We start from the raw sequence: 54233 nt of genomic DNA on the forward strand, positions 1-54233 counted from the left end.
CCGCAGCACCGCCGAGGGTGCTGCGGCGCCGGGGTCCTACTTGGCGGTCGGCGGAGTGGTCTTCTTCGCGGCGGGCTTGCCCACGGGCGCCTTCCTGGCGGGCGCGGCCGGGGCCTTGCTCTCCGGCTTGGCGGCCTTCGGCGCCGGCTTCGGCGCGGGCTTCGGCGCGGGCTTCGGCGCCGGTGCGGACTTCGCCGGGCCGGGCTTGGCGGCCGTCCCGGTCCTCGCGGTGCCCGTCGGCCTGGACTCCTTGCGCGGCTCGACGACGACGGCGATCTCGACGATCTCGTCGGCCGTCTCGCCACGCCAGTTCTTCACGGTCTGCTCGCCGCGCTCGGCGACCTTCTCGTACGTCTCCCGGGCCCGCACCGCGTACTCCGCGGCCACGCCCAGGCTCCGCATCGCCAGGTCCTGCGCGTTCTCGCCCAGCTTCCGCAGGTCGCTGTCGAACGATCCGATCACCTCGGTGACCTTGGCCTGCATGGTGGCCTGCGCCTCCTTGGCCTGCGAGGTCACCTTCTCCTGCACGGCCTTGGGGTCGGCGTTGCGCACTGCCTCGATACGCTCCGGCGCCTCGGCACGCAGCTGCTCGATCAGCGCCGGAACCTTGCGCGCCTGCTCGACGGCGAGGTCGGCCGTACCGGCGGCGAAGTAGAGGGGGGTCGGGTCGGTGAGGGTCTTGCGCAGGTCATCGGTGATGGCCATGACTGTGGTCCTCCCGGATCATCAGACTCAGTGTGAGGGTTTCTCTGGCGTTGAAGGCGTTGACGGCCTTGACGGCGTTGAAGACGGTGACGGCTTCGAGGCCGCATCGGCACCGGCGTCCGGCCCTGATTCGTCGCCGGTCTCCGATCCGGCCGCGACGCCGGATTCCGGTCCGGGCTCGAACCCGTTCTCCCTGCGGAAGGAGTCGTAGATCTGCAGCAGGACACTCTTCTGCCGCTCGTTCATGGACGGATCGGCCAGAATCACCGCCCGCGTCTCCAGCTCCTCCCGCTCCCGCTCGTCCAGAATCCCGGCCCGTACGTAAAGGGTCTCGGCGGAGATCCGCAGCGCCTTGGCGACCTGCTGCAACACCTCGGCGCTCGGCTTGCGCAGCCCGCGCTCGATCTGGCTGAGGTAGGGATTGGACACCCCGGCGGCATCGGCGAGCTGCCGCAGCGACAGCTGCGCGTTGCGCCGCTGCTCGCGCAGGTACTCACCGAGATTGCCGACGTTGAGTGATGCCATGTCCCGATGGTGCGCCACCCTTGCTAACTTTTGCAAGCAGACGCTTGCAAAAGTGCGCCACACCACTCGCATGGCCTCTCGCGACCCGGCACGCCGGCCGTTGTCCTGTCTCTGTGAAGTTGAGGCAGTCCCGGTCTTCATGAGGCATCCGGTCGCACGTCTCGATCAATCTCGGGCATCTGATGAGGTGTCTCGGTCAATCTGAGGCACGGGCCGTCTCTGTCTTCTACGGTCGTTACAGCTGGTCAGCGCGCCGAGTGGGGGCTGGTGGAGGCAGGGGATTTCTGGCTGGAGTACATCGACAGCCGGGGCGAGTCGCATGGTGGGCCGCCTGAGGTGGTGTGGCCTGTGTGCTTCGAGGCGGTCGGGCAGGTTCGGGGGTTTCCGTCGTATCGAGGGCAGCGCAATTTCCCCGGCTGGTACTGGGCTGCGACCAGCGCCGAATTGGTGGGTTACGAGTCGTGGGTGGAGCTCAGCCATCTGATGCGGCTGGATGCCGATCCGGAGGTGATCGGGGTGGCTTCCCAGCCGTTTCGGCTGTCGTGGCGGTACCCCAGCGGGCGTCGGCGGATCAGGCACACGCCGGACTGTTTCGTACGTCGTCGGGACGGCAGGGCCGTGGTGCTGGACGTGCGTCCGGACGAGCTGGTCGAGGCGGAGGACGCGGCGAAGTTCGCGACCACGGCCGTGGCCTGCGCCCGGGTCGGCTGGGGCTACGAGCGGGTCGGGGTGATCGATCCGGTACTGGCGGCGAATCTGCGCTGGCTGTCGGGCTACCGGCATCCGAGGGTTCGGCGTGAGCCGGTGGCGGAGTGTCTGCGGGCGGTGTTCGCCCAGCCGCAGGGCTTGCTTGCCGGGGTCCGGGCGGTCGGAGATCCGATCGCCGTGCTGCCGGTGCTCTTCCATCTGCTCTGGCAACGGGAGCTGGCCGTGGATCTGGTGGGCGAACGGTTGTCGGCGGCGACGGTGGTGCATCCGGCACCTGTCCCGGCGAGGGAGGTGGAGAGCGGTGACGGCGCGTCCGCGGCTTCTGTCTCTGGGTGACCGGGTCCGCTACGAGGGGCGCGAGCACAGCGTTGTGGCTTTGCATGGAACGGCGGTGAGGCTGATCGGCGATGCCCAGGCGGCGAGCGTGGTACTGCTGGGGCATCTGCTGGCCTCCGAGGGGTTCGCCGTGATCGGCACGGGTCCGTCCCGCCCGCCGTTGCCGCAGGAGGGGGTGCTGGATGGCCTGCCTGTGGAGGAGGCGGAGCGGGTCCGGTGGTGGCAGCGGCACCTGACCGAGCTGATGACGGGCCATCCGGATGCCGATCACGGCACGCCGGTGAGAGCCGAGTACGACCCGGACGTGCGCTCGGTGCGCCAGCGGGAGCTGGCCAAAGTCGCCGAACTCCGGGAGGCCGGCGAGGAGGTGGCCTTGAGCACGCTCCAGCGGCTGCGCGCCCGTTTCGAGCGCGAGGGGGTGGCGGGGCTGGTGGACCGGCGGCTGGTCAAGCCCTCCACGGGGACGGGCCGAGCCGATCCGCGGGTGGTGGTGGCGATCGAGAAGGTCGTGAACAGCCGGACCGACGAGGCGACCGTGTCCGCGCAGGTGCTGCGGCGCCAGGTCGAACGGCTCCTGGCGGACGAGCACGGCGTCGGGACGGTGACGATGCCGTCGCGAGCCGCGTTCTACCGGCTGCTTCAGGCGGTCTCGACGGGACGGCATCTGCTGGGCTCGGCCCGCACACGCCGTTCACTGGGCAAGCAGCCGAAGCGGATGTTCGGGCAGCTGGCGGCAGCGCGGCCGGGCGAGGTGATGGAGATCGACTCCACACCGCTGGACGTGCTGGTCGTGCACGACGACGGGACGGTGGACCGCTGAGAACTGACCGGGCTGGTGGACCTGGCGGCAGTAATGCTGCGTCCGTCGACGAAAGCGGTCGACGCCGCGCTGCTGCTGGCACGGGCGATGACACCGGAACCGGTGCGGCCAGGCTGGTCGGACGCACTGCGCATGTCCCGGTCGGTGCTGCCCTACGCCTCGCTGCTGCCGCTGGACGAGCGGCTGGCCAAGGCCGCCGCAAAGCCGGTGATCGTCCCGGAGACGGTGGTCAGCGACCGGGGGAAGGCATACATCTCGGACAACTTCCGCAACGCCTGCCGTCACTTGGGAATCTCGTTCCAGCCCTCACATCCCGACACCCCGACCGACAAGCCGCACATCGAGCGGACGCTGGGCTCGGTCTCGACGATGTTCGCCCAGTACGTTGCCGGTTACACCGGCCGCAGCGCCGAGATGCGGGGCAAGGATCCTGCCGCGCAAGCGGCCTGGTCCATCCACGAACTCCAAGAACTCTTACAGGAGTGGGTCGTCGCCGTCTGGCAGACGAGACCGCACGACGGTCTACGGGACCCGCTGATGCCGGACCGTCCGCTGAGCCCGAACGAGAAGTACGCCGCGCTGGTCTCGGCGGCCGGATACGTGCCGGTCGCCCTGGCTCAGGAGGAATACATCCAGCTCATGCCCCGTGAGCGACGGGTCATCGGACCTGGCGGAGTGCGGATCAACAACCGCACCTACGACGCCCGCGCGCTCGGACCTCACCGGCGCCAGTCCTCGGGGGCCGGTCCGGACGGCAGGCTCTGGGAGGTCCACTACGACCCTTACGACATCTCCCGTGTCCTCCTCGGGCTGCCTGCAATCTCTCCCCGGCACAACACCGTCGACATCACCAGCGCCGTCTGCCAGGTCCTCATCGAGGCCCGCACCGGCCTGGTCCTGGTCGACGAGATCCACCTGATGAACCTGGCGACCACTGCCGGTGAAGAACTGTCCGACCACCTCAAGTACTTCACGGAGCACCTGCCCGCGACCTATCTATGCAGGCATCGACGTCGAGCACTCCGGACTGTTCACCGGCATCCGCGGCGGCCAGATCGCAGGTCGCTGCACCCTCCTGCACACCGGACCCTTCCCGCTCAACTCCGAGTGGAAAGCGCTGGTGGCAACGATGGAGGCCACGCTCCGGCTCCACCACCACACGGCCGACACCCTCTCCGGCCTGCACCCCTACCTCCACCAGCGCACCGGAGGCATGATCGGAAGTCTCTCCCACCTGGTCCGGGCCGCCGCGATCTCCGCAATCCTCGACGGCAGCGAACGAATCACCCGCCGCCAGCTCGACACCATCCACGTCGACCACGCCAGTGAAAGGGCCTTCCGGGGCGAAGCCCGACGCGGCAGGACAGCCTGATGACTGGCCGCCAGAGAGGCCCTGCTCCCGTCACCTCACTGCCATTCACTCCAGTCCTGCTCCGTCCGCTGCCACATACGGTTACCCCGTTCGCGAACGAAACACTTAACTCCTACCGTCGGCGCCTCGCTGCCGTGAACCAGACCGAGTTGCGCACCATGCGCAACCCCTCACGCTGGCTCCAGTGCCCGCTCAACGAACTGGAACGGCTGGAACTCATCAGCGGCCAGCCCCGCACCACCCTGCTCTGGGGCATCGACCCCGAGGCATCACACTTCCGTGGCTCCGCAACGGCCTTGTCGGCTTGGTGGAAGCCGTCGCAAATCTGACTCACAACGGTGAACCCGAAGATGCCTCATCTTGACTGACCATCACGACGCATCCGCGTCGTGATCGACGAGGGACATCTCGGATGCCAGAGCGCGGGCAGTGTCCGCGAAGTACTGCTCGTCGGCACCAGGGGCAAGACCGAGGGGGACGCCCTGGCTGAGCCCGACGAACAGTGCCCTGAGCGCGGTGGTCAGGCGTTGCGCCTGTTGCGACGTCACGGTGCTTCCGTTGTGCGACCTTCCGGTGAACAGCGCAATCAGATGGTTCTCCTGCGACCGGATGGACATGGCAAGTTGGGACCCCAAGTCCGGGTCATGCAGGGCCATGTCCAGCAGGGTGATCTGGAGCGACAGGCGAGACACCGCGTCCGGGGCGTCACAACTGCGCCGGTAGTACCGGGCAAAGGCGTTGACCGCTTCCAGCAGATCGAGCCCAGCGGGAACCGCCTGCTCGACCTCCTCGTAGTACGGCCGCAGGTAGTCGGCGACCAGAGCGACCACCAGGCCGTTCTTGCTCCCGAATAGTGAGTAGATGGCGCCGGTGGTCAGGTCGGCGCGTTCGGCGATCTCATCAAGCCTGGCCCGGTACCCGTCCCGGGAAACGACCTGGAACGCAGCATCCAGCAAGGCCCGGCGGTTGCGTTCCTTGGTCTCCGCTCTCGTCATTCTCATAGTTTGATTATTGCCGTAATCTCGTTACGGAACCACTCGGGACGAACTCCAGGGAGGACCCTCATGGCCCAGTTCGTAGCATCGCGGGTGACCCGCCAGACGGTCGGGGCCATCGCCGACGGCGCCGTCAAGGTGTTGCTCGCCGCTGTCTACATCGCCGGCGCTGCCCCGCTCGGCCGGTTACTCGGCACGCCAGCCTGGCTGATGGTCGTCTCAGGCGTGGCCCTGCTGATCGGCGGCGGCATCGAGATCAGATACACACGCAGCCGGTCGATGCGCACTTACACGCAGCTCATGATTGCCTACGACAGCGGCTGGGTGTTGGCGGCCCTGGCTGGCCTCCTGATGGCGCGGCAGGGCAGCAACGCCGGGGGCGAAATGTGGATCGGGTACCAGACAGCCGCCCCCATCGCGTTCGCCGCACTGCTGATCGCCGCTGCCCCTACGCAGATGACCTCGGACACTCACGCAGAGGACGCCACCCGATGACGGCGGGATCAACCGCCGCCGATCCAGACGGAAGGAAAGATCCTTCGGCTTCCAGCGCAGCCTGTCCTCCAAAAGCGCGACCGCCTCGGATTGAGCGAGACAGCCAACCCGTCCGCGTCTCGCTCAAACTGAGGCACCCCAGGTCAGGCACTCACGCTGCCTCACCTTGAGCGAGACCGGACACCGGCTGTCCGTTCCCAGTGCTTGTGAGGGTTTCCCGCTGGATCTGCTCGGCGAAGTGATCGAGTCCCGATCAATCTGCGCGGCGAATGTCCTGTCTCGCTGAAGCCGAAGCAGTCTCGGTCGATGTGAAACATCGGGCTGTACGTCTCGCTCAATCTCGGGCAACTGCCCCTGTGTCTCGCGTGTCAGCCCGGCGCGTCCATCAGGGCGGTGACATAGGCATCCAGCCGCTCCTCCACAGCTCGCGTCGTCAGCTCTGTTCTCCCGGCCTCCCGCCACGGCTGCGACACCGACTGCACTTCCTCCGAGGCGGCCAGCGCGTCCCGCACCCGCCAGTACAGCCGATCGCTCACGCTCGCAGCCAGCACACCGCCGGCCTCCTCGTACGCCTCGGCGAACCGCAGCCCCCAAGCCGGGCCGTGCAGCAGCGCGAGATTGACGGAGCAGTGCGCCACATCGAGATCGGCCGGGCCCCAGGAGGCTCCTGCCCAGTCGATGACGCCGGTGATCCGAGCGCCTTCCGGGTTCGAAGGCGACACGTCGAACAGCACGTTGCCGGGTTGGAAGTCCCGGTGCAGGAAGCGCCCTTCATAGGGTGGCGCGGGTCTGCGGATCACTTCGATAGCCGCGGCCCATACGGCCGCGTCGGCGCCCTTGGGAACCACGACGGTGTCGGCCGTCGTCAACGTCGTATATTCCCGGGGCCGCTCAGCGGGGTACACCGCGTGGATCGCAACAAGTTGACGGGCCAGCAGGCGCACACGCGCCTCCACTCCCATGTCGTCAAGGACCGTCCGGCCCGCCAGATGGGTCATCAGGAGCGACGGATACTCGCACTGCGCGGCGGCCGGATCAACCGCGACCAGTGAAGGAGCCGGCACGGCGGTCCCCGCGAGCAAGGCCAGAGCGCCGGCCTCCCCAATCAGCCCGTCCTCGGCGTTCTCCATGTAAAACGGGTCGACGTAGCTCCGCAGCACCAGGTCACGGGTGCCTCCGTCCCGTATGCCGATGATCAGCCTCCGCATCTCGGCGGTGATGCCGCCGTGCAGCGCCTCGGCTTTGACGATCCGTTCGCCAGCTTCCAGGTGCCGACTCACCCAAACCAGCGTCAACGGTCGGACGGTCGCGGTCTCATCGTGGTCCATCACCGTGCCACCTCATCATCCGGGCGGCGGCACGGGCGATGGCTTTTACAGGTACCGACGGCCGTGCGGCTCAGTCCTTCCAGCAAGCCTGGATCCGGACGCAGATGCTCTAAGAGGCGCAAGACAGAAGTCAGTTGGGCGAGGCAGACGGACACTCGGCATCTCACTCAACCTGAGACACACCAGGTCAGACGGCTGCCGTGCCTCAGCTCCAGCGAGGCGGGACAGCGAAGTCTCCCGTGGGCTGAGCTACGGACGTCGCGCGACGAAGACGAACTCCTTGCCTGGCCGGTCAGGAGCGTCGTGTACGTCCTCCACCACGTACCCCTGCGCGATCAGCTCCGTCTCGACCTCCTGCCGCTCACGGAAGCGCAAGGTGGAGTCCGACGCTGGTGGGCGAGCTGGTGGGCGCGGTGCAGATGGGCTTCAGCACGCGGCAGCTACCGGGCGCACTGGGCGCGCTGCGCCGCCGCTTCCCGCGGCTGGAGGTCACCGTCTTCGAGGAGCCCAGCTCCGCCGAGCTGGAGCGGCTGGGGCGCCGGGGCGTGCTGGACCTCGACGGGCAAAAGCGCAGTCGGTGCCCCGACAGTTGACCTTCACCTTGGGGAAAGCCACAGCATCGATGGGCCGGGCGATGTGCCCGGCATGAGGAGGAGCGAGCATGGGGCTGCTGACCATCGGGACGTTCGCGAAGGCGTCCCGCCTGTCGCCGAAGGCGCTGCGTCTTTACGACGAGCTGGGACTGCTGACCCCCGCTCGCGTCGACCCGGTGAGCGGCTACCGCCTCTACGCACCGGAACAACTCGACCGGGCCCGGCTGGTCGCCTGGCTCCGGCGCCTGGGGATGCCCCTGGCCCGCATCCAGCACGTCTGCACGCTGGAGTCGGCCGCGGCTGCCCAGGAGATCCGGGCGTTCTGGGCCCGGGTCGAGGCCGACACCGTCGCGCGGCGGGACCTCGCTTCCTTCCTCATCGACCATCTGTCCTGGAAGGACCCCACCATGTCTCCGACCACCAAGCCCCTGGGAATCCGTTACGCCGCCCTCTCCGACCCGGGCCTCGTCCGCGAGAGCAACCAGGACACCGCCTACGCCGGGTCCCGTCTGCTCGCCGTCGCCGACGGCTACGGCAGCGCAGGAGCCCCGGCCGGCGCGGCCGCCGTCGACGCGCTCAAGCGCCTCGAAGCCGACAGCATTCCGGCCGGGGAGCTCCTCAACGCCCTCGAAGACGCCGTCGAGCAGGCCAAACGGGCCGTCAACGGCGTCGCCGGACCCGGCTCGCCCGAAGAGGCCGGCACCACACTCACCGCGATGCTCTGGACCGGCTCACAGCTGGCCCTCGTCCACATCGGCGACTCCCGCGTCCACCTCCTGCGCGACGGAGAGCTGTTCCAGATCACCCACGACCACACCATGGTGCAGTCGATGGTCGACGAAGGACGTCTCACCCCGGAGGAAGCCGCCTCCCACCCGCAGCGGGCTCTGCTGGTACGAGCCCTGGGCCGAGGAGCCGATGACACCCACGACATGCGCCTCCACGACGCCCGGCAGGAGGACCGGTACCTGATCTGCTCCGACGGCCTGTCGACCGTCGTGCGGACAGCGGAAATCCGACGGGTGCTCTCCGAGATCAGTGAGCCCGCGCAGGCCGTCCGCGAACTCATCGCCCTCGCCAACGGCTCCGGCGGCCCCGACAACGTCAGCTGCGTGGTCGCCGATGTCGTGGAGCTCCAGCAGTAGGAGCGAGCGGCACGCACTTCGGGCTGCACCCGATCCGCGGACGAACGATCACGCTGCCTACGGTCGGGCGGGGCACCGACCGTAGGCCTGTCCGTCACGGGCAGGGTGCGGTCGAGCAGGCAGTCCTCGACCGCCCTGCTGGCACCGCGATCCCGCACCACCCTCCGTAGCCACTTTTTTGTGGGTACTTGGCGGCGGCCGGCAACGGGGCGAACCTGGTGAGGGGCGGCCGGAGGGCTGCCTGATCCGGGCGGGACGCGGGGGTGGCGAGGCGATGAGTCAGGAGGACGACCGGCCCTCGGTGAGTTGTTCCAGACGACGGTGGCCCCAGTCGGAGAGGGGCGCCAACGCCTCGGAGAGGTCCCGGCCGAACGCGGTCAGGGAGTACTCGGTCCTCAGCGGGAGCTCGTCGTACACCTCCCGGTGCACCAGTCCGTCGGCCTCCATCTCGCGGAGCGCCTGAGTCAGCACCTTCTCGCTGAGACCCGGCACCTGCCGACGCAGCTCGCCCGGTCGGTGCGGGCCGGACTCCAGCAGCCAGAGCAGAGCCGTTTTCCACTTTCCGTCGATCACAGCGATAGCTGCGGTCACCCCGCACACATTCGGGTCCTGGGCACGACTGCGCACCATTTCCGCCCCCTTCTTTCACTGATCACCCATGCCTGTACAGGAGTTGAACCATGCCCTCACACACCGAGCAGTCCGCCGTCACCGTACTCGGCCTGGGGCCGATGGGCCGGACCTTGGCCGGCGCGTTCCTCGATGCCGGCCTGCGGACCACGGTCTGGAACCGGACACCGGACCGGGACCGGGAACTCGTCCAGCGCGGCGCCGTAGGCGCCCGGTCGGCCGAGGAGGCGGTCGTCGCGAGCCGGGTGACCGTGGTCTGCGTGGTGAACTACGACGCCGTGGACGCCGTTCTGCGGCGCGACGCGGTCGCCGACGCCCTCAGGGGCCGTACGGTGATCAATCTGACCGCCGACACCCCGGCCCGCGCCCGGGACGTCGCGGCGTGGGCGGCGGAGCACGGGATCGGCTATCTGGACGGTGCGATCATGACGCCGACCACGACCATCGGAACACCGGCCGCGGTCCTCATCCACAGCGGCCCGCAGGAGCTCTACCGCGAGCACCGGCCGGTACTGGACGCACTGGGCGGCACCCATACCCACCTAGGCGAGGAGATCGGCCGGGCCGCGGCGTACGACGTCGCGCTGCTCGACATCTTCTGGACCGCGATGGCGGGCTACGCCCACGCCCTGGCGGTCGCGCGGGCGGAAGGAATCACCGCGCGGCAGCTGGCCCCGTTCGCCAAGGGCATCGGCGCCATTCTCCCGCCGATCTTCGAGGAGACCGCGGCGGACGCGGACGACGGAAGGTTCCCCGGTGACGGCAACCCGCTCACCTCCGCCGCGTCCTCCATGGCCCATATCGTCCACGCCTCCGAGGCCCACGGCATCGACGCCGCCGTGATGCGCGTGGCCGAGGGCCTGGCCCGCCAGGCCATCGGCCACGGTCACGGCGCCGACGGATTCCTCCGGATCACCGAGCTCCTGAGCCGCCGCTGAGGGAACGCCGCGCCGCGCCCGTCAGCCGTCGAGCGGCGTCAGGCCGAGCCGCTTCGGGCGTTCCGGTCCGGGCAGTACGCCGATGGCAACGATCTGCCCCGTCCGTGACGGTGACGGCCATGACGGACAACGGCCGGCCTCACGCCCGTCCGGGCAGGCTTTGCCCCGTCCCGGCGCCAACGGGTGCGCCGACGGCCCGACCAGGCCCGGCAGAGGCACGCCCCTGGGTAACGTATGCGGAAATATCCCCATGCCGGAGATGGATCCCCATGGATGACGACGTGGATGGCGGCGTGGATGGCGGCGACGCCCGCTCCGCAGGCCGAGGCGAGAACGCGGCCGCGGGACCCGCTGCGCGGGGGCGTGGCCGCGGGCGCGGACACGAACTCGCGCGCGGCGGTGCCTCGGTGGTGCCGAGGGCCGCCGTGATCGCGGGTGGCGGAGCGCTGGCGGTCTGGGAGCCCGCGTTCACGCTCGGCGCCTACAACGTCATCTTCTACTACCAGATGTTCACGCTCTGGGCGGTGTCGACGGCCGTGCTGCTGGCCGGCTTCCTGATGCGCGAGCGCGGGCCGCGCCACGGCTGGATGTACTGGGCCTGCCTGGCGCTGCCCAGCGCATGGCTCGTCCTCGCCGCCGTCGTGCCGCGCAGCGGCAACTGGCTGGACGAGGCGCTCTTCCTGATCGGCGGCATCATCAGCGTCATCGGTACCCCGCTGTTGACCTGGGTGCTCCTCCAGCTCCTGCTGTTCGGGGAGTCGGAACTCTCCGCCCATCAGCGGAAGACGGTCATCGGTGTCGTCGCGCTCGTCGGCACACTGGCCTTCCTGCTCGGCCAATTCAACGATGTCTTCCTCACCTGCGGAGACTTCGACATCAGCGGCAACAGCGTCCCCTCCGGATGCAGACCGGGCCACGCCTCACCGCTCGGCTGACCCGTGCCGGCGTTTGGGCCGGGGCGGCGGCCCGTACGCCCGTACCAGGGCGTTGCGCACGGCAACGCGTCCGGCCGCCCGGAACGCCCCTCGGTGGGAGTCGACCTCGTGCACCTTGATGCGCCGCAGAACGACCGCCACCGCGACGGCCGTTGCGGGCTCCCGGTCGGCGAGAGCGGCCAGTTCCTCGCGCACCCCCTCGATGAAGCCCTCGTGGAACGAGGCGGTCTCCTCGGCCGGCAGGCCTTTGGCCGACGCACTGTCGGCGACCTCGAACTCGACCCCTTCCTCCCAGGGCTCGAAGTCCGCGACGACCTGCGCGAAGTCGGAGGGACAGCCGGCCTGGCGCGCGTACGTGGCCTGCACGTCCCGGATCGGGTGAGGCGGGAAGAATCTGGTTCCGGGGGGCGGTTCGAGGGCCATCGGCCCACGGTAGCCGAGGCCGGAATGACTGCCGGAATGAATGAATGTGACGATCCGGCACTCCGGGCGCGATGCTGCCCCCATGACCTCCTCACAGATCGACCCGACCCCCGACTCCGGTCCCACGCCCACCACCAGTACCACCAGCACCTCCGGTCCCGGTGTCTTCGAACTGGGCGGCGCCGTCACCATCCCGCGGCTCGGCTTCGGCGCGATGCAGCTGCCGGGGCGGTGGAGCGGGCCGGCCGGTGACACGGCGAAGGCCGTGGCCGTGACGCGGCGCGCCGTCGAGCTCGGGGCGCGGTACATCGACACCGCCGCCTTCTACTTCTCCCCCACCCACCGGGCCAACGACCTGCTGCGCGAGGCGCTGTTCCCGTATCCCCCGGACGTCACCATCGCCACCAAGGTCGGCCCGCTGCGGGACGAGACCGGTGAGATGTACGCCGAGGCCCGCCCCGACCAGCTGCGCGGGGAGGTGGAGCGGAATCTGGAGTCCCTGGGGGTCGACACTCTCGACCTGGTGCATCTGCGGGTGGGGCGGCTGAGCTCGGACGTCGCCGATCCGATCGGCGAACGGTTCGCCGTACTGGCCGAACTGCGCGAGGAAGGGCTGATCCGTCAGCTCGGCATCAGCAATGTGACGAGCGGGCAGCTCGCGGAGGCCCGGTCGATCGCGCCGGTCGCCGCCGTCCAGAACCGGTTCGGCGTGCTCGACCAGGCCGACGCCGCCCTCGTCGACGAGTGCGCGGACGCCGGTATCGCGTACATGCCGTTCTTCGCGCTCGGCGGCGGCCACGCCGAACTCGCCGGCGAGAACCTCCGGAAGGTGAGCGAGCGGCACGGCGCGACGGCGTACCAGGTGGCCATCGCGTGGGGCCTGGCCCGCTCGCCCTCGATCGTGCAGATCCCCGGCACCGCTTCGCTCGCCCACCTGGAGGAGAACATGGCCGCCGGACGGCTGGCCCTCGACGAGGACGACATGGCGCTGCTCGGGCGTCGCGGCTAGGGCCTTTCGTTCGGATCGAGCCGGATCGGGCCGGATCGGGCCGGATCGGGCCGGGCATCCGCGCCCCGGCACGGTCCGGCCCGTCCTGGACGAGAGCCCTGGACGGCCCGCAGGATGCTCATGGAGATCGAGGCCGGTTCCGCACGCGGACCCGGTCGCCCTGATTCCCGGAGCACCGCCCCGGCCTACGATCGCCGCACGATCTCAGAGAGGCAGGCACGACATGAAGGTCCTGATCGCCGGAGGCGCGGGGTACATCGGCAGCACGATCGCGTCCGCCTGCTCGGACGCCGGGATCACCCCCGTCGTTCTCGACAACCTGGTCACGGGCCGACGGGAGTTCGCACAGGGGCGGGCCTTCCACGAGGGCGACATCGCGGACGGCCCCCTGATCGACCGCGTCTTCGCCGAGCACCCGGACATCGACGCCGTCGTCCACTGCGCGGCACTGATCGTGGTCCCGGAATCGGTCGCCGACCCGGTCGGGTACTACCGGGCGAACGTGGCCAGGAGCCTGGAGTTCGCCGGCCATCTGCTGCGCAACGGCTGCACCCGCATGATCTTCAGCTCGTCCGCCTCCATCTACGCCGCCGGTGCCGATCTGACGGTCGACGAGGACTCGCCCATCGAGCCGCAGAGCCCGTACGCACGCACCAAGGCGGTGTGCGAGGCGATGTTCGCCGACATCGCCGCCTCCCAGCCGCTCCGGGTGCTGTCCCTGCGCTACTTCAACCCGATCGGCGCGGACCCGAAGATGCGCACCGGATTGCAGCTGCGGCACCCGAGCCATGCCCTGGGCAAGATGATCCAGGCACAGGAGGAGGGTGTTCCGTTCCAGGTCACCGGGACCGACTACCCGACCCGCGACGGTTCCGGTATCCGGGACTACGTCCATGTCTGGGACCTGGCCGCCGCGCATGTGGCCGCGCTCGGCGCCTTCGACGCCGTCCTGCCGACGGCCGGCTCCACCGTCATCAACCTGGGCACCGGAACGGGTACCACCGTGCGCGAACTCCTCGACGCCTTCAACGAGGTGATCGACACCCCCGTGCCCGCCGTGGCCGCCGGAGCCCGGCCGGGCGATGTCGCGGGGGCGTACACCCGGAGCGACCGGGCGGAGCGGCTGCTGGGATGGCGGCCGAGGTACTCGCTGACCGAGGGCATCCGCCATTCCCTGGAGTGGGCCGCCGTCCGCGAGGACGTGCTCGGCGGCTCCGCGTAGGCCCACGGCGGCTCCGTACGCCCGCCGGGGATCACGGGACAGCCCTTAGGATCCGCCCATGGCTATCGACCCCGGCTACACCTGCTCCTGCTGCGGCGAACACCACGCGGAACTCCCGATGGGGTACTCGACCATGGCACCCGATGTCTGGGACGCGAGCCTGGAGAGCGACCCCGACAGCATGCTCTCCACCGACCAGTGCATCGTCAGGCACGAGCACTACTTCATCAAGGGCCTGATCGAGATACCCGTGTTCGGGAGCGAGGAGCCGTTCTCCTGGGGGGTCTGGGTCTCGCTCAGCCGGGAGAACTTCGCCCGCGCCCTCGATGTGTGGGAGACCCCCGGCCGCGAGTCCGAGCAGCCGTACTTCGGCTGGCTGAGCACCGAGCTGGGGCTGTACTCGCCCCGCACGACCAACCTCAAGACGAACGCCCATACCCGCCCGATCGGCCGGCGCCCCCGCATCGAGCTGGAGCCCACCGACCACCCGCTCGCCGTGGAACAGCGCACCGGCATCACCCTGGACCGGGTACGGGAGATCGCCGAAGCGGTGCTGCACGCCGACGACGTCCGGGCCTGAGCGCCCCGCCGGGACCCGTTGCTACCGCTGTTCCCCGAGCCCCGTCCGCAACTGCACGAAGGCGAGTTCGGCCGACTCGACCGCGTCCGCGTACACCTGTTCCGCGCTCTCCCCCGCGTCGATCCGCCGCCAGTTCTCCAGGGCCAGGATGCGCAGTACGGCGATGATCTGGCCCGCGGCCAGCCTGTCCCGCACCCGGTCGCCCAGCGCACGGGCGAGCGCCGCCTCCGAGCGGCTCTGATAGGCGTACAGGCGGGCCACCAGGGACGGCGTCCCGTACAGGAGACGCTGGTACGCCAGCACCTGCGGCACATCGCAGAGCCCGGTGACCGGGTCGCCCCGCTCCAGGCCGTCCAGGAAGTTGCGGCGCAGGGCGTCCAGGGGGGATTCGGTGTCCGCACGGGCGGCGACCACGCGGGCCGCCTCGTCCTCGTGGTCGGCGAACCGGTGCAGGACCAGGTCCTCCTTGGCCGGGAAGTACCGGAACAGTGTCGGCTTCGAGATGTCGGCCGCGGCCGCCACCTCCGCCACCGAGACCTTGTCGAAGCCCCGCTCCAGGAACATCGTGATCGCGGCTTCGGAGACCGCCTGATAGGTCAGCCGCTTCTTCCGCTCCCGCAGACTCATCTGCTCGTTCCCGGGCTTCTCTCCGTCCATGAGCATGAAGCGTACGCCCCCGGCTGCAACCGGACTTGACCTCCGGGAGGGGTCGCACGCGCCCCCGACCAGCCGGGAACCGGCAACTGGAGCGACGCAATCCGTATGTCTGAGGTGGTGACCGGGACAAGCCGCGTTGACATCGGCCCCGACGGGCTCTCAGGCCCGGGACCGCGCCCGCGCCTCCACCAGGACCTCGATCCCGTCCAGCACCCGTTCCAGCCCGAACCTGAATTCGTCGTCGGGCTCGCGCGGCGCCCCCAGCACCTCGGACTCCAACAGCCGGGAGAGCGACGGATGGCGTACCGGGTCGACGAGCCGGTTCAGGGTGCGGGTGTAGCCGTCCGTCACCTCCCGCGCCGGGATGCCGCGCGCTTCCACGGCGGCCGCGAGATCCCCCATCAGCAGCGCCTCGTTCCGTACGAACCCGCTGACGAGGAGGATCACGGAGACCTCCTCGCCCGCGTCCAGGCCGGTGCCTTCGAGGGCCTGGAGGCCCTGCTCCCACCAGGCGACGGAGTTCGGGCTGGCGGGCGGGCCCGAGACGGGGATACGGAGCATCCACAGGTTGCGGTGGAAGACCCGGCGCTGCGCCCACGCCCACTGCGTGAGCGCCTCCCGCCAGCCGGCCCCGCTCTCCAGTGCGGGCAGCGGGGGCGGCGGGCCCATCGCCGCCTCCTGCATCAGGACGTACAGCTCGCCCTTGGCGGAGACGTACCGGTAGAGCGACATCGTCGAGGCCCCCAGGTCCTTGGCGACCCGCCCCATCGACACCCCACCGAGCCCCTCGGCCGCCGCCACCGCCACCGCGGCGTCCACGATGCGCGCCAGACTCAGCCCCGGCTTCGGCCCCTTGACCGGCCGCGCCCGCAACCCCCAGGCGGCCTCGATACTGGCCGGCAGGCCCGTACCGCCCGACGAGTCCTTCTCTTCAGTCACCTGAACCCCCACCTTCCCTCGATCCCATCCTAGATATGCGTACCGCGTACACAATTTCGTGCACTACGCACACGGGGAGGCCGGTCGAGGAGCGGCGGCGATGCGGGGGTTCGACGGGAACCGGTTCCTCAGAACACGTCCGGGCACCAGGCCCGCCGCCCTGTTCGGAACATCCCTTCCGCCACCGCCACCGCACCCGGGGTGAGTTCCTCGACGCGGCCCAGGGCCGCCAGCCGGACGGGGGACTCGTCGCCCAGGTAGAGGGTGCCCAACTCCCTTACGTCCAGGGCGAGATCGGCGTCGGCCGTGGTGGGGGTGCAGATGGCGCCGGAGGCGGAGGCTTCGAGGCGGTAGCGGCCGGTGGTCAGGCCCGCGGCGTCGTGGATGTCGAGGGTGAGCGTGCCGGGTACCGCGTAGGTGCGGGCCTCCAGGGCGCGTACGACGTCCAGGACGCGTACCCACAGCCAGTCCGCCTGAGTCACGACGCGGGCCGCGCGCGGGTCCGGGAGGAGGAGGGGCAGCAGGTCGTCGGGGGCGCGGTGGCCCGAGCGGACCGTGGTGATCCAGTCGATCGAGCAGACGAAGTGCCACAGCGCGCGCTCGGCGGCCGGGGTGACGGCGATCTGTCCGAGCACCGTGGCCCGGTTCAGCGGCTGTTTGGCATCGCCCCAGTTGTCGTCGGCGCGGTAGGCGATCAGGCCGTCGGCCTCGCCGGCCGCGTTGCTGTAGACCGCGTAGAAGGGCTCCGTCCAGGTCTCGGGGCCGGGCCGGACCTCGCCGGTGTTCACTTCCCACCAGCGCGCGTCGCGGTTGATCACACCGTGCTGCCGGGCGCGCAGCCGGTCGTGGATCACCGGGCCCAGCTTGCGTACGTCCGCGCCGCTCACCAGGTCGATCCGGCCGCCGTCCTGCGCGGACGGGCCCGACCAGCGCGGGTCGAGACCCGCCCTCGGTACGTCGATCTCCCACTCGGTGGTCCAGGCCGCCGGGCCGAAGCCGTACCGCCCGTAGATCGGGTACTCGGCGGCGATCAGCGTGGCGACCACGTCACCGCGCTCCTTCGCCGCCGCGAGGTCCGTGGCCATCATCCGGCTGAGCAGCCCGCGGCGGCGGTGCGTGGGCGACACCGTGACATTGGAGATCGCGTCGGCCGGCACCGCCGCACCGCCGACGACCGTGAGCTCCTGCGCGAAGGAACGGAACGTTGCCACGCACCGCCCGCCGTCGAACGCGCCCTGCGTGCGGGCGAGATCGGTGTGCGGAAGGCGCCGCTCCGCCTCCTGTTCCGTCCCCGTCGGCGCTTGCAGGAAACCGGTGTGCTTGGCGCGCAGCCAGTCGGGGAACTCGGCGGCGGTGATCGTACGGACGTCAAGAGCCATACGGACCACGCTAGGCACACGACCCACCGGATGTCGCCCGGTTTTCCGCCGCCGCGGAACGGGCTGGTCAGAAGGCCGCCCGGATCTCGCCGACCTCCCCGCCACCGCCCAGCAGCGGCGCGTGTCCGATCCGGGAGACCACCGGGGCGTCGATGCCGAGCAGGCGCAGCGAACGGGCCAGCACCGGCCCGAGCGCCCGCGTCGCACCGTCGTCGATCTTGAAGGCCAGCGCCCGGCCGTCCGGCAGCGCCACCGCCTGCACCGCCTCGGCGCCCATCTTGGAGAGCGTGCCCGGCACCTCCCGCATCAGCCAGGTGTCGGGGCGACGGGTTCCGGCCACGTACTCGGGGTGGGCCCGCATCGCGTCCCCGACCCGGCGCTCCGCCGTCCCGGGCTCCGCCAGCACGAAGGAACGGAAGGCCCGCGCCAGGCCCACCAGGCTGATCGCCATCAGCGGCGCCCCGCACCCGTCCGTACCCACCGCCGCGACCGGCTCGCCGGCCGCCTCCTCGACGACCTGGTGGACCAGCTGCTGGAGCGGGTGCGACGGGTCGAGGTAGGACTCCTGGTCCCAGCCGTTCACCGCGCACACCGCGAGCATCGCCGCGTGCTTGCCGGAGCAGTTCATGGTGATCCGCTCCCGGACGTGGCCCGCGGCGAGATACGCCTCCGCCTCCGCCGGGTCCAGCGGCAGATCGGGCGGGGTCTGCAGATCACCGGGCGTCAGTCCGTGCTCGGCGAGCATCGTGCGGACGAGTTCGAGGTGGAAGCCCTCGCCGGAGTGGCTCGCGGCGGCCAGTGCCAGCCGCTCCCCGGACAGATCGAGCCCGGCCCGCAGCACGGCCGCGGCCTGCATCGGCTTGTTGGAGGAACGCGGGAAGACCGGCGCCGTCGAGTCGCCCAGGGACCGCTCCACGCTGCCGTCGGCGGCCAGGACGACCAGCGAGCCCCGGTGACGGCCCTCCACGAAGCCGGACCGTACGACCTCGGCCAGGACGGGGAGAGCGGGGGATATGGCGGATGGGGCAGCGGGGGCGGCGCTGGAGGTCATGGTGGCCTTCCGGGGACGGGCGGAACCCGCCCCCGGAAGGGTCGCTTCAGGCGAGCAGGTCGTCTACTTGTGCTTCACCGTCACGGTACCTGCGGGCGATCTCCGCGCTGCAATCGTCCGTGGTGCGTTGCAGCTGGTGACGGCGGCGGGACACCTGCTGTTCGTAGCGGACCAGGCGCCCCATCGCGGTGTGCAGCTCTTCGTCCGTACGGGCGTCGAGGTCGGAGAGTTCGACCTCGGCGAGCGTCTCGGCGGCCAGCCTGCGGTACTCGTCGCTGCGTGGCGTGGTGAGCGTGACGTGCCGGGCGGAGGAGCGGTGCAGGGACGGGGTGTCGGCGAGGATCTCCGAGAGCCGGTCCACCACCGGTGTCTCCGGATCCAGCCGCCGGGCCAGTTCGGCCCGCAGGATGTCGATCCGGCCCTGGACGAGCCGGCGCACATAGCTGAGGTCGGCCTCGTCGCGCTGCGCATCGCGGCGCAGGGTGCGCAGCTCGGGCAGCCGGAGGGCGCCCAGCTCGGGCTGTGGCCCGGCGGACAGGCCGTCCTCCAGACCGTGGCCGGTTCGCTGCACGGGTGGGCGCATGGTGCTGGTGCTGGTGCTGGCGCCGGTACGCGTGACCGGTACGGCGCCGGGGGACTGCCCGGTTCCATAGGTACTCATGCTTGTGTCCATCCCCTCGACCGGTGCGTCGGCACACCGCCTTCCGAGCATGGTGCCACTCCAGTGGGCCCTGTGTGGATGCTCTGTACCCGTTCAGCCCAAGATAGGTTGGTCTGTATGCGTGCAGTGATACAGAGGGTGGACGGCGCGAGCGTCACGGTGGCCGACGGCGCGGACGGGTCGGGCGGGCCCGAGGTGGTCGGCGAGATCGTCGGCGAAGGGCTGTGTGTGCTGGTGGGAGTCACCCACGGGGACACCCCGGAGAAGGCGGCGCAGCTCGCCCGCAAGCTCTGGTCGCTCCGCGTCCTGGAGGGCGAGAAGTCCTGCTCCGATGTGAATGCACCGCTTCTGGTGATTTCGCAGTTCACTCTCTACGGGGACGCCCGGAAGGGCCGCAGGCCCACCTGGAACGCCGCGGCGCCCGGCGAGGTCGCCGAGCCTCTGGTCGACGAGGTGGTGGCGCAGCTGCGGGCGCTGGGCGCGCAGGTGGAGACGGGCCGGTTCGGAGCGGACATGCGCGTCTCGCTCACGAACCACGGCCCGTTCACCGTCGTCGTCGAGGTCTGAACCGACCCGGTCACGACACGGGACGTCCTACGGCTCGACGACCGTCTCCTGGGCCGCGGCCGTGTCCCCCGCGAGCAGTTCGGCGTCCACCGCGACGTTCCGCTTGACCAGGGCCAGCGCGATCGGCCCCAGCTCGTGGTGGCGGGCGGACGTGGTGATGAAGCCCAGCTGGCGCCCTTCGGCACCGTCCGCGGCGAGCCGTACCGGCGTGCCGTGTCCGGGCAGCAGGACCTCGCTGCCGTCGAGGTGCAGGAAGACCAGCCGGCGCGGCGGCTTGCCCAGGTTCTGCACCCGGGCCACCGTCTCCTGGCCTCGGTAGCAGCCCTTCTGAAGGTGTACGGCGGTGCCGATCCAGCCCAGCTCGTGCGGGATGGTGCGGTGGTCCGTCTCGAAGCCGAGGCGCGGGCGGTGCGCCTCCACGCGCAGCGCCTCGTACGCCAGGATGCCGGCCACCGGGCCGTGCGCCGCCGCGTACTCCTCCAGCTCGGCGCGGGGCAGGAACAGGTCCCGGCCGTACGCCGTCTCCCGTACCGTCACGCCGTCCGGGACCTCCGCGATGGAGCCGGCCGGCAGATACACCACGGCGAAGTCCTCGGTGCGGTCGGCGACTTCGACCCGGTAGAAGAACTTCATGGACTCCAGGTAGGCGACGAGGTCGCCCTGGGTGCCCGGCTCGGCGTGCATCCACACGGTCTCGCCGTCGTCGACGAGGTAGAGGGCGTGCTCGATGTGCCCGTTGGCGGTGAGGATCAGGGCCTCGGTGGCCTGGCCCGGGGCGAGTTCGCTGACGTGCTGGGTGAGCAGGAGGTGCAGCCAGGCCAGCCGGTCGCTGCCGGTGACGGTGACGACGGCGCGGTGCGAGAGGTCGACGAGGCCGGAGCCGTCGGCGAGGGTGCGCTGCTCGCGGAACAGGTCGCCGTAGTGCGCGGCGACGCCTTCGTCGCGGCCTTCGGCGGGGACGGCGCCGGGCAGGGACAGCAGGGGGCTCTTCATGCGACCAGCGTACGACGCGGTATGAACAACGCGGTCCGGGAGCCGGTGGCCGACCGCCGGCCGGCTCCTGCGCGCCCTACGGCTTGGGACCGGCCGCTTCGGCGGACGTCCCGCCGGCGTCCTCGGACGCCGCCTTCGCCGTGCACCCGGCGCAGCGGCCGAAGATCGCGAAGTGCTTCATGTCCGTCTCGAACCCGAAACTGCTCTGCAGCTTCGCGGTGAAATCGGCGACGACATCGACATCGGCCTCGATGACGTCCGTGCAGTCGCGGCAGACCAGATGGATGTGGTGGTGACGGTCGGCCAGGTGGTACGTGGGCGCCCCGTGCCCCAGGTGGGCGTGGCTGACCAGCCCCAGTTCCTCCAGGAGCTCCAGGGTCCGGTAGACGGTGGAGATGTTCACGCCGGACGCGGTCCTGCGCACCTCGGAGAGGATGTCGTCGGGCGTCGCGTGTTCCAGCGTGTCGACGGCTTCCAGGACAAGCTGCCGCTGCGGCGTCAGCCGATAGCCGCGCTGTCGGAGATCGGTCTTCCAGTCGGTGCTCACCACACGCCCAGTGTAGGACCGGGTGAGCACCTGTCCGCTGCTTGTGTGCGAGCGGAACCCGTGAGCCGGTGGGCTACTTGAAGAAGGCGATGCCGTCGTCCGGCAGGTCGCCGAGGCTCTTCGCCATCGCCTCGACCTCTTCCGGGGTGACGACCTTCTTCAGGTGCGCCGACATGTACGGGCGAAGCTCCACCTCGGGGGTGGCCTTCTCGCCGACCCACATCAGGTCGCTCTTCACATAGCCGTACAGCCGCTTGCCACCGCTGTACGGGCCGGAGGCCGCGGTCCGGGCCACCGCGTCGGTGACCAGGTCGATCTGCGGCTTCTTGTCGGCCAGCTCGCCGTACCAGATCTCGATGACGCCCTGGTCACGGACCATGACGACCTCGACCTTGCGGTCCTTGTCGATGCGCCAGTAGCCGGACTCGGACTCCAGCGGCCTGACCTTCTCGCCCTCGGCGTCGAGCACCCAGCTGTGCGAGACGTACTCCAGGAAGTCGCGGCCGTCGTGGCTGAAGGTGACTTCCTGGCCGAAGTTGCACTGCTCGGCGCCGGGGAAGTCGGAGACACCCGCGCCCGCCCAGTTGCCGAGGAGGAAGGCCAGCGGGACGAGGTCCGGGTGGAGGTCGGACGGGATCTCGATCATGAGCGGCTCAGACGATCTGTGAGGTGGGGGTGGCTGCGGACGTGACACATCGGGTGCGAGGTGTCACGTTGCGGTGACGGGACACCCGCGCAGGCGGAGCGGAGGCGGGGCGTGCGCGGAGTGGTCAGCGCTGACCCTGGTAGAGCTTCTTCACGGTCACGCCGGCGAAGGCGAGAACGCCGACGCAGACCAGGACCAGCAGGGCGGAGAAGAATGCCTCAAGCACGGGAACTCCTTGCAACGAGCGTTATGGCAGCAGTACGGGGCCGGGCCCCAGCCTAATGGGTTGGGGCCCGGCCCGCCGGTCCGGGGTTTGCCCGGGGACCGCCGGGAGGCAGGTCAGCCCAGCAGCTGGTTCTGCAGGATCACCGTCTGGTGGAACGGGACGCTCCGAGTGCTCTCCTTGCCCTTGCGGGACTGGACGACGAGGGCGAGCGTGTCGCCGGCGACCACGTAGCCCTGGCGGACCCGCGCCTCGCCGTACGGCTTCGCCTCGTCGTACACGTAGGACGAGGTGCCCTCCACCTTGCCGCCGCCGCTCCAGCCTTCGTCGAGAACCGTCTCGGGCGCCCCGACGAGCGGCACCAATGATCCGCCGGCGGTGATCGAGTCCAGGAAGGACTGGGCGAAGGCCGTCGAGTTGAACCGGACGAGATAGATCCGGGTCGATGTGCCGTCCGGCATGGTCCAGCCGCGGGCGGCGACGTGCCGCGGAGCCGAGTCCTTCAGCGTCTGCCCGATGCCGGAGCGCTTGCCCTCCGCGTACTCGGAGAGGTACTGCTCCGTGCTCACCCAGCCGCCGTCGAGCTTCTTGTCCGCGGTTGCTCCGGCCGGGGCGGGCAGCAGCAGACGCCGCAGGTCGGCGTGGTGGATCTCGGCGACGTTGCCGTCGCTGTACGGGCGGGGCGAGCCGGCCGGGAGCGCGGGCAGGCTGAGCTCGGGGTAGTCCCAGCGGCCGTCGCTCTCGGTGGCCAGACCGGGCACGTCGGTGCGCTCCATCGAGGTGACACCGAAGGCCGTACCGGCGCCGAACCCCCCGAGGACCAGGGCGGCGACGGTCCACCGGGCGATGGCCCGCAGCACACGCCGCGGCGGCTTCGGCGCCGGCGCCAGGGCCGGAAGGGGCTCGGGCGCCTGCGGTACGGGGGTGGCCTCGGCGGGCGCGGCGGGCACGGTCCCGGCGGGTGTTCCCGTCGTCTGCTCGGTCATACGTACTCCCCCGGAGACGCGATGTGGTTGAGCTGGTCCTTCAGGAGTTCGGCGACGGCCTTCCGGTCGAACGGCCTGGTGCCGGACGCCGAGACGCTGAGGCTCAGCTCGCCGTCGTACGCCAGACAGTTCATCGACTCGATGGAGTCCTTGCTGCCCTTGCGCAGGACGTAGCACCTGGCGTTCCTCGTGTGGCCCTCGATCTTCGGCTCCGTACGGAAGATGCCGATGGACTCGAAGAGGCCCGTCCTGAAGGTGTACAGGTTCCGGACGGCCTTCTTGTCCTTCATCCGCACGATCTCGGTGCTGATCGCCAGGGTGTTGCTGTCCTCGGTATAGGAACGGGCGGCGATGCCCTCGATACGGAGCTTGTCGATCCGTTTCTCGTAGGCCCGGCGCTCCTTGCCCGCGAGACCGCGGGCGTTCTGCTTCATGGCGGCGGTCGCCTTCTTGCCGCTCTGCTCGCCGTCATTGCCCATCTCCCCGTTGTCGGGGCCGAGCCGGTAGCCGGCCGGGACCGGCAGCAGCAGCTTGCTGAGCTCGGTGGAGGCCCGGCCCCGGGCCACGTCACCGGCCGGGTCCTTGCCCGGCTTGTGCTCGGGCTCCGCCACGAGGCGGGTCCTGACGCCGCGGTCGGCGCCGTCCACCGAACTCTTGGTGTACGCGGCAGCGCCCGCGACCGCGGCGACCACCAGCACGACGGGAAGCGCCAGGAGGAGCACCCGGCGCGGACGGCCGGAGGCAACAGTCCCGGAGACGTCGGTCCCGGAGGCGTCGGCGTTCTCGTCGGGAGTGGTCACCTGCGGGGTCACGTCGCTCACAGGCGCTCCAGCTGTCTCTCGGCCAACGTCCGGATGTCCTTCTTGCTGATCGGTACGGTGTCGTACAGGTGGATGTCGGCCACGATGTCGCCGCGGTACACGGTGGCCCTGGCGTGGTAGGACGGCAGGTATCCCGGCTTCCGGTCGACCTCGTAGAGGAAGTAGCGGCCGTTGCCGCTGCCCTTGATCGCGTCGCCGCTGTTGCCCGCGCCGATCTCGGTTCCGGGCATGTACCTGAGCTGAGCCTCGGCGAATTCCCGGGCCCCCTGGAAGGTCGACGAGCCGAACTGCACGAGATTGGTCTCAGCGGTGCGGTACTGCCCGCGCTTCCAGGCGGCGCTCGCGATCCGGCGTATGTCGCTCTCCAGGAAGTACTCGTACATGGAGCCCTCCTCCTCGAAGGAGCGGGCGTAGATGTCCGGGCTCAACCAGCCGTCGCCGATGCCCAGCACCGAGTTGTCGTCGTCGCTCCAGCCCGCGGGCCTGTCGGCGATCAGCCTGCGCAGGTCGCCGTCGGTCCTGACCCGACGGTCCTGGGACGCGGGCAGCGGGTCGGGGGCCTTGCCCGGGGGCAGTGCCTTCGCCGGGTACGCCAGATCGGACTGCGACAGGGCGGGCAGCGGGGTCGGGGCGCGTCCGGCCTGTACGTCGTAGCCCACGGCGGTGCCGCCCGCGATGCCGAGCACCGCGGCAGCGACGACAAGCAGCGCCGTACGCCCGCGCGGGCGCTTCGCGACGGGCGCGGCGACCGGGGCGGTTTCGGGCTCGGCCACGGGCGGCTCGGGAACGAGCGGCTCGGGAACGGGCCGGGGCTCGGGTCCGCCCTCAGGCACCGGCCCGTCAGAAGTAGTGTTTTTCGGTTCCAATTGGGGTCCCCCCACGAGACCAGAAGCGCTGATTCCGTTATCCGCGCACACACCTGACCGCCGCCGAGGAGATGAGGTTGCCCTCCTGGCGATTACAGTTCGGCATATGCCGAAGAAGCTCGTGATCAAGGTGACCGCAGGTGCCGACTCCGCCGAGCGCTGCTCGCAGGCGTTCACGGTGGCCGCGGTCGCCGTCGCCAGTGGCGTGGAGGTCTCGCTCTGGCTGACCGGGGAGTCCTCCTGGTTCGCGCTGCCGGGACGCGCCGCCGAGTTCGAGCTGCCGCACGCCGCGCCGCTGCCGGATCTGATCGAGTCGATCCAGGCGGGTGGCCGGATCACCCTGTGCACGCAGTGCGCGGCCCGCCGTGACATCACCGAGCAGGACGTCCTGGAGGGCGTGCGGATCGCCGGTGCGCAGGTCTTCGTCAGCGAGATCATGGCCGACGGCGTCCAGGCCCTCGTCTACTGATACCGACGAGGGGCGCCGCTCCCGCGGAGGGGCGCTACCGCCGCTTCTTGCCGTCGAGCTCGTCCCACCACTCGTCGGACTTCGGGTCGCCGGACGGATCGTCCCACCAGCGGTCGTCCGGCCCGCGCCGGTTGGCGACCATGGCCGCGACGGGCGGGATGACCATCGCCACGACGCACATCGCTATCGCGGCGGGCATCGACCACAGCCTGACGAAGGACCAGGCCGATACGAAGAGGACGATGCAGCCGCCCATCATCAGGAAATAGCCGCGACGGCGTCGCGCGTACATGACTCCAGGGTAGGCCTCACCGCCGCCCGTGCGAACGACTCGGCCGTGCCCGGACGGCACGAAGGGCCGTACCCCGTCCAGGAAGGCGTCCAACCCCCTGGGGCACGGCCCCTCGGCCGATCCGTGTCGCGGCACGCGGGCCGCGGTGGGAAGCGCAGGAACCGGACCGGGCCCTGCCCGGTCCGATCCGAACGGACGACCCTAGACGGCGATTGCCACCTCGGAGAGGCCACCGGTCTGCGCCACGACCGTGCGGTCGGCGCTGCCGCCCGGGACGAGGGCGCGCAGCGTCCAGGTGCCCTCGGCCGCGTAGAAGCGGAACTGTCCGGTCGCCGAGGTCGGGACCTCGGCGGTGAACTCGCCGGTCGAGTCCAGCAGGCGCACGTAACCGGTGACGGGCTCGCCGTCGCGGGTCACGCTGCCCTGGATGGTGGTCTCACCGGGCTTGATGGTCGAAGCGTCGGGGCCGCCGGCCTTTGCTCCACACATGGTGTTACGTCCTTCTGGGTCGGGGGTCGTGCTGGTCCGGGTCGTGCGGAGTTACTTGTTGGCGCCGAGCTCGATCGGCACACCCACGAGGGAGCCGTACTCGGTCCACGAACCGTCGTAGTTCTTGACGTTCTCCTGGCCGAGCAGCTCGTGCAGCACGAACCAGGTGAGCGCGGAGCGCTCGCCGATACGGCAGTACGCGATGGTGTCCTTCGCCAGGTCGACCTGCTCGGCCTCGTAGAGGGCCTTGAGCTCGTCGTCCGACTTGAAGGTGCCGTCGTCGTTGGCGTTCTTCGACCACGGGATGTTGCGGGCGCTCGGCACGTGGCCGGGGCGCTGGGACTGCTCCTGCGGGAGGTGCGCCGGGGCGAGCAGCTTGCCGCTGAACTCGTCGGGCGAACGCACGTCGACCAGGTTCTGGTTGCCGATCGCCTTCACGATGTCGTCGCGGTAGGCGCGGATCGACTCGTCCTGCGGCTGCGCCTTGTACTCGGTGGCCGGGCGGGACGGGATCTGGTCGCCGTCGACCAGGTCGCGGGAGTCGAGCTCCCACTTCTTGCGGCCGCCGTCGAGCAGGCGGACGTCCTGGTGACCGTAGAGCTTGAAGTACCAGAACGCGTAGGACGCGAACCAGTTGTTGTTGCCGCCGTACAGGACGACCGTGGTGTCGTTGCCGATGCCCTTCTCGGACAGCAGCTTCTCGAACCCGGCCTGGTCGATGAAGTCGCGGCGGACCGGGTCCTGGAGGTCCTTGGTCCAGTCGATCCGGATCGCGTTCTTGATGTGGTTCTTCTCGTACGCCGAGGTGTCCTCGTCGACCTCGACGAGAGCGACCTTCGGGTCGTCGATGCGGGCCTCGACCCAGTCGGCGTCTACCAGGACGTCACTGCGGCTCATTCTGTTCTCCTCCGGGGCAGTCTGCGGCGAGATGATGCGAGACGGTGCGTGATGCGGGTGTACGGCGGCGCGGCGTGCGGCACACGTACAACGGCGATCGGGATGGGCCCTGACGTCGGTCCGAGGGCCGGGGGAATGCGGGGTGCCGAAGGCTCCCGCTCAGACAGTGCGACAGAGCATGGCGGCGACGCGGCACAGGTCCACTGCCCGCCGCTTCGTGAGATCCGCCCGTCCCCGCTGTGGGAGACCGCCAATAGAGCACTGCATGGGACCGATCGTAGGGAGGTACGGGCGGACATGTCACCGCCGTGTCGAATCCTGAGACGCGATCGTCCGTCATGCGAGATGAGAAGAGGATCGGGCCGCCCCTCGCTCTGCTCCCGTGCCGTCGGCGGGCATCGGCCATCTACGGATCGGACATGGCCGTCTCAGTATGTGGCGCGCGGGGGCATCGAGGCATGCGGCGGGCGGGGCACGGTCCGGGCTCGGGGCCTCAACCGGCGAGCTGCACGTCCGTACCCGTGACCGAGATCTCCAGGCCGTCGGCGGTCGGCTGGATCTTCTGGAGCTTCAGACCGCTCGGCAGGCCGCCGACCTCCCGGTCGAAGTCGGTCTTCTGGCGCACCATCCCCTCCAGTCCGGGGACGCCCGCACCCGGCACCTCGTCCGCGTGCACCCGGAGGGTGTGGCCGTCGACGAGGGTGACGGTGGAGAGCACGCTGCGCGAGATCGGGCGGCCGAGGACGTCGACCGTGCCGGTCACCTTCACCTTGTTGTTGCCGCCGTACTCGACGGCGACGCCGTCGCTGGCGGCCTCGGTGAGGTCCTTGTACGAGATGACGGCGGTGCCCGTGGCTCGGGCGGCGGTGGCGCTGGAGTAGTCGTCGGCCGGCTTCACGTCGTGCAGCGCGGCGTCCATCCTGCTGATCCGGAGCCTGCGGCCGTTGGTGGCGGTCTCGATGCCGGTGATCTCGACATCGACCTCGTCGAACCGGCCCCCGGCGACCTGTGTCAGGAACGGGAATCCCTTGATGGAGACGTCCGTCGAGCCGATCGTGGCACCGGTGACCCGGATCCGCCCGGCCGCCTCCGACTCGGCGAAGTACACCGCCGCCCGGTCGACGGCGACGAAGATCCCGCCCAGGACCACCACGATGACCAGCAGTATCCGCAGTGCACGCATGCCCGCTCTTTCCCCCACCCTGCAATCCGGCCGGACCCCCGGGCGCCCCGCACGTCCACCGAACGTGACACGGCGCCCCGGGTGATCGACGAGCGGGCACCCCTCTTCGGTTCCCGGGGCGGTCCGGTCCCGCGCTACGAGATCGCGCGGCCGATCAGGTACACGGCGGGCGCCGCGGCGGTGAGCGGCAGCGCCACACCGGCGGTCATGTGGACGAAGCGCGACGGGTAGTCGTAGCTCGCCACCCGCAGCCCGATCAGCGCACAGCCCCCCGCCACGAGGCCGAGCAGCGCGCCCTTCGTGCCCAGGTCGGTGAGTGTCCCGGCCACGGCGCCACCGCCCGCGGCGGCGAGCAGCGCCACCACGACCGAGGCCGGTCCGGGCAGCGGCACCGCGCGGACGAGCACCGCGACCGCGACGGCCACCGCGCCCACCGTCACCGCGTCCGGGACCGCCGCGAGGTGTCCGGCGGCCATGACCGACAGGGCGGCCGACGCGACGGTGGCCATCAGCCCCTGCATCCGCTCGTCGGCGCTCGCACGGCTGCGCAGCTGGAGGACCACGGTGAGCAGCACCCAGATGCCGAGGGTGCCGAGGATGGCGGCCGGTCCGTTCTCCCGGCCCGCGGCGAGCAGCGCGATGTCGGCGACGAGGCCGCCCGCGAACGCGAGCGCGATGCCCTGCCGGGCCGGCCACATGCCGTTGAGCCGGAACCAGCCAGCCGCGGTCACGGCCTGGAGCAGCACCAGCGGTACGACCAGGGCGTACGGCCCGATCGCGGCGCCCAGGGCGAGCAGCAGCCCGAGTCCGGCGGTGATCGCGGCGGGCTGCACGCCCGGCGCGATGATCGGCGAGCGGCCCTCGGCGCGGGCCCGCTGGGCGTCGGTGATGCGGCTGTTGCCCAGGGTGGTGGGAGCGCTGTAGCCGGCCGCGTCGTGCGCGGAGTCGGGGGGCGTGGCGCCCTGGGCGGGCCCGGCCGGCTCGGCGGCGGGGGTGGCAGGTGCCACCGGCGCCTCGGGCGGCAGCGGGTACGAGCCCGAGGCGCCCTGCGGCGACAGATGGGGCGGCAGGTAGGCGGTCTCGGCGGCGGCCGGAACGGGCTGCACGGGCTGGGCCGGCTGGGCCGGCTGGGCCGGCTGCGCGTGCCGGGCCGACTGGATGACCGGCTGGTACCGGGTGTCCCAGGTCTGGCCCTCCCACGTCTGCGCGACAGCGGGGTCCTGCGGACCGTGGGCCGCGGACGCGGCGGGCTCCTGCGCGTAACCACCCGGCCAGGCCTGCCCGGGGCCCGCCTGCGGTGCCTGGGGGGCCTGCGGTGCCTGGCTCTGGTCGTACACGCCCTGCGCCTGCTGCGGGGATCCGTACGACGGATACGAGGGCTGCTGACCGTACGGCTGCGCACCGTAGGCCTCTCCCCCGTACGGCTGCGCACCGTACGACTGCGGCGCACCGTACGGCTGCGCACCGTACGACTGGTCGCCGTACGACTGGTCGCCGTACGGCTGCGCACCGTGTGCCTGCGGCTCCCGGCCGTCCGACGGGTCGTCGTGGCCCGGACCGTACCCGTGACGCGGGTCCTGTCCGTACGGATGCTGCTGATCGTTGCTGCTCATGTTCTGCGGTTCACCCTCCTGCGAACGGCGGGAGCACCTCGACCGTGCCGCCCTCGGCAAGGCGTACGGTCTCATGGCCGCGGGTCCCCACGGGGTCACCGTCGATGAGGAACGAGCACCTTTGCAGCACTCGGGTGAGCTCTCCGGGGTGCCGTTCACGCACGGCGTCGAGCGCCTCGGCGAGGGTCGCAGCCGTGTACGGCTCCTCCGCGGTCCCGGCCGCGGCCTTGGCGGCGGCCCAGTAGCGGATGGTTCCCGCAGGCATGGCGCCACTCCTCTCGTCTCTCGTCAGCTGTCCATCATCGGTCACGGCGCCGTCGCCCAGTCGGCGATGCGGGTGAGCAAGGTCTCGTCCGCGGCGTTCTCCGCATGCCCCATGCCGCGCTCCAGCCACAGTTCGGCACCGTCGCCCGCCGCGTCGGCCAGCGAGCGCGGGTGGTCCAGCGGGAAGTACGGGTCCCGGTCGCCGTGCACGATCAGCAGCGGCGCCGGAGCGATCAACCCGACGGCCTCGACCGGCGAGAGCGGCACCGGATCCCAGGCGTTGCGGTCGATCCGGGTGTGCAGGCCGTAGCGGCCGACCACCCGGCCCATGGGGCGGGTGACCACCCAGTGCAGGCGGCGCATCGGGGCCGTGCCCCGGTAGTACCAGCGGGCGGGGGCGCTCACGGCCACCACCGCATCCGAGTGCGCCTCCGTACGTGCCCCGGTGCGCCCCTCGTGCTCCGCAACGCCACCGGTTTCCGCGTCGTCCGCCGGCCGCGCCGCGTACAGCGCCCCGTGCCGCAGCACCACGGAACCGCCCATCGAGAACCCGACGGTCACCACCCGGCGGTGTCCGAGCGCCCGCGCCCACGCCACCGCCGCCGCCAGATCCAGCACCTCGCGGTCGCCCACCGTCGACCGCCCGCCGGACCCGCCGTGCCCCCGGAACGAGAACGTGACCACGGCCGCACGCCCGGCGAACACCCCGGCGGCACGGCGCACCGCGGGCCTGTCCACCGAACCGGTGAAACCGTGCGCGAGCACGATCGCAGTACCGTCGAAGGATGCCCCCGCAGCGGCCCCGGCACCCGCCGTACACGGTTCGTACACCGCCTCGATCCGCACCCCGTCATCGGTACGCAATGTGGTGCGCAGGGGACCGGGCGTGATCGAGGGAACAGCGGAACTCCGAAATCGCCCCTCGGACACAGAACTCATGTGGGCTATTGTGCTGGGAAGAGGATCCGGGCAGAGCAGCCCCCGGGTCCTTTTGTGCTTTCCAGGCGTTGTTACGGCGACGTTTCCACAAGCTCAGCGGTCCCAGGGCGCGGGACCGCACCCGTGGGACCAGCACGAAACATACGAAGAAGTGCCGCATACTCCCCCGGGCCCGGCCCGGGAGTGCCCCTCTCGCAGGGAACGAGGAGGACCGACGTAATGGGCGAGCGAACCGTGCACGATCATCGACCGACGACCCAGGCAGGTGGGCGGCGATGAGTTCACTGCTGCTCCTGACGAATGCCCTTCAACCGTCGACGGAGGTGCTTCCCGCCCTCGGTCTCCTGCTTCACAGCGTGCGGGTGGCGCCGGCCGAAGGCCCCGCTCTCGTCGACACGCCCGGTGCCGACGTCATCCTGATCGACGGCCGCCGCGATCTCCCCCAGGTGCGGTCGCTCTGCCAGCTGCTGCGGTCCACCGGGCCGGGCTGTCCGCTGATCCTCGTCGTGACGGAGGGCGGTCTCGCGGCCGTCACCGCCGACTGGGGCATCGACGACGTACTGCTGGACACGGCGGGACCGGCCGAGGTCGAGGCCCGGCTGCGGCTGGCCACCGGCCGGCAGCAGATCACCGCCGACGACTCCCCGATGGAGATCCGCAACGGCGACCTCTCGGTCGACGAGGCCACGTACAGCGCGAAGCTGAAGGGCCGGGTCCTGGACCTGACCTTCAAGGAATTCGAACTGCTCAAGTACCTGGCGCAGCACCCGGGCCGGGTCTTCACCCGCGCCCAGCTGCTCCAGGAGGTCTGGGGCTACGACTACTTCGGCGGCACACGCACGGTCGATGTCCATGTGCGACGGCTGCGCGCCAAGTTCGGCCCCGAGCACGAGTCGCTGATCGGCACGGTCCGCAACGTCGGCTACCGCTTCGTGGCACCCGAGAAGGTGGAGCGCGCGGCCGAGGAGGCGAAGGACCGGGCCGCGGCGAGGGCGGCCGTCGAACCCGTAACCCGTTCGGAGCAATCACGGGCTGCCGGGATGCCGGAAGAAGCCCCGGTCCGGCCTGCCGGAAGGTAGGTATATCCGCGTAGACTGCCGCGCGTGGCCAAGGTGACGCGGGACGATGTGGCGAGACTGGCGGGGACGTCGACCGCGGTCGTCAGCTACGTCATCAACAACGGACCGAGGCCGGTCGCCCCGGCCACGCGCGAGCGGGTACTCGCCGCGATCAAGGAGCTGGGCTACCGGCCGGACCGGGTTGCCCAGGCGATGGCCTCGCGGCGGACCGATCTCATAGGGATGATCGTGCCGGACGCCCGGCAGCCGTTCTTCGCGGAAATGGCGCACGCGGTCGAACAGGCCGCCGCCGAGCGCGGAAAGATGGTGCTCGTCGGCAACTCCGACTACCGCGACGAGCGCGAGGTCCACTATCTGCGGGCCTTCCTCGGCATGCGGGTCTCCGGCCTGATCCTGGTCAGCCAGGGCCCCAGCGAGCGGGCGGCGGCCGAGATAGAGGCGTGGGACGCGCGGGTCGTGCTGCTGCACGAGCGGCCGGAGGCGATCGACGACGTCGCGGTCGTCACCGACGACGTCGGCGGGGCCCAGCTCGCCACCCGGCATCTGCTGGAGCACGGCAACGAGTACGTGGCCTGCCTCGGCGGCGTGGAGTCCACCCCGGCGGTCGGTGACCCGGTCGCCGACCACGTCGAGGGCTGGCGCCGGGCGATGCACGAGTCGGGACGCTCGACGGAGGGGCGGCTCTTCCAGGCCCCGTACAACCGTTACGACGCCTATCAGGTGGCGCTGAAGCTGCTCGCCGGGCCGGACCGGCCGCCGGCGATCTTCTGCTCGACGGACGACCAGGCCATCGGTGTGCTGCGGGCCGCGCGCGAGCTGCGGATCGATGTGCCCGGGGAGCTCGCGGTGGCGGGCTTCGACGACGTGAAGGAAGCCGGTCTGACCGATCCGCCGCTGACGACGGTCTTCTCGGACCGCCCGGCGATGGCACGGGCCGCGGTGGACCTGGTGCTCGACGACTCGCTGCGGGTGTCGGGGTCGCGGCGGGAGCGGCTGAAGCAGTTCCCCTCGGCGCTGGTGGTACGGCGCTCCTGCGGCTGCGGGGAGCCGACGGCCAGGTAGTCCGGGCCTCGGGCCGCCACACTCCTTATATCGGGCATACGAGGTTCTGCCGGGCTTCTCAGGACGTGCTCAGGGTTCTCTCATCTTCGCCGGACACGCTCATAGGCATGACAGAGAGCCAGCGCCCGAGCGGCGAGTACCCGATGTACCCCTCGTACGGCAACGGCGACGCGGCCTACCCGCCGCCGCCGTCATACCGGCCCGCGCAGCCGATCGCGACGGGCCCCGGAACCACCGTGTGGCCCGGCGGGAACGGCGGCGACGGGCACGGCGGCGACGGAGGCAGCGGACCCGCCTTCCCGCCGCCCGCGCCGCCGGAGCCGGCCGCGCCCCGGCACCGGGCCAGGCGGCCGGTCGCCCTGCTGGCGGCCGTGGCCATCGCGGCGGCGATCGTCGGCGGCGGCACCGCCACCGTCATCGAGCAGCTCACCGGCAACGGCTCGAACAGCGCGGCCGGCAGTGTCATCCCCGGCACCACCGTCTCGCAGAGCAGCAAGGGCACCGTCGCCGGTGTCGCCAAGGCCGTCTCGCCGATGATCGTCGAGATCAACGCGACCTCGACCGCGGGCGAGTCCACCGGCTCCGGCGTGATCATCACCTCCGACGGCGAGATCGTCACCAACAACCACGTCATCTCCGGCGCCTCGTCGGTCAAGGTGTCGCTCAGCACGGGCCGGACGTACACCGCCGACGTGGTCGGCACCGACCCCGACAAGGACCTCGCGCTCATCAAGCTCCGGGGCGCGAGCGGCCTGAAGACGGCCACGCTGGGCGACTCCTCGGCGGTCGCGGTCGGCGACCAGGTCGTCGCGATCGGCTCGCCCGAGGGCCTCACCGGCACCGTCACCAGCGGCATCGTCTCCGCCCTCGACCGCGATGTCACCGTCGCCAAGGAGAACGGCAGCGGCCAGGGGCAGAGCGGCGGCGAGCAGTGGCCGTTCGAGTTCGGCGGCCGGCAGTTCAACGGCGACACCGGCAACTCCACCACCACGTACAAGGCCATCCAGACCGACGCCTCGCTCAACCCCGGCAACTCCGGCGGCGCGCTCATCAATATGAACGGCGAGATCATCGGCATCAACTCCGCGATGTACTCGGCGAGTTCGGCCGGCGGATCCGACAGTTCGAGCGCGGGCAGCGTGGGTCTCGGCTTCGCCATCCCGGTGAACACGCTCAAGGCCGACCTCGACACCCTGCGGGCCGGCAACAGTTCCTGAGGAGACACTCATGCACCACCCCGCCCACACCCCCACCGGCCCGGCCGACCTTGCTCTGCCCCTCGCCCTCGTCATGGAACGGGCCGCGCACGGGCCGCGCCGGGTCCCTGAGGTCCGTACCACCACCGATCGCGGGCGCCGGGCCGCACGACGACGCGCCATGGCCGTGCGAGGCTGAGAGGCGGAAGGCACAGCAGTACGGGAACGAGAAGAGGACAACGAGCGATGAGCCCCGCCGAAGACGATCCGCAGCGCATCCTGATCGTCGACGACGAGCCCGCCGTACGCGAGGCCCTGCAACGCAGTCTCGCGTTCGAGGGCTACGGCACCGAGGTGGCCGTCGACGGTCTCGACGCCCTCGCCAGGGCCGAGTCGTACGCCCCCGACCTCATCGTCCTCGACATCCAGATGCCCCGGATGGACGGCCTGACCGCCGCCCGCCGGCTCCGCTCCACGGGCACCACCACCCCCATCCTGATGCTCACCGCCCGCGACACCGTCGGCGACCGGGTCACCGGTCTCGACGCGGGCGCCGACGACTACCTGGTCAAGCCCTTCGAGCTGGACGAGCTCTTCGCCCGCATCCGGGCCCTGCTGCGCCGCAGCTCGTACGCGGCCGCGGCGGGCGGCGGCGTCCCCGACGACGATGTGCTGGCCTTCGCGGACCTCCGGATGAACCTCGCCACCCGCGAGGTCACCCGGGGCACCCGCCGGGTCGAGCTGACCCGCACGGAGTTCACCCTCCTGGAGATGTTCCTGGCCCATCCGCGGCAGGTGCTGACCCGCGAGCAGATCCTGAAGGCGGTGTGGGGCTTCGACTTCGAGCCGAGCTCCAACTCCCTGGACGTGTACGTGATGTACCTGCGCCGCAAGACGGAGGCGGGTGGCGAACCGCGCCTCGTGCACACGGTGCGGGGGGTCGGCTACGCGCTCCGCTCCGGCGGCGGTGACGGATGACCGGGGCGCTGCGTCGGCTCCGCGCCCTTCCGCTGCGCTCCCGGCTCGCACTGCTGGTGGCCACGGCGGTCGCGGTCGCGGTCGCGGCGGTCGCGGCGGCCTGCTGGGTCGTGACGAGGGTGCAGCTGGAGAGCCAGCTGGATGCCTCGCTGCGCAATGTCACGGTCAGCGAGGTCTACATGCAGCAGCTGTTCGTCGCATGCACCCACCCCGACCGGGCGACCGTCCCGCCGGTCGGAGGGACGTACACCGTGCAGCTCGTCACCGTGTCCGGGAGCACCTGCACCTCCGCCGGGGCCTCGCCGATCGGTGTGACGGCCGCCGACATCGCCGTGGCCGCCGGTGTACGGGACAACGCCCTGCACACGGCCGCCACGAAGAGCGGCAAGAAGATGCGCGTGTACACGTACGCGTACGAGACCCACAACCCGGCGCCCGGCCTGGCCCCGGGGAGCTTCGCGGTCTCCGTCGCCCGTCCGATGAGCGAGATCGACGACCCGCTCTCCACCCTCGCCTGGGTCCTCCTGGTCGTCTCCGGCATCGGCGCCGTCGGCGCCGGCGCGGCCGGTCTCTGGGTGGCCCGCACCGGGCTGCGCCCCGTCGACGAGCTCACCGAGGCCGTCGAGCACGTCGCCCGTACCGAGGACCTCACCGTCCGCATCCCGGTCGACGGCGAGGACGAGATCGCCCGGCTGTCCCGCTCCTTCAACTCGATGACCGCGTCGCTGGCCAGCTCCCGCGACCGCCAGGCCCAGCTGATCGCCGACGCGGGGCACGAGCTGCGGACCCCGCTGACGTCCCTGCGCACCAACATCGAGCTCCTCGCCCGCAGCGACGACACCGGCCGCGCCATCCCGCCCGACGACCGCAGGGCCCTGATGACCTCGGTCAAGGCGCAGATGACCGAGCTGGCCTCGCTCATCGGCGACCTCCAGGAACTGGCCCGCCCCGACGCCCCCGGCCCCGGCCCGCTCCAGGTCGTCGCGCTGCACGACATCGCGGACACGGCCCTGGAACGCGCCCGGCTGCGCGGACCCGAGCTGACCATCAGGGCGGACCTGACCCCTTGGTACGTACGGGCCGAGCCCGCCGCGCTGGAGCGGGCGGTGGTCAACGTCCTGGACAACGCGGTCAAGTTCAGCCCGCCCCACGGCACGATCGAGATCGCCCTGCGCGACGGCGAACTGACCGTCCGGGACCAGGGACCCGGCATCCCCGCCGACGAACTCCCCCACGTCTTCGAACGCTTCTGGCGCTCCCCCTCCGCCCGCCAGCTCCCCGGCTCGGGCCTGGGGCTGTCGATCGTCGCCCGCACGGTCCAGCAGTCGGGCGGCGAGATCACCCTGCGCCCGGCGGCGGACGGTCCGGGCACGGTCGCCTCGATCCGGCTGCCGGGGGCGCCGCAGCCGCCGCCGGAACTCTGAGCGCGGGCCCTCAGCCCCCCGGGTTGTGCCGGATCAGGGATTCGACCAGGCCGGACCGGGTGGCGGGGAAGTCCAGCGGGACGATGCCGAGGCCGGTCCAGCCGGCTGCCTCCGAGCCGTCCAGGAACGACTGCACCTGCGGGTTGAGCCGGTCCGCGTTCCAGCGCGGCGGCATCAGGGCGGCCGTGCTGACGTAGTTCATGTACAGCTTCCCGGGCTGCTGGGCGGCCTTGCGGAACTGGGCCTCGATCTTCGGGTACTTGGCGAACGGCTCCGCCATGTAGTCGTCCTGGATGTCGAAGAGTTCCGAATCGGCGTACCGGACACCGGGCAGCCCGCCGTTGTCGGCCAGCAGCACGACCTTGCCGCGCGCCTCGCCCAGCGAGGGCAGTGCCGGGTCGATACGGAACAGGGGCCGCCAGCCCCTGCCGTCGAGGTAGTCGTCGAAGACCGCCCGGAACGCCGCGTCGCTCTCCTCCGAGTACTCCTGCTTGACCCGCATCAGCACGGTCTCGGTGGGGTGCGCCGCCAGGAAGTCCCAGCAGGCGCCCAGCACATCGCCGAACATCAGGTTCTGGTACGAGGCCCCGTGATGGATCGCGAAGGAGCCGCCGGTGATCCGGCACCGTACGTCGAGGAAGCGCAGCCCGCTGTTCAACTGCTCGGCGACGGTGGTGTTCTGGCACTCGGTCCACGGGCCGCCGTAGCGGGCACCGGTGTCGTGCGAGCCGGGGATCGTGAGGCGTTGCAGCGCGGTGGCGTCGGGGATGGCGCCCATCCAGTCCTGCGTGGTGAGGACCTGGCGGGTCGCGGCACCCGCGGGGCCCGTGCCGATCAGGACGGTGGCGGTGGCGGCGAGGGCGCCGGCCAGGAAGTTCCGGCGCGTGGCGGTGTACGGGCTCATGCGGGGGGTGCCTCCGTCTGCCGTGGGGGGTCAGCCGTCAGATTATGACGGGTGCACGTCACTACGGGAACAGGGCCGCGTCACGGAGGCGGTGCCGCGTCGCGGGCTCAGGCCGAGCCCGTGAGCAGGTCCAGCCCCAGCGGGGTGCAGGAGTGCCAGACCGCCTTGCCCTCGCGCTGGGTGACGATGAGTCGTGCGTCCCGGAGCGCCTTCGCGTGTTCGGAGGCCGACGACTTGCTGATGTCCAGTTCCCGGGCGATGTCCGTGGTGGTGAGCTGCTGGGTGAGCAGGCCGAGAGCCGCGGCCCTGGTCCGTCCCAGCAGGGCGCTCAGTGGATGGTCCTCGCCGTCGCGTGCGCCCAGCAGCGGCAGCGGTGTCAGCGCCGGGTAGATGAGGACGCTCGGGGCGTCGTCGTGCACGGCCATCAGGGGCGGGCCGTCCCACACGGCGGACGGCAGCAGGACCAGGCCGTGTCCGGTCAGGGTGACCTCGGCCTCCTTGGCGCAGTCGAGGACCAGGGTCGTCCCGTGCCAGCGGCCACCGGGGATGAGACCGGCCAGCGTCGCGCGCATCCCGTGTTCGGCGAGCTGCCGGGTGCGCCAGGCGCGCTCGGCGTCGAAGCCCGACCGGATGCGGCTCCAGGACGGGGCCACGAGGCCCGTGTACGCCGACCGGAGCGACCGCTCCAGCTCCTGCCAGGCGGCCGTGTCCCGGTCCGCCAGCCCGCGAAGCCACGGGGTGACCGACATGCTCGTCCGGCACACCCGGTCCAGTTCGCCGCGGACGGTGTCCGTGGGGGCCGACAGGACCGCGTCCAGGCCGTCCTCCAGTCCTCGGCTCACCGGGTCGAGGAACATCGGCCCCGTCGCCGTCGGCGGCACCAGCTCCAGCAGCCTGCGCGCCTCGCGCGGAAAGCCCGCCCGGACCGTGCGATGCCACCGTCCGAAGACCGGTGAGACCTCCCGCTGAGCCATCGCGGCCACCAGGACCAGCTCCATCAGCGGCGCAGGCCCGGTCGCGAACGTCACCCCCAACAGGTCCTCGGGCGTGAATCGCACACTGAGCATCCGTCCCCCTCGTTCCGGCGCCGGGCCTCTCCCGGTGTCGCCCCATGGTTCGGCCAGAACCGAACAGATCGCCGTCCGCCGGCCCGGTCCCGACCATGGGACACGCAACGCATTCGAGGGTGGCCTCGGCCCTCCTCGGGCGGAAGCACCAATTCGGCCCCGTGCGAACCGCTCGCACCGGGCCGGGCCCGGACCGACGGGGGTGGGCTCCCGCAGCCGTCCACGCGGCTGCGGGAGCCGAGTGTCCGGCAGCCCATCCGTACGCACGAGAATCACAGGAGTCACAGATGAACCTGTTACGAACCTTCTCCCTGAAGCGGACGACCCTGGCGGCCACCGCCGTGGCCGCGGTCGGCGCCGTCACGCTCGGGCTCGCGCCCACGGCCAGTGCGTCATCGCAGAACATCGACACCTGGTCGTCGTTCTGGCAGCCCTGCGGCACCTATATGTGCCTCTACTACAGCCCCGGCCTCAAGAATGCGAGCTGGACACCGACCCGGACCTCCGACGCGGACCTCGCCGGCAACAAGTTCGCCAACCACGGCACGGGCTCGGCCGGCGCCGGGCAGGTGGTGCGCAACAACGCCGCCTCCATGGGCAACCACACCACCAACTGCCACGTCACGGTCTTCTCCAAGACCAGCTTCCACGGCAACACCAACTGGCTCCGGGCCGGGCACGCGGGGAACCTGACGACCCTGCGCAACGACAACGCCTCGATCCGGGTGGACGGCTGCACCTGAGCCCGCCCACCCCGCACCACCGCCCCGCCCGCTCCGCACCTCGCACGCAGTGCGGGGCGGGCGGGCCCCGGCCGGACGGCCACAGGAGCGGACCGACCAAGGAGTTGATCGTGGCAGCACCACGCGTGAACACGGAACGGGCCGCGTTCCGGCGCCGTACGGCATGGCTCGCCGTACTGTCCGCCGCCGCACTCGCCGCCCCGTTCCTCGTCTCCGGCTGCGGCGGCGGACCGCCGGGCACACCGGCCGACCGGCCGCCCGTCGCCACGCCCGCACCGACCACCACGGTGGGCCTCCGGCTGCCGCTGAACACGTATCTGCCGACACCCGGGGAACAGGCCACCGGCGAATACCTCGTCTACCGCGTGCAGCAGCACTGCATGCGCGGCTACGGCTTCCGCTACCTGCCCCACCTGTCGTCGGATTACATCGGCACCACGGTCGCGACCTGGCGTGAGTACGAGTCGCGCCGCTACGGAATCAGCGAGCTGACCATCGCCGCACGGCGCGGATACCACCTCGCCGACGCGCCCGCCGAAACCCGTGCCCCGCAGGCCGCCACCACCCTTTCGATCCCGGAACGCGAAGTGCTGTCGGGCCGCGCACCCGACGGACGGAGGATGACAACACCCGTACGGAACAAGGACGTTCCCGACGGCGGATGCGCCGGGCTGGCCGAGCGCACCGTGCACGGGGACCGAACGGCAGAGGTCCAGCGGGGCTACGACCTGGTGGCCCGGCTGCGCGGTGAGGCATTCGACCGCTCGCGCCCCGACCCCCGCGTCGCGGCGGTGAACCGGAAGTGGTCCTCCTGCATGCGGGGCAAGGGGTTCGCCTACCGCGACCCCGACGCGGCGATCGACGATCCGCGCTGGGACCTGCTGAGCCCCGGCCCGAGCCGTGCGGAGGTCGCCGTCGCCACCGCCGACATCTCCTGCAAGCTGCGGACCAATCTGCTGGGGGTGAACTTCGCCGTCGAGGCGGAGTACGAGAACGCCGCCATCGACGCACACCCGCGGGAGCTGGCGAAGGTACGTGACCACAAGGCCGCCGAGGCCGAACTGCTCCCCGGCCTGATGCGCAGGTACGACCGGGCCTCACAGCCCTCGTGAGAGGAGCCCGCCCTCACGCGTCCCGGAACGGTCGGTTCCCCGCGCCGAGGGCATGGGCCGCCACGTCACAGGGCGATCAGCCCGGCTGTCGTCTCCGTGAAGCCGCAGGCATCGAAGTAGAACGGACGCAGGTGTTCCTCGAAGTCGACGTGCAGCCACTCGCACCGCGCGGCACGGGCTTCCTCGGCCGCCTTCGCGACGAGCGCGGCGCCGACTCCTCTCGCCCGGCCGTGCCCGGCGACGACCGTGTCCAGGATGAAGGCATGGGCTCCGCCGTCCCAGAGGACGTTGACGAAGCCGATCAGGCTGCCGTCCTCCCACGCGCAGACCCAGCCCAGGCTGTGACGCTCAAGCCGTGCTCGCCAGTCAATCCCGGCGACCGGGTGACCGAAGCCATCGGCGTGCAGCGCGCTGAGGGAGGCGTTGTCGAAGTCGCCCCGCCACTCGTACGTGATGGTCACGCCCCGATCGTAGGTCCCGCGGCTTCCCGTACCGCAAGACGGTCCGGGCCACGCACGCGAGGGGCGGTGGGCCCGCCGGCCCACCGCCCCGCTCACCCGCGTACGGGAGTTACTGGATGACCGTGATCCGGTCCGTCGCCGGCGGGGCCAGCGGTGCCTCGGCCGAGGAGTGCGCCGCCAGGTAGGCGTTGAAGACGTCCAGGTCGGACGGGCCGACCAGCTTGTTCGTGCCCTGGCCGAGCGCCGCGAAGCCGTCGCCGCCGCCTGCCAGGAACTCGTTCATCGCGACGCGGTAGCTCTTGGCGGGGTCGATCGCCTCGCCGTTCAGCTTGATCGTGTCGGTGACCACGCGGGCCGCGCCCGTCTTCGTCATGTCCAGGGTGTAGGTGAGGCCCTTCGAGACCTGGAGGATCTTCGGGCTGGCCTCGTTGGAGCCGCTGACCTGCTGCTGGAGCGCTTCGATCAGCTGGGCGCCGGTCAGGTCGACGACGTTCATCATGTTGGTGAAGGGCTGCACGGTGAACGACTCCCCGTACGTCACCACCCCATCGCCCTCGCTGCCGGACGCCTTGTGCACCAGGTCCGCGCGGATACCGCCCGGGTTCATGAAGGCGACGACCGCCCCGCCCTTGTCCGCCGGGGCCAGGCCCTCCAGCTGGGCGTCGGCGATCAGGTCGCCGAGCGGCTTCTCGGGGGCCGTGGAGCCGCGGCCGTTGATGTCCGCGGTGATGTAGCCCTGCGGCCTGTTCGAGATGGGTGCCGCGAGGGTGTTCCAGCGGGCGATCAGGGCCGTCATGTCATTGGCCTTGGGCTGGTCCCGGCTGACGACGTGGTTCGCCGACTTCGGGTTCTTGGCACCGGCCGACTTCACCGACGTACGGACGATGTCCTTGGTGCGGCGGTCGTAGGTGAGCGTCGTGTCGGTGTAGAGCTTGCCGAAGGAGGACGCCGAGGTGACCATGCGCGGGTTGCCCGACGGGTCCGGGACGGTGCAGACGTACGCCTGGTGGGTGTGGCCCGTGACCAGGGCGTCGACCTTGGGCGTGATGCCCTTGGCGATGTCGACGATCGGCCCGGAGATGCCGTCACCGGCGCCGGAGCTGTCGCAGTCGTAGTTGTACGAGGTGGAGGCCGGGGCCCCGCCCTCGTGGATCAGCGCGACGATGGACTTGACGCCCTGCCGGTCCAGCTCCTTGGCGTACTTGTTGATCGTCTCGATCTCGTCGTGGAACTTCAGGCCCTTGACGCCGTTGGCCGTGACGATGTTCGGCGTGCCCTCCAGGGTCACCCCGATGAAGCCGACCTTGACGCCGTTCTTCTTCCAGACCGTGTAGGGCTTGAGGATCGGCTTGCCGGTCTTCTCGCTCGTCACGTTGGCGGCGAGGTAGGGGAAGTCGGCGCCCTTGAACTTCTTGTTCTTCTCGTAGCACCCCTCGACCGGGTGGCAGCCGCCGTTCTGGAGGCGGGCCAGCTCGGTGGCGCCCTCGTCGAACTCGTGGTTGCCGACGCTCGTCACATCGAGGTCGATCTTGTTGAGCGCCTCGATGGTCGGCTCGTCGTGGAAGAGACCGGACAGCAGCGGGCTCGCGCCCACCATGTCGCCACCGGCCGCGGTGATCGAGTACGGGTGCCCCTTGCGCGCGGTGCGCAGCGAGGAGGCGAGGTACTCGATGCCACCGGCCGGAATCGCCTTGGTGGTGCCGTCGGCCTGCGTCTCGTTGACCGTGCCCGCGGAGCCGGCCGGCGGCTCCAGGTTCCCGTGCAGGTCGTTGAAGGACAGCAGCTGCACGTCGACGGTACGGCCGGGCTTGTGGTGCCCGTGCCCGTGTCCATGGCCGTGGCGGTCCTGGGCGCCGGCCGGCATCGCGGCGACGAGCGCGCCGACGGTGGCGAGCCCGGCCGCGGCGGCGAGCACCCGCCGGGGCGCGCGGTTCTTCTGCGGTGTCGCTGACATCGGTCCCCTTGTGAGTTCAGCGGGAGGTTCGAAAGTGGTGACGAGTCTGGAGACTTCGTGCGCAGCCTAGGGTCAACGCGCGTAGCGCGACAGGTTTCCCGGGTTACGAACTGGTTGCCATGCGGTGGGTACGGCCCCGAACGGCCACACCTCACTCGTATGGCTCACATATGCGGGCAGAAACGTCCCGGCATGCATGTACGACGCAGGCCTGTACGCCATGGACGACGAACCGGAATCCAAGGCCGTCGTGCCTGGCCGGCGGGCATCCGAACTGCCACCGGGCTTCCACGGGATGGCCGACGACCTGAAGTCGATCGTGCGCGGCGCGCATGTGTGGGCCCAGCTGAAGGTCAACACCGAGATGCTCCGGATGTACTGGGAGATCGGGCGGACGATCCTGGCGCGACAGCGGGAGGAGAAGTGGGGCGCCGAGGTCATCGCCCGCATTGCCGCCGAGCTGAAGGCGGAGTTCCCGACCCAGCGGGGGTTCAGTACGCGGAACCTCCAGTACATGCAGCAGATGGCCCGAACATGGCCCGAACGGTTTGCGCAACAGGCTGTTGCGCAATTGCCATGGGGCCACATCGCCACCCTCATGACTTCCTGCAAGACCCGCCCTGAGCTGGACTTCTACGCCCAGCACGCAGTCCGCAACGGCTGGTCCCGGGACGATCTGACCTCGGCGATCCACCACGCCCTGCACCTCTCCCACGCCGCCGCGATCAACAACTTCGACGCCGCCATCCCCGAGCGGTCCGAGGCCGCGAAGGAGATCATCAAGGACCCGTACCGGCTCGACTTCACCGAACTGGGCGGCCGGCACACGGAGCGGGACTGGAGGACGCCCTCGTGGCCCACCTCGTCGGGTTCCTCACCGAGCTGGGCGTGGGCTTCGCCTTCGTGGGGCGGCAGTACCCCGTGGTCGTGGGCGACAGCGAATACCGCATCGACCTGCTCTTCTACCACTGCAAGCTGCACTGCTACGTCGTGCTGGAACTGAAGACCCGAAAAGCTCACCCCGAGCACTTCGGGCAGCTCGGGTTCTATGTGTCCGTGGTCGACGATCTGGTGCGGGACAAGGAGTTCGACGGGCCCACCATCGGCATTCTCATCGCCGAGAGCCGCGACCGGTCGATGGTCGAGTACGCGTTGCGCGGCCACAACCAGCCGCTGGCCGTCAGCACCTACGCCGGTCTGCCCGACCGCGTGCGCGAGCTGCTGCCCAGTGCCGAAGATCTCTCCCGTATCGCCGACGGTGTACTGAACACGCCGCAGACCACGGCCTGAGTCCCGAAGCACCCGCACACCACCCCGGCACCCACCCCGCCCCCGTACGCTCGTAGGCATGACGACTGACACACCCCTCCCCGCCCCCGGACGCGAGATCCGGACGCTCGACGTGCTCTCCCCCGAGCAGGCGGAAGCCGTATCCGATCTGCTCGCCGAGGCGGCCCGGTCCGACGGCCGGCAGGCCGTGTCGGAGCAGGGGCGGCTGCAGCTGCGGGGCGGGCGGCGCGAGGGGGTGCGGCATCTGCTGCTGAGCAGCGGCCCGGTCCTGGTCGGGTACGCGCAGCTGGAGGACACCGACCCCGTCGAGGCCCCGGCCGCCGAGCTGGTCGTGCATCCGGCGTACCGCGGGCAGGGCCATGGGCGGGCTCTGGGCGCGGCGCTGCTCGCCACGACCGGGAAGCGGCTGCGGGTGTGGGCGCACGGCGGGAAGTCCGCGGCGCGGCATCTCTCGCAGGTCCTCGGCCTCTCGCTCTTCCGCGAACTGCGCCAGCTGCGCCGCCCGTTGAGCCCGCTGGGCATCGGCGAGCCCACGCTGCCGCCGGGCGTCACCGTCCGCACCTTCGTGCCCGGTGAGGACGACGCCGCCTGGCTCGCGGTGAACCGTGCCGCCTTCGCCCACCACCCGGAGCAGGGTTCGCTGACCCAGCGCGACCTGGACGACCGCAAGGCGGAGCCGTGGTTCGACCCGAAGGGGTTCTTCCTGGCCGAGCGCGACGGCGAGCTGATCGGCTTCCACTGGACGAAGACGCACGCCGAGGAGCAGCTCGGTGAGGTGTACGTCGTCGGCATCCTGCCCGACGCGCAGGGCGGCGGACTCGGCAAGGCGCTCACCGCGATCGGGCTGCGCCATCTGGCCGCCCAGGGGCTGCCGACCGCGATGCTCTACGTGGACGCGGACAACAAGGCGGCGCTGGCCGTCTACGAGCGGATGGGCTTCGTGACGCACGAGGTGGACCTGATGTACCGCACGGAGTCCTGAAGCAGGGGCCGGAACAGGCACAACTCCCCCGGGGGCGGCGTCGCTTGACGCCGCCCCCGCTTTACGCCACCCTTTCACTACTCAATTAGTGAAAGGGGTGAACATGGCAGAGTCCGCAGCGGTCGAGTACCGCATCGACCGGCGCAGCGGCGTCGCCACGTATCTCCAGATCGTCCAGCAGACCAAACAGGCTCTCCGCCTCGGCCTGCTGGAGCCCGGCGACCGGCTGCCCACCGCGCGCGAGGTCGTCGAAGCCACCGCCATCAACCCGAACACCGTGCTCAAGGCCTACCGGGAGCTGGAGCGCGAGGGTCTCGTCGAGGCCCGGCGCGGGCTCGGCACCTTCGTCACCCGGACCCTCGGCGGCGCGGCGGCCGCCGACGACGCACCGCTGCGCGCCGAACTCGCCGACTGGGCCCGCCGGGCCCGCTCGGCCGGGCTGGAGAAGGACGACGTGAGCGCGCTCTTCACCGCCGTACTGGACAGGACTTTCGAGGGGGATCAAGCCGGATGACAGGCGCTGCGATCGAGGCCACCGGCCTCGGCATGAAGTACCGGGGCAGGGGCAGGGGCTGGGCGCTGCGCGACTGCTCCTTCCGGTTGCCCGCCGGGCGGGTGTGCGCCCTCGTCGGGCCCAACGGCGCGGGCAAGTCCACCCTGCTCGCCCTCGCGGCCGGCTTCCTGCGGCCGTCGGAGGGGGCGGTACGGGTGCTGGGTGCATCCCCCGGCCAAGCGCGTGCCCGGACGGCCTTCGTGGCCCAGGACAAGCCGCTGTACCCGCAGTTGACGGTGGCCGCGACGCTCTGGGCCGGCGCCGAGCTGAACCCCGCCACCTGGGACCAGGACACCGCCGAGCGCATCGCCGGGGAGCTCCCGCGCGACGCCGGGGTCCGTGACCTCTCCGGCGGCCAGCGCACCCGGCTCGCCCTGGCCCTCGCACTCGGCAAGCGGCCCGAACTGCTGCTGCTGGACGAGCCGATGGCCGACCTCGACCCGCTCGCCCGCCACCAGCTGATGGGCGCCCTGATGGCGGAGGCCGCCGAGCACGCCACCACCATCGTGATGTCCTCGCACATCCTCACCGAGCTGGAGGGCGCCTGCGACTACCTCCTGCTCGTCGACGGCGGCCGGGTCCGCCTCGGCGGCGGGACGGAGGACATCCTCGCCGCGCACACCCTGCTCACCGGTCCGGTACGGGACACCGCACCGCACACCGTCGTCGAGTCCCGCACCGCGGGACGGCTGCAGACCACACTCGTACGGAGGCAGGGCCCCGTGGACACCACCGTCTGGGAGGCCGCCGAGCCTTCGCTGGAGGAGCTGCTGCTGGCGCACCTCCGGTCACCGGAAGCGCCCGCCCTGCTGACGCCCGGCGCGGAGGCCGGCCGGGAGGTGAGCGCCGCATGAGCGCAATCGCCCTGCGCGGCCCGGAACGGGTCGTCCTCGCCCAGCACCGATGGGCCCTGTGGGTCATGGGAGTGCTTCCCGTCCTGGCCCTCGCCGCCCTTACCGGCACCTGGCTGTGGACCGAGCACGTCGTGGACGCCTTCGCCTCGACCGGCTGCTCGGTCGTGCACACGACGCCCGACTGCGGTGACACGGTCGAGACGTACCTGAACCGTCGGCTGTGGATGCAGGACGTCCTCAGCTGGTCGGGCCTGCTGATGTTGGTCCTCCCCGCCTTCGTCGGGATCTTCGTGGCGGGCCCGGTGATCGCCCGCGAGCTGGAGAGCGGCACGTACCAGCTCGCGTGGACACAGTCCGTGACACCCGCCCGCTGGCTCGCCGCCAAACTCGCCGTGCCCACCGTCGTGACGCTGGTCTCCGTCTCCGTACTGTCGGCCGCCTGCACCTGGGCCCAGGGCCGGGCCGACAGGGCGCACCAAGGACAGGAATGGCACGAGCGCACCGTGTACGGCTCGATGGGCACCGTCCCCATCGGCTACGCCCTGTGCATGCTGGCCCTCGGCGCACTCGTCGGCCTGGTGCTGCGACGGACCCTCACGGCGATGGTCGTGACGGTGATCGGGTACGGCGCCCTGGTGGCGGCCTTCAACTCCGTGCGCAACAACCTGTGGCCGACCCTGACGGACACGTTCAAGCAGGGGAGCGACTACCGGTTCCCCGACGGGGCGATCGATGTCGGGACGGGCTGGCTGACCCACTCCGGCCGTCGGCTGCCCCATGACGCGTGCCTGGAGTGGGCCCCCGGCTTCAAGCAGTGCCTGGCCGAGAAGAACATCGACCTCCGCTACTTCGACTACCACCCCGCCTCGCACTTCTGGCCCCTCCAGCTCGTCGAGACCGGCATCCTGCTCGCCCTGGCCGCCCTCGCCGTCGCACTCGCCTTCCGGGTGCTGCGCCGCCGTCACGGCTGACGTCGCCGCGTTCCGGGCCCTCCCGGGGGCCCGGAAACGGTTCATATGACCAATCCGCGCACGGCACACCGCTTCCTGCACGTCATGTCGCCGTTACCAGCCATTCAGAAGCGCTTGCGACCCTCTCGAAATGCAGCCAGCTGTGCCGACCCCCCGCAACGGGAGAAATCCCGGCGGAGACCGCACGAACGACGTCAACCGTGCGTTCCCCGCGATCTCCGCACCCTCCGGCGCGCCCCGGGAGCCATCCGCGCGGAACAATAGGGCCATGAGCCAGCAGCCCAGCTCCGAGGTACCGGTCCAGTCCACCGTGCAGCCGTCGGTCGGCTCCCTCGCCGCACACCGGCCGCACGCCGTCGCCGCGTCCAACGGCGCCGCACTGTCGACCGCGGCCGATCTGGATCCCGATATCGACGCCGACGTCGACGCGTACGAACCCGATGTCGACGGCGACGAGCTGCCCCAGGGCCGCTTCCTGGACCGCGAGCGCAGTTGGCTCGCGTTCAACGAACGAGTGCTCGAACTGGCCGAGGACCCGGCTACCCCCCTACTCGAACGGGCTAATTTCCTCGCCATCTTCGCCTCCAACCTGGACGAGTTCTTCATGGTCCGGGTGGCCGGTCTGAAGCGCCGTATCGCCACCGGCGTCGCCACCCGTTCCGCCTCCGGACTCCAGCCCCGCGAGGTCCTGGACCTGATCTGGACCCGCTCGCGCGAACTCATGGCCCGGCACGCCGCCTGCTACCAGCAGGACGTCGCCCCCGCCCTGTCCGACGAGGGCATCCAGCTGATCCGCTGGCCCGAGCTGACCGAGAAGGAACAGGCCCGCCTGTTCACCTTCTTCCGGCAGCGCGTCTTCCCCGTGCTGACCCCCCTCGCCGTCGACCCGGCGCACCCCTTCCCGTACATCTCGGGGCTCTCGCTCAACCTCGCCGTCGTCGTACGCAACCCGGTCAGCGGCCACCGTCACTTCGCCCGGGTCAAGGTGCCGCCGCTGCTGACCCGCTTCCTGGAGGCCTCGCCGCAGCGGTACGTGCCCATAGAGGACGTCATCGCCGCCCACCTCGAAGAGCTCTTCCCGGGCATGGAGGTCCTCGCCCACCACATGTTCCGGGTCACCAGGAACGAGGACCTGGAGGTCGAGGAGGACGACGCCGAGAACCTCCTCAAGGCCCTGGAGAAGGAGCTCATGCGGCGCCGCTTCGGCCCGCCGGTCCGCCTGGAGGTCGAGGAGTCCATCGACCCGTACGTGCTGGACCTGCTGGTGCGCGAGCTGAAGGTGTCCGACGCCGAGGTCTACCCGCTGCCCGGCCCGCTCGACCTCACCGGGCTCTTCGGCATAGCGTCGCTGGACCGGCCCGAGCTGAAGTTCCCCAAGTTCATCGCCGGTACCCACCGCGATCTCGCCGAGGTCGAATCCGCCTCCGCGCCCGACATCTTCGCCGCGCTGCGCGAACGCGACGTGCTCCTGCACCACCCGTACGACTCGTTCTCCACCTCCGTACAGGCCTTCCTGGAGCAGGCCGCCGCCGACCCCGACGTCCTCGCCATCAAGCAGACCCTGTACCGGACTTCGGGCGAATCCCCGATAGTGGAAGCCCTGGTCGACGCCGCCGAGTCCGGCAAGCAGGTCCTGGTGCTCGTGGAGATCAAGGCCCGCTTCGACGAGCAGGCCAACATCAAGTGGGCGCGGAAGCTGGAGGAGTCGGGCTGCCATGTCGTCTACGGTCTCGTCGGCCTCAAGACCCACTGCAAGCTCTCGCTCGTCGTCCGGCAGGAGGGCGACGCCCTGCGCCGCTACTCCCACGTCGGCACCGGCAACTATCACCCCAAGACGGCCAGGCTCTACGAGGACCTCGGCCTGCTGACCGCGGACCCGCAGGTCGGCGCGGACCTGTCCGACCTCTTCAACCGGCTCTCCGGCTACTCCCGCCGCGAGACCTACCGCCGTCTCCTGGTCGCCCCGAAATCCCTGCGGGACGGGCTGATCGCCCGGATCAACAAGGAGATCACGCACCAGCGGGCCGGGCGGACCGCCTACGTCCGCATCAAGGTCAACTCGATGGTCGACGAGGCGGTCGTCGACGCCTGCTACCGGGCCGCGATGGCCGGCGTACCGGTGGACATCTGGGTACGCGGCATCTGCGCGATCCGCCCCGGGGTCGCCGGCCTCTCCGAGAACATCCGGGTCCGCTCGATCCTGGGCCGCTTCCTCGAACACTCCCGGGTCTTCGCCTTCGGCAACGGCGGCGAACCCGAGGTGTGGTTCGGCAGCGCCGACATGATGCACCGCAATCTCGACCGCCGGATCGAAGCACTGGTCCGGGTCACCGATCCCGCCCACCGCGCCGCACTCAGCCGTCTCCTGGAGACCGGCATGGCCGACACCACCTCCTCCTGGCACCTCGGTCCCGACGGGAACTGGACCCGGCACGCCACGGACGCGGACGGCCAGCCGCTGCGGCACGTACAGGAAATGCTCATTGACGCCCGGAGGCGCCGGCGTGCGACGCCATGACCACCAGACGACGCAGGCGGACCTTACGGCAGGCGCGGTACTCGCGCCCTACCTTCAGGAACAGGCCGCCGAATTCCTCCGCAGCCTGCGCCTGCACCGCGAGAACAGCGCCCCCACGGACGCCGGAACCCACAAGGCCGAGGAGGCCGCCGGCGCGCTGCGCCGCTCCTCGCGCCGGATCAGCGGCACGCTGCACACCTTCCGGGCGGCGCTGGACGCCACCTGGGCCGAGCAGCTCCGTACCGAACTGGCCTGGCTCTCCGGCACCCTGGCCAGGGAACACGCCTACGCGACCCGGCTGAACCGGCTCCTCGAAGCGCTGCACGCCCTGTCCGGCACCTCGCTGCCCACCGCCCGCAACGGGGCCGGCTCCGACAGCGCCGCCGCCAAGGAACGCGCCGCCCTCGGCGTCGGAGCGGCCCGCGCCGGAGCGCTCCTCGAACGGCAGCTGACCCTCGCCCGGACCCGCGCCCACTCCGCGGCGCTCCAGGCGCTCGGCTCCTCCCGCTTCCACGCGGTGGCCGACGCCGTCGCACTGCTCGCCTCGGAGGTCCCGCTCGCCCCCTCGGCCGCGGCCCCGGCCGAGGAGATGCTGCACGGGCCCGCCGACCGGGCCGAACAGCAGCTGCTCGGCGCGGTGGCGGCGCTTCCGTCCGCCCAGGCGGTCGAGCCGTACAACGAGGCACAGGACGCGCCCTGGCACCGGACCCGGCTGCTGCTCCGGCTGCACCGGTACGCCCACGAGGTGGTGCGGGGCGCCCCCGATCCGGTCCTGGCCGCGCCGGGCCACGCGCTGGATCTGCACCGGGACGCCTCGGAGGCGGCCGCGGCGGCGGCATCGGCGGCCCGCACCCCCCGCATCGCACCCGCGACCGCGTACGCCCTGGGGGTGCTCCACGCCGACCAGCGCCATGAGGTGGAGGCGGCCCGCGGCGTGTTCCGGACGAGCTGGCCGTACACCGCCGCGGCCGTGATCGCACCATGAGCGGGGCGGTGGGCGCCCGCGGCGCCAAGCGCACCGTGAACGGGCCGGTGCTCGCCGCGGGGTGCGTGCTGTGGCGCCGGCCGGAATCCGGCGGGCTGGAGATCTGCCTGGTCCACCGACCCCGTTACGACGACTGGTCGCATCCCAAGGGCAAGCTGAAGCGCGGCGAGCCCGCGCTGGACGCCGCCCGGCGCGAGGTCCTGGAGGAGACCGGCCACCACTGTGTCCCCGGCGCCCCGCTCCCCACGGTCCGCTATCTCGCGAACGGCCGCCCCAAGGAGGTCGCCTACTGGGCGGCCGAGGCGACCGGCGGCTGCTTCGTGCCCAACGCCGAGGTGGACCGGGTGAGCTGGCTCTCCCCGGCGGCGGCCCGCACCCGCCTCACCCAGGACCGTGACCGGGACCTGCTGGACGCCCTGCTCGCGATCCTGCCGAGCGCCTGACCGGGAGCCAGAACCGCACCGTCCTGCACGGTTCACCTTCCGTTCACTCTCCCCCGTAGGCCGCTTCACCTGTTCTGCCTAACTTCGGCAGTACACGGTGCGCGGCGCTACGCCGGAGCACCCACCACATCGCACGCCGTCGTAGAACGAAAAGACCTCGGCGGCTCCTGGAAGGAACACCCGAAAAGTGAAGCTTCAGCGCAAGAACCGGCTTCGTGCCACCGCGCTCGGTGCCCTCGCCGTCTCCGGCGCCCTGGTCCTCACGGCGTGCGGTTCGGACGACAACAGCGGCGGCTCCACCGGCGGCAACGGCGGGAAGACGAGCGCGGCGTCGAACATCAAGTGCGACGACGCCAAGGGCCAGCTGCTCGCCTCCGGCTCCAGCGCGCAGAAGAACGCCATGGACCTCTGGGTCAAGAACTACATGGCCGGCTGCTCGGGCGTCGAGGTCAACTACAAGTCGTCCTCCTCCGGTGACGGCATCATCGCCTTCAACCAGGGCACGGTCGGCTTCGCCGGTTCCGACTCGGCGCTGAAGCCCGAAGAGGTCGCCGAGTCGAAGAAGGTCTGCAAGGGCGGCCAGGGCATCAACCTCCCGATGGTCGGCGGCCCGATCGCCATCGGCTTCCACCTGGAAGGTGTCGACAGCCTCACGCTGGACCCCGCCACCCTCGCCAAGATCTTCGACGGCAAGATCAAGAAGTGGAACGACCCGGCGATCGCCAAGCTCAACAGCGGCGCGAAGCTCCCGGACAAGGCCATCCAGGCCTTCCACCGCTCCGACGACTCCGGCACCACCCAGAACCTCGGCAGGTACCTGGGCGCAGCCGCCCCGAGCGACTGGAAGTACGAGGCCGAGAAGAAGTGGCTGGCCCCCGGTGGCCAGGCCGCGTCCAGCTCCGCCGATGTCGCCGCCCAGGTGAAGCAGGTCGACGGCGCGATCGGCTACTTCGAGCTCAGCTACGCCACCTCGCAGTCGATCTCCACCGTCGACATCAACACCGGTGGCGCCACCCCGGTCAAGGCCACCCCGGAGAACGCCTCCAAGGCCATCGCCGCCGCCAAGATCAAGGGCACCGGCAAGGACCTGGCGCTGGAGCTCGACTACACGACCAAGGCCGAGGGTGCCTACCCGATCGTCCTGGTGACGTACGAGGTCGTCTGCGACAAGGGCAACAAGGCCGAGACCCTTCCCACGGTCAAGTCCTTCCTGAACTACACCGCCGGTGACGAGGGCCAGAAGCTCCTCATCGACGCCGGCTACGCGCCGATCCCGACCGAGATCAACGCCAAGGTCCGCGAGACCATCGGCTCCCTCTCGTAACCGGGACGCGCAAGCACCACCAGTAACACCTTCAGCAACACCAGCAACATCCGGCAGACCGGTCCGGTGCACCCCTCCGGACCGGTCCGCCACCACCCATCCGGTGCACCGCCGCCAGGGGAGCCAGACCGCTCCCCCACACAGACCGGAAAGACCATGGCTTCCACCACACCGATAGAAACGCCGCCGGTACCGCCGGTGGCGCGCAAGCGCGCCGGGACCAAGTCCGGGCGCGTGGGCGACAAGGTCTTCCTGGGCCTCTCCAGGGGCTCGGGCATCCTGCTGCTCGTGATCATGGCGTCGATCGCCGTGTTCCTGACCTACCGCGCCTCGCTCGCCGTGTCCAAGGACGAAGGCAACTTCCTCACCACCCTGGACTGGAACCCGGCCGGCGACCCGCCGGTCTTCGGCATCGCGGTCCTCCTCTTCGGCACGATCGTCAGCTCGGTCATCGCGATGGCCATCGCCGTTCCGGTCGCTGTCGGTATCGCCCTGTTCATCTCGCACTACGCGCCGCGCAAGCTGGCCGCGCCCCTCGCGTACGTCGTCGACCTGCTCGCCGCAGTGCCGAGCATCGTGTACGGCATCTGGGGCGCCCTCGTCCTGGTCCCGTACCTGGAGGGCACGAACCTCTGGCTCGACCAGTTCTTCGGCTGGACGTACATCTTCGAGAAGACCGAGGTCGGCGTCGCCCGCTCGCTCTTCACCGTCGGCATCCTGCTCGCGATCATGATCCTGCCGATCGTGACCAGCGTCAGCCGCGAAGTCTTCCTCCAGGTCCCGAGGATGAACGAGGAAGCCGCCCTCGCCCTGGGCGCCACCCGCTGGGAGGTCATCCGCCTCTCGGTGATCCCCTTCGGCCGCTCCGGCGTGATCTCCGCCTCGATGCTGGGCCTGGGCCGTGCGCTCGGCGAGACGATGGCCGTCGCCACGGTCCTGTCGCCGAGCTTCCTCATCTCCGGCCATCTGCTCAACCCGGGCGGCGGCACCTTCGCCCAGAACATCGCCGCGAAGTTCGGCGAGGCCGACGAGCTCGGGCGCGACGCCCTGATCGCCTCCGGCCTCGTGCTCTTCGTCCTCACTCTGCTGGTC

The 54233-nt window shown here is 70.7% G+C and carries 60 protein-coding genes and 3 pseudogenes (1 of these 63 running past the window's edge); 33 read left to right on the top strand and 30 right to left on the bottom strand.

Annotation, left to right across the window (positions count from 1 at the left end):
- Positions 1–36: 36 nt before the first annotated feature.
- Complete coding sequence (locus ACFV8T_RS35155; RefSeq protein WP_385335515.1) at positions 37–705, bottom strand: hypothetical protein; 669 nt, start codon at positions 703–705, stop codon at positions 37–39.
- A gap of 27 nt (positions 706–732) precedes the next feature.
- Positions 733–1230: a helix-turn-helix domain-containing protein gene (locus ACFV8T_RS35160; RefSeq protein WP_385335517.1), complete on the bottom strand. Its 498-nt coding sequence runs from the start codon at positions 1228–1230 to the stop codon at positions 733–735.
- Positions 1231–1578: 348 nt separating this feature from the next.
- On the opposite strand from ACFV8T_RS35160, the gene ACFV8T_RS35165 reads away from it, so the two are divergent.
- The 4 genes from ACFV8T_RS35165 (at position 1579) to ACFV8T_RS35180 (ending at position 4795) form a co-directional block, all read left to right on the top strand.
- Positions 1579–2274: a TnsA-like heteromeric transposase endonuclease subunit gene (locus ACFV8T_RS35165; protein WP_385335675.1), complete on the top strand. Its 696-nt coding sequence runs from the start codon at positions 1579–1581 to the stop codon at positions 2272–2274.
- Between the two features lie 55 nt (positions 2275–2329).
- Positions 2330–3094, top strand: coding sequence for a hypothetical protein (locus ACFV8T_RS35170; RefSeq protein WP_385335519.1), 765 nt, complete (start codon positions 2330–2332; stop codon positions 3092–3094).
- A 33-nt stretch (positions 3095–3127) separates the two neighbouring features.
- Complete coding sequence (locus ACFV8T_RS35175) at positions 3128–4423, top strand: Mu transposase C-terminal domain-containing protein (RefSeq protein WP_385335521.1); 1296 nt, start codon at positions 3128–3130, stop codon at positions 4421–4423.
- Between the two features lie 177 nt (positions 4424–4600).
- A complete protein-coding gene (locus ACFV8T_RS35180) occupies positions 4601–4795 on the top strand; it encodes a hypothetical protein (RefSeq protein ID WP_385335523.1) in 195 nt (64 codons plus the stop codon).
- A 42-nt stretch (positions 4796–4837) separates the two neighbouring features.
- Here ACFV8T_RS35180 and ACFV8T_RS35185 read toward each other — a convergent pair whose 3' ends face one another.
- Positions 4838–5461, bottom strand: a complete 624-nt coding sequence (locus tag ACFV8T_RS35185) for a TetR/AcrR family transcriptional regulator (RefSeq protein ID WP_385335677.1) — start codon at positions 5459–5461, stop codon at positions 4838–4840.
- 69 nt (positions 5462–5530) lie between these two features.
- Here ACFV8T_RS35185 and ACFV8T_RS35190 point away from each other — a divergent pair, with 69 nt between their 5' ends.
- Positions 5531–5956, top strand: a complete 426-nt coding sequence (locus ACFV8T_RS35190; RefSeq protein ID WP_385335525.1) for a hypothetical protein — start codon at positions 5531–5533, stop codon at positions 5954–5956.
- A 368-nt stretch (positions 5957–6324) separates the two neighbouring features.
- On the opposite strand, the gene ACFV8T_RS35195 is transcribed toward ACFV8T_RS35190, so the two are convergent.
- A complete protein-coding gene (locus ACFV8T_RS35195; RefSeq protein WP_385335527.1) occupies positions 6325–7284 on the bottom strand; it encodes a phosphotransferase family protein in 960 nt (319 codons plus the stop codon).
- A 249-nt stretch (positions 7285–7533) separates the two neighbouring features.
- Positions 7534–7671: pseudogene (locus ACFV8T_RS35200) on the bottom strand (SAM-dependent methyltransferase); the annotation flags it as partial.
- Positions 7672–7673: 2 nt separating this feature from the next.
- Here ACFV8T_RS35200 and ACFV8T_RS35205 point away from each other — a divergent pair.
- Positions 7674–7841: pseudogene (locus ACFV8T_RS35205) on the top strand (LysR family transcriptional regulator); the annotation flags it as partial.
- Between the two features lie 104 nt (positions 7842–7945).
- The gene (locus tag ACFV8T_RS35210; protein WP_385335529.1) at positions 7946–9022 is read left to right on the top strand and encodes a MerR family transcriptional regulator; all 1077 of its coding nucleotides are present in this window, start codon (positions 7946–7948) and stop codon (positions 9020–9022) included.
- A gap of 279 nt (positions 9023–9301) precedes the next feature.
- Here the strand turns inward: ACFV8T_RS35210 and ACFV8T_RS35215 are convergent, their stop codons facing one another.
- Positions 9302–9652 carry a winged helix-turn-helix transcriptional regulator gene (locus ACFV8T_RS35215; protein ID WP_385335531.1) on the bottom strand — a complete coding sequence of 117 codons (351 nt, stop codon included), beginning with the start codon at positions 9650–9652 and terminating at the stop codon, positions 9302–9304.
- Positions 9653–9702: 50 nt separating this feature from the next.
- Here ACFV8T_RS35215 and ACFV8T_RS35220 point away from each other — a divergent pair, with 50 nt between their 5' ends.
- Entirely contained in the window at positions 9703–10590 is an 888-nt protein-coding gene (locus tag ACFV8T_RS35220; RefSeq protein WP_385335533.1) for an NAD(P)-dependent oxidoreductase, read from the top strand.
- Positions 10591–10859: 269 nt separating this feature from the next.
- Positions 10860–11525 (top strand): hypothetical protein, encoded by a 666-nt coding sequence (locus ACFV8T_RS35225; protein WP_385335535.1) that lies wholly within the window; start codon positions 10860–10862, stop codon positions 11523–11525.
- On the opposite strand, the gene ACFV8T_RS35230 is transcribed toward ACFV8T_RS35225, so the two are convergent.
- Entirely contained in the window at positions 11511–11948 is a 438-nt protein-coding gene (locus tag ACFV8T_RS35230; protein WP_385335537.1) for a hypothetical protein, read from the bottom strand. The two genes, ACFV8T_RS35225 and ACFV8T_RS35230, sit on opposite strands and share 15 nt — an antisense overlap.
- 82 nt (positions 11949–12030) lie before the next feature.
- Here ACFV8T_RS35230 and ACFV8T_RS35235 point away from each other — a divergent pair, with 82 nt between their 5' ends.
- The 3 genes from ACFV8T_RS35235 (at position 12031) to ACFV8T_RS35245 (ending at position 14759) form a co-directional block, all read left to right on the top strand.
- Complete coding sequence (locus ACFV8T_RS35235) at positions 12031–12957, top strand: oxidoreductase (RefSeq protein WP_385335538.1); 927 nt, start codon at positions 12031–12033, stop codon at positions 12955–12957.
- Positions 12958–13180: 223 nt separating this feature from the next.
- Complete coding sequence (galE, locus tag ACFV8T_RS35240) at positions 13181–14179, top strand: UDP-glucose 4-epimerase GalE (protein WP_385335540.1); 999 nt, start codon at positions 13181–13183, stop codon at positions 14177–14179.
- Between the two features lie 58 nt (positions 14180–14237).
- Positions 14238–14759: a DUF2199 domain-containing protein gene (locus ACFV8T_RS35245; RefSeq protein WP_266416217.1), complete on the top strand. Its 522-nt coding sequence runs from the start codon at positions 14238–14240 to the stop codon at positions 14757–14759.
- Positions 14760–14780: 21 nt separating this feature from the next.
- Here the strand turns inward: ACFV8T_RS35245 and ACFV8T_RS35250 are convergent, their stop codons facing one another.
- From ACFV8T_RS35250 to ACFV8T_RS35270, 5 genes are all read right to left on the bottom strand, one after another.
- A complete protein-coding gene (locus tag ACFV8T_RS35250; RefSeq protein WP_385335542.1) occupies positions 14781–15422 on the bottom strand; it encodes a TetR family transcriptional regulator in 642 nt (213 codons plus the stop codon).
- A 153-nt stretch (positions 15423–15575) separates the two neighbouring features.
- Positions 15576–16355 carry a TetR/AcrR family transcriptional regulator gene (locus ACFV8T_RS35255; RefSeq protein WP_385335544.1) on the bottom strand — a complete coding sequence of 260 codons (780 nt, stop codon included), beginning with the start codon at positions 16353–16355 and terminating at the stop codon, positions 15576–15578.
- A gap of 128 nt (positions 16356–16483) precedes the next feature.
- Positions 16484–17734, bottom strand: a complete 1251-nt coding sequence (locus ACFV8T_RS35260) for a GNAT family N-acetyltransferase (RefSeq protein WP_385335546.1) — start codon at positions 17732–17734, stop codon at positions 16484–16486.
- A gap of 67 nt (positions 17735–17801) precedes the next feature.
- Positions 17802–18785 carry an asparaginase gene (locus ACFV8T_RS35265; protein ID WP_385335548.1) on the bottom strand — a complete coding sequence of 328 codons (984 nt, stop codon included), beginning with the start codon at positions 18783–18785 and terminating at the stop codon, positions 17802–17804.
- 46 nt (positions 18786–18831) lie between these two features.
- A complete protein-coding gene (locus tag ACFV8T_RS35270) occupies positions 18832–19446 on the bottom strand; it encodes an ABC transporter substrate-binding protein (protein ID WP_385335550.1) in 615 nt (204 codons plus the stop codon).
- Between the two features lie 117 nt (positions 19447–19563).
- Here ACFV8T_RS35270 and dtd point away from each other — a divergent pair, with 117 nt between their 5' ends.
- On the top strand, positions 19564–20013 hold the full coding sequence (gene dtd / locus ACFV8T_RS35275) for a D-aminoacyl-tRNA deacylase (protein ID WP_385335552.1): 450 nt from the start codon (positions 19564–19566) through the stop codon (positions 20011–20013).
- A gap of 27 nt (positions 20014–20040) precedes the next feature.
- Here dtd and ACFV8T_RS35280 read toward each other — a convergent pair whose 3' ends face one another.
- The 6 genes from ACFV8T_RS35280 to ACFV8T_RS35305 all read right to left on the bottom strand — a co-directional run bounded on the left by ACFV8T_RS35280 (position 20041) and on the right by ACFV8T_RS35305 (position 25002).
- Positions 20041–21006, bottom strand: a complete 966-nt coding sequence (locus tag ACFV8T_RS35280; protein ID WP_385335554.1) for a YgfZ/GcvT domain-containing protein — start codon at positions 21004–21006, stop codon at positions 20041–20043.
- A 76-nt stretch (positions 21007–21082) separates the two neighbouring features.
- Positions 21083–21556 carry a Fur family transcriptional regulator gene (locus ACFV8T_RS35285; RefSeq protein ID WP_385335556.1) on the bottom strand — a complete coding sequence of 158 codons (474 nt, stop codon included), beginning with the start codon at positions 21554–21556 and terminating at the stop codon, positions 21083–21085.
- Between the two features lie 70 nt (positions 21557–21626).
- Positions 21627–22199, bottom strand: a complete 573-nt coding sequence (locus tag ACFV8T_RS35290; RefSeq protein WP_385335558.1) for an FABP family protein — start codon at positions 22197–22199, stop codon at positions 21627–21629.
- Positions 22200–22538: 339 nt separating this feature from the next.
- Entirely contained in the window at positions 22539–23408 is an 870-nt protein-coding gene (locus tag ACFV8T_RS35295; protein ID WP_385335560.1) for a hypothetical protein, read from the bottom strand.
- Positions 23405–24229, bottom strand: coding sequence for a hypothetical protein (locus tag ACFV8T_RS35300; RefSeq protein WP_385335562.1), 825 nt, complete (start codon positions 24227–24229; stop codon positions 23405–23407). Before ACFV8T_RS35300 ends, ACFV8T_RS35295 begins: the two co-directional genes overlap by 4 nt.
- On the bottom strand, positions 24226–25002 hold the full coding sequence (locus ACFV8T_RS35305; RefSeq protein ID WP_385335564.1) for a hypothetical protein: 777 nt from the start codon (positions 25000–25002) through the stop codon (positions 24226–24228). Before ACFV8T_RS35305 ends, ACFV8T_RS35300 begins: the two co-directional genes overlap by 4 nt.
- A gap of 199 nt (positions 25003–25201) precedes the next feature.
- Between ACFV8T_RS35305 and ACFV8T_RS35310 the strand changes: the two genes are divergently transcribed.
- The gene (locus ACFV8T_RS35310) at positions 25202–25564 is read left to right on the top strand and encodes a DsrE family protein (RefSeq protein WP_124717294.1); all 363 of its coding nucleotides are present in this window, start codon (positions 25202–25204) and stop codon (positions 25562–25564) included.
- A 34-nt stretch (positions 25565–25598) separates the two neighbouring features.
- On the opposite strand, the gene ACFV8T_RS35315 is transcribed toward ACFV8T_RS35310, so the two are convergent.
- The 8 genes from ACFV8T_RS35315 to ACFV8T_RS35350 form a co-directional block, all read right to left on the bottom strand.
- Complete coding sequence (locus tag ACFV8T_RS35315) at positions 25599–25856, bottom strand: DUF3099 domain-containing protein (RefSeq protein ID WP_266416239.1); 258 nt, start codon at positions 25854–25856, stop codon at positions 25599–25601.
- Positions 25857–26057: 201 nt separating this feature from the next.
- Positions 26058–26345 (bottom strand): DUF1416 domain-containing protein, encoded by a 288-nt coding sequence (locus ACFV8T_RS35320; protein WP_018490348.1) that lies wholly within the window; start codon positions 26343–26345, stop codon positions 26058–26060.
- Positions 26346–26396: 51 nt separating this feature from the next.
- Positions 26397–27242: a sulfurtransferase gene (locus ACFV8T_RS35325; RefSeq protein ID WP_385335566.1), complete on the bottom strand. Its 846-nt coding sequence runs from the start codon at positions 27240–27242 to the stop codon at positions 26397–26399.
- Positions 27243–27401: 159 nt separating this feature from the next.
- A complete protein-coding gene (locus ACFV8T_RS35330) occupies positions 27402–27509 on the bottom strand; it encodes a putative leader peptide (protein ID WP_350983699.1) in 108 nt (35 codons plus the stop codon).
- A 226-nt stretch (positions 27510–27735) separates the two neighbouring features.
- Entirely contained in the window at positions 27736–28425 is a 690-nt protein-coding gene (locus ACFV8T_RS35335; protein WP_385335568.1) for a DUF2993 domain-containing protein, read from the bottom strand.
- A 134-nt stretch (positions 28426–28559) separates the two neighbouring features.
- Entirely contained in the window at positions 28560–30038 is a 1479-nt protein-coding gene (locus tag ACFV8T_RS35340; RefSeq protein WP_385335570.1) for a hypothetical protein, read from the bottom strand.
- Between the two features lie 10 nt (positions 30039–30048).
- Complete coding sequence (locus ACFV8T_RS35345; protein ID WP_124717298.1) at positions 30049–30303, bottom strand: MoaD/ThiS family protein; 255 nt, start codon at positions 30301–30303, stop codon at positions 30049–30051.
- A gap of 41 nt (positions 30304–30344) precedes the next feature.
- A complete protein-coding gene (locus ACFV8T_RS35350; RefSeq protein WP_385335572.1) occupies positions 30345–31241 on the bottom strand; it encodes an alpha/beta hydrolase family protein in 897 nt (298 codons plus the stop codon).
- 275 nt (positions 31242–31516) lie between these two features.
- On the opposite strand from ACFV8T_RS35350, the gene ACFV8T_RS35355 reads away from it, so the two are divergent.
- The 6 genes from ACFV8T_RS35355 to ACFV8T_RS35380 all read left to right on the top strand — a co-directional run bounded on the left by ACFV8T_RS35355 (position 31517) and on the right by ACFV8T_RS35380 (position 36980).
- The gene (locus ACFV8T_RS35355; protein WP_385335574.1) at positions 31517–32320 is read left to right on the top strand and encodes a winged-helix domain-containing protein; all 804 of its coding nucleotides are present in this window, start codon (positions 31517–31519) and stop codon (positions 32318–32320) included.
- Positions 32321–32344: 24 nt separating this feature from the next.
- Positions 32345–33382: a LacI family DNA-binding transcriptional regulator gene (locus ACFV8T_RS35360; protein WP_266416251.1), complete on the top strand. Its 1038-nt coding sequence runs from the start codon at positions 32345–32347 to the stop codon at positions 33380–33382.
- A gap of 107 nt (positions 33383–33489) precedes the next feature.
- The gene (locus ACFV8T_RS35365) at positions 33490–34599 is read left to right on the top strand and encodes a S1C family serine protease (protein ID WP_385335577.1); all 1110 of its coding nucleotides are present in this window, start codon (positions 33490–33492) and stop codon (positions 34597–34599) included.
- A gap of 10 nt (positions 34600–34609) precedes the next feature.
- Complete coding sequence (locus tag ACFV8T_RS35370) at positions 34610–34777, top strand: hypothetical protein (RefSeq protein ID WP_385335579.1); 168 nt, start codon at positions 34610–34612, stop codon at positions 34775–34777.
- Positions 34778–34824: 47 nt separating this feature from the next.
- Positions 34825–35556, top strand: a complete 732-nt coding sequence (locus tag ACFV8T_RS35375; RefSeq protein WP_385335581.1) for a response regulator transcription factor — start codon at positions 34825–34827, stop codon at positions 35554–35556.
- Positions 35553–36980, top strand: coding sequence for an ATP-binding protein (locus ACFV8T_RS35380; protein WP_385335583.1), 1428 nt, complete (start codon positions 35553–35555; stop codon positions 36978–36980). Before ACFV8T_RS35375 ends, ACFV8T_RS35380 begins: the two co-directional genes overlap by 4 nt.
- Before the next feature lie 10 nt (positions 36981–36990).
- Here the strand turns inward: ACFV8T_RS35380 and ACFV8T_RS35385 are convergent, their stop codons facing one another.
- Both ACFV8T_RS35385 and ACFV8T_RS35390 read right to left on the bottom strand, forming a co-directional pair.
- Positions 36991–37884 carry a phosphatidylinositol-specific phospholipase C gene (locus ACFV8T_RS35385; RefSeq protein ID WP_385335585.1) on the bottom strand — a complete coding sequence of 298 codons (894 nt, stop codon included), beginning with the start codon at positions 37882–37884 and terminating at the stop codon, positions 36991–36993.
- Positions 37885–37991: 107 nt separating this feature from the next.
- Positions 37992–38951: an ArsR/SmtB family transcription factor gene (locus tag ACFV8T_RS35390; protein WP_385335587.1), complete on the bottom strand. Its 960-nt coding sequence runs from the start codon at positions 38949–38951 to the stop codon at positions 37992–37994.
- A 287-nt stretch (positions 38952–39238) separates the two neighbouring features.
- On the opposite strand from ACFV8T_RS35390, the gene ACFV8T_RS35395 reads away from it, so the two are divergent.
- Entirely contained in the window at positions 39239–39694 is a 456-nt protein-coding gene (locus ACFV8T_RS35395) for a hypothetical protein (RefSeq protein ID WP_385335589.1), read from the top strand.
- Between the two features lie 110 nt (positions 39695–39804).
- Complete coding sequence (locus ACFV8T_RS35400) at positions 39805–40806, top strand: hypothetical protein (protein WP_385335591.1); 1002 nt, start codon at positions 39805–39807, stop codon at positions 40804–40806.
- Between the two features lie 65 nt (positions 40807–40871).
- Here ACFV8T_RS35400 and ACFV8T_RS35405 read toward each other — a convergent pair whose 3' ends face one another.
- Together ACFV8T_RS35405 and ACFV8T_RS35410 are read right to left on the bottom strand one after the other, a co-directional pair.
- Positions 40872–41267, bottom strand: coding sequence for a GNAT family N-acetyltransferase (locus tag ACFV8T_RS35405; protein ID WP_385335593.1), 396 nt, complete (start codon positions 41265–41267; stop codon positions 40872–40874).
- Between the two features lie 109 nt (positions 41268–41376).
- Positions 41377–43221: a bifunctional metallophosphatase/5'-nucleotidase gene (locus ACFV8T_RS35410; protein WP_385335595.1), complete on the bottom strand. Its 1845-nt coding sequence runs from the start codon at positions 43219–43221 to the stop codon at positions 41377–41379.
- Between the two features lie 364 nt (positions 43222–43585).
- On the opposite strand from ACFV8T_RS35410, the pseudogene ACFV8T_RS35415 reads away from it, so the two are divergent.
- The 11 genes and pseudogenes from ACFV8T_RS35415 to pstC form a co-directional block, all read left to right on the top strand.
- Positions 43586–43867: pseudogene (locus ACFV8T_RS35415) on the top strand (DUF1016 N-terminal domain-containing protein); the annotation flags it as partial.
- 206 nt (positions 43868–44073) lie between these two features.
- Positions 44074–44511, top strand: a complete 438-nt coding sequence (locus tag ACFV8T_RS35420) for a PDDEXK nuclease domain-containing protein (protein WP_385335597.1) — start codon at positions 44074–44076, stop codon at positions 44509–44511.
- Positions 44512–44569: 58 nt separating this feature from the next.
- Positions 44570–45493 (top strand): mycothiol synthase, encoded by a 924-nt coding sequence (gene mshD / locus ACFV8T_RS35425; RefSeq protein WP_385335599.1) that lies wholly within the window; start codon positions 44570–44572, stop codon positions 45491–45493.
- A gap of 103 nt (positions 45494–45596) precedes the next feature.
- Complete coding sequence (locus ACFV8T_RS35430) at positions 45597–46007, top strand: GntR family transcriptional regulator (RefSeq protein WP_385335601.1); 411 nt, start codon at positions 45597–45599, stop codon at positions 46005–46007.
- Positions 46004–46900, top strand: coding sequence for an ABC transporter ATP-binding protein (locus ACFV8T_RS35435; RefSeq protein WP_385335603.1), 897 nt, complete (start codon positions 46004–46006; stop codon positions 46898–46900). Before ACFV8T_RS35430 ends, ACFV8T_RS35435 begins: the two co-directional genes overlap by 4 nt.
- Complete coding sequence (locus tag ACFV8T_RS35440; protein WP_385335605.1) at positions 46897–47871, top strand: hypothetical protein; 975 nt, start codon at positions 46897–46899, stop codon at positions 47869–47871. The genes ACFV8T_RS35435 and ACFV8T_RS35440 overlap by 4 nt, the downstream gene beginning before the upstream one ends.
- Positions 47872–48139: 268 nt before the next feature.
- Positions 48140–50389, top strand: coding sequence for an RNA degradosome polyphosphate kinase (locus tag ACFV8T_RS35445; protein ID WP_385335607.1), 2250 nt, complete (start codon positions 48140–48142; stop codon positions 50387–50389).
- Entirely contained in the window at positions 50376–51374 is a 999-nt protein-coding gene (locus tag ACFV8T_RS35450) for a CHAD domain-containing protein (protein ID WP_385335609.1), read from the top strand. The genes ACFV8T_RS35445 and ACFV8T_RS35450 overlap by 14 nt, the downstream gene beginning before the upstream one ends.
- 35 nt (positions 51375–51409) lie before the next feature.
- Positions 51410–51817, top strand: a complete 408-nt coding sequence (locus tag ACFV8T_RS35455) for an NUDIX hydrolase (protein ID WP_385335679.1) — start codon at positions 51410–51412, stop codon at positions 51815–51817.
- Positions 51818–52004: 187 nt separating this feature from the next.
- Positions 52005–53141, top strand: a complete 1137-nt coding sequence (gene pstS / locus ACFV8T_RS35460) for a phosphate ABC transporter substrate-binding protein PstS (RefSeq protein ID WP_385335611.1) — start codon at positions 52005–52007, stop codon at positions 53139–53141.
- A gap of 156 nt (positions 53142–53297) precedes the next feature.
- Positions 53298–54233, top strand: partial view of a phosphate ABC transporter permease subunit PstC gene (gene pstC, locus ACFV8T_RS35465; RefSeq protein ID WP_385335613.1) — the 5' portion only. 60 nt of this gene lie beyond the right edge of the window; only the first 936 of its 996 coding nucleotides appear in the window; it begins with the start codon at positions 53298–53300; its stop codon lies off the right edge, out of view.

This window comes from Streptomyces sp. NPDC059832 (assembly GCF_042731715.1).
Taxonomy (GTDB): domain Bacteria; phylum Actinomycetota; class Actinomycetes; order Streptomycetales; family Streptomycetaceae; genus Streptomyces.

Coding starts and splice junctions, on each gene's coding strand:
- ACFV8T_RS35155 (WP_385335515.1), bottom strand. CDS start 705: ATGGCCATCACCGATGACCTGCGCAAGACCCTCACCGACCCGACCCCC.
- ACFV8T_RS35160 (WP_385335517.1), bottom strand. CDS start 1,230: ATGGCATCACTCAACGTCGGCAATCTCGGTGAGTACCTGCGCGAGCAG.
- ACFV8T_RS35175 (WP_385335521.1), top strand. CDS start 3,128: ATGCTGCGTCCGTCGACGAAAGCGGTCGACGCCGCGCTGCTGCTGGCA.
- ACFV8T_RS35185 (WP_385335677.1), bottom strand. CDS start 5,461: ATGACGAGAGCGGAGACCAAGGAACGCAACCGCCGGGCCTTGCTGGAT.
- ACFV8T_RS35190 (WP_385335525.1), top strand. CDS start 5,531: ATGGCCCAGTTCGTAGCATCGCGGGTGACCCGCCAGACGGTCGGGGCC.
- ACFV8T_RS35195 (WP_385335527.1), bottom strand. CDS start 7,284: ATGGACCACGATGAGACCGCGACCGTCCGACCGTTGACGCTGGTTTGG.
- ACFV8T_RS35210 (WP_385335529.1), top strand. CDS start 7,946: ATGGGGCTGCTGACCATCGGGACGTTCGCGAAGGCGTCCCGCCTGTCG.
- ACFV8T_RS35215 (WP_385335531.1), bottom strand. CDS start 9,652: ATGGTGCGCAGTCGTGCCCAGGACCCGAATGTGTGCGGGGTGACCGCA.
- ACFV8T_RS35220 (WP_385335533.1), top strand. CDS start 9,703: ATGCCCTCACACACCGAGCAGTCCGCCGTCACCGTACTCGGCCTGGGG.
- ACFV8T_RS35225 (WP_385335535.1), top strand. CDS start 10,860: ATGGATGACGACGTGGATGGCGGCGTGGATGGCGGCGACGCCCGCTCC.
- ACFV8T_RS35230 (WP_385335537.1), bottom strand. CDS start 11,948: ATGGCCCTCGAACCGCCCCCCGGAACCAGATTCTTCCCGCCTCACCCG.
- ACFV8T_RS35235 (WP_385335538.1), top strand. CDS start 12,031: ATGACCTCCTCACAGATCGACCCGACCCCCGACTCCGGTCCCACGCCC.
- galE (WP_385335540.1), top strand. CDS start 13,181: ATGAAGGTCCTGATCGCCGGAGGCGCGGGGTACATCGGCAGCACGATC.
- ACFV8T_RS35245 (WP_266416217.1), top strand. CDS start 14,238: ATGGCTATCGACCCCGGCTACACCTGCTCCTGCTGCGGCGAACACCAC.
- ACFV8T_RS35250 (WP_385335542.1), bottom strand. CDS start 15,422: ATGCTCATGGACGGAGAGAAGCCCGGGAACGAGCAGATGAGTCTGCGG.
- ACFV8T_RS35260 (WP_385335546.1), bottom strand. CDS start 17,734: ATGGCTCTTGACGTCCGTACGATCACCGCCGCCGAGTTCCCCGACTGG.
- ACFV8T_RS35265 (WP_385335548.1), bottom strand. CDS start 18,785: ATGACCTCCAGCGCCGCCCCCGCTGCCCCATCCGCCATATCCCCCGCT.
- ACFV8T_RS35270 (WP_385335550.1), bottom strand. CDS start 19,446: ATGAGTACCTATGGAACCGGGCAGTCCCCCGGCGCCGTACCGGTCACG.
- dtd (WP_385335552.1), top strand. CDS start 19,564: ATGCGTGCAGTGATACAGAGGGTGGACGGCGCGAGCGTCACGGTGGCC.
- ACFV8T_RS35280 (WP_385335554.1), bottom strand. CDS start 21,006: ATGAAGAGCCCCCTGCTGTCCCTGCCCGGCGCCGTCCCCGCCGAAGGC.
- ACFV8T_RS35290 (WP_385335558.1), bottom strand. CDS start 22,199: ATGATCGAGATCCCGTCCGACCTCCACCCGGACCTCGTCCCGCTGGCC.
- ACFV8T_RS35295 (WP_385335560.1), bottom strand. CDS start 23,408: ATGACCGAGCAGACGACGGGAACACCCGCCGGGACCGTGCCCGCCGCG.
- ACFV8T_RS35310 (WP_124717294.1), top strand. CDS start 25,202: ATGCCGAAGAAGCTCGTGATCAAGGTGACCGCAGGTGCCGACTCCGCC.
- ACFV8T_RS35315 (WP_266416239.1), bottom strand. CDS start 25,856: ATGTACGCGCGACGCCGTCGCGGCTATTTCCTGATGATGGGCGGCTGC.
- ACFV8T_RS35320 (WP_018490348.1), bottom strand. CDS start 26,345: ATGTGTGGAGCAAAGGCCGGCGGCCCCGACGCTTCGACCATCAAGCCC.
- ACFV8T_RS35325 (WP_385335566.1), bottom strand. CDS start 27,242: ATGAGCCGCAGTGACGTCCTGGTAGACGCCGACTGGGTCGAGGCCCGC.
- ACFV8T_RS35330 (WP_350983699.1), bottom strand. CDS start 27,509: ATGCAGTGCTCTATTGGCGGTCTCCCACAGCGGGGACGGGCGGATCTC.
- ACFV8T_RS35335 (WP_385335568.1), bottom strand. CDS start 28,425: ATGCGTGCACTGCGGATACTGCTGGTCATCGTGGTGGTCCTGGGCGGG.
- ACFV8T_RS35340 (WP_385335570.1), bottom strand. CDS start 30,038: ATGAGCAGCAACGATCAGCAGCATCCGTACGGACAGGACCCGCGTCAC.
- ACFV8T_RS35345 (WP_124717298.1), bottom strand. CDS start 30,303: ATGCCTGCGGGAACCATCCGCTACTGGGCCGCCGCCAAGGCCGCGGCC.
- ACFV8T_RS35350 (WP_385335572.1), bottom strand. CDS start 31,241: ATGAGTTCTGTGTCCGAGGGGCGATTTCGGAGTTCCGCTGTTCCCTCG.
- ACFV8T_RS35355 (WP_385335574.1), top strand. CDS start 31,517: ATGAGTTCACTGCTGCTCCTGACGAATGCCCTTCAACCGTCGACGGAG.
- ACFV8T_RS35365 (WP_385335577.1), top strand. CDS start 33,490: ATGACAGAGAGCCAGCGCCCGAGCGGCGAGTACCCGATGTACCCCTCG.
- ACFV8T_RS35370 (WP_385335579.1), top strand. CDS start 34,610: ATGCACCACCCCGCCCACACCCCCACCGGCCCGGCCGACCTTGCTCTG.
- ACFV8T_RS35375 (WP_385335581.1), top strand. CDS start 34,825: ATGAGCCCCGCCGAAGACGATCCGCAGCGCATCCTGATCGTCGACGAC.
- ACFV8T_RS35380 (WP_385335583.1), top strand. CDS start 35,553: ATGACCGGGGCGCTGCGTCGGCTCCGCGCCCTTCCGCTGCGCTCCCGG.
- ACFV8T_RS35385 (WP_385335585.1), bottom strand. CDS start 37,884: ATGAGCCCGTACACCGCCACGCGCCGGAACTTCCTGGCCGGCGCCCTC.
- ACFV8T_RS35390 (WP_385335587.1), bottom strand. CDS start 38,951: ATGCTCAGTGTGCGATTCACGCCCGAGGACCTGTTGGGGGTGACGTTC.
- ACFV8T_RS35395 (WP_385335589.1), top strand. CDS start 39,239: ATGAACCTGTTACGAACCTTCTCCCTGAAGCGGACGACCCTGGCGGCC.
- ACFV8T_RS35410 (WP_385335595.1), bottom strand. CDS start 43,221: ATGTCAGCGACACCGCAGAAGAACCGCGCGCCCCGGCGGGTGCTCGCC.
- mshD (WP_385335599.1), top strand. CDS start 44,570: ATGACGACTGACACACCCCTCCCCGCCCCCGGACGCGAGATCCGGACG.
- ACFV8T_RS35430 (WP_385335601.1), top strand. CDS start 45,597: ATGGCAGAGTCCGCAGCGGTCGAGTACCGCATCGACCGGCGCAGCGGC.
- ACFV8T_RS35435 (WP_385335603.1), top strand. CDS start 46,004: ATGACAGGCGCTGCGATCGAGGCCACCGGCCTCGGCATGAAGTACCGG.
- ACFV8T_RS35440 (WP_385335605.1), top strand. CDS start 46,897: ATGAGCGCAATCGCCCTGCGCGGCCCGGAACGGGTCGTCCTCGCCCAG.
- ACFV8T_RS35445 (WP_385335607.1), top strand. CDS start 48,140: ATGAGCCAGCAGCCCAGCTCCGAGGTACCGGTCCAGTCCACCGTGCAG.